General features: G+C 47.3%; 42 protein-coding genes and 1 other RNA gene. 24 read left to right on the top strand and 19 right to left on the bottom strand.

What is annotated here, in order from left to right:
- The 14 genes from H8K36_RS08740 to H8K36_RS08675 form a co-directional block, all read right to left on the bottom strand.
- Window positions 1–300: sodium:solute symporter family transporter (locus tag H8K36_RS08740; RefSeq protein WP_408058392.1), on the bottom strand; the 300-nt coding region annotated here is incomplete at its 3' end.
- A 216-nt stretch (window positions 301–516) separates the two neighbouring features.
- Complete coding sequence (locus tag H8K36_RS08735) at window positions 517–930, bottom strand: response regulator (RefSeq protein ID WP_186916034.1); 414 nt, start codon at window positions 928–930, stop codon at window positions 517–519.
- A 51-nt stretch (window positions 931–981) separates the two neighbouring features.
- The gene (locus H8K36_RS08730; protein WP_186916035.1) at window positions 982–5,802 is read right to left on the bottom strand and encodes a response regulator; all 4,821 of its coding nucleotides are present in this window, start codon (window positions 5,800–5,802) and stop codon (window positions 982–984) included.
- A gap of 106 nt (window positions 5,803–5,908) precedes the next feature.
- Complete coding sequence (locus tag H8K36_RS08725) at window positions 5,909–7,060, bottom strand: methyl-accepting chemotaxis protein (protein WP_186916036.1); 1,152 nt, start codon at window positions 7,058–7,060, stop codon at window positions 5,909–5,911.
- A gap of 341 nt (window positions 7,061–7,401) precedes the next feature.
- A complete protein-coding gene (gene pcp, locus H8K36_RS08720; RefSeq protein ID WP_186916037.1) occupies window positions 7,402–8,052 on the bottom strand; it encodes a pyroglutamyl-peptidase I in 651 nt (216 codons plus the stop codon).
- A 13-nt stretch (window positions 8,053–8,065) separates the two neighbouring features.
- The gene (locus tag H8K36_RS08715; RefSeq protein ID WP_186916038.1) at window positions 8,066–9,055 is read right to left on the bottom strand and encodes a DUF979 domain-containing protein; all 990 of its coding nucleotides are present in this window, start codon (window positions 9,053–9,055) and stop codon (window positions 8,066–8,068) included.
- Window positions 9,052–9,771: a DUF969 domain-containing protein gene (locus H8K36_RS08710; RefSeq protein ID WP_186916039.1), complete on the bottom strand. Its 720-nt coding sequence runs from the start codon at window positions 9,769–9,771 to the stop codon at window positions 9,052–9,054. Before H8K36_RS08710 ends, H8K36_RS08715 begins: the two co-directional genes overlap by 4 nt.
- Before the next feature lie 12 nt (window positions 9,772–9,783).
- Window positions 9,784–10,566: a 5-oxoprolinase subunit PxpA gene (gene pxpA, locus H8K36_RS08705; RefSeq protein WP_186916040.1), complete on the bottom strand. Its 783-nt coding sequence runs from the start codon at window positions 10,564–10,566 to the stop codon at window positions 9,784–9,786.
- Window positions 10,559–11,521 carry a 5-oxoprolinase subunit C family protein gene (locus H8K36_RS08700; RefSeq protein WP_186916041.1) on the bottom strand — a complete coding sequence of 321 codons (963 nt, stop codon included), beginning with the start codon at window positions 11,519–11,521 and terminating at the stop codon, window positions 10,559–10,561. Before H8K36_RS08700 ends, pxpA begins: the two co-directional genes overlap by 8 nt.
- Window positions 11,514–12,194 carry a 5-oxoprolinase subunit PxpB gene (gene pxpB, locus H8K36_RS08695; RefSeq protein WP_186916042.1) on the bottom strand — a complete coding sequence of 227 codons (681 nt, stop codon included), beginning with the start codon at window positions 12,192–12,194 and terminating at the stop codon, window positions 11,514–11,516. The genes H8K36_RS08700 and pxpB overlap by 8 nt, the downstream gene beginning before the upstream one ends.
- Window positions 12,195–12,216: 22 nt before the next feature.
- Window positions 12,217–12,939 (bottom strand): hypothetical protein, encoded by a 723-nt coding sequence (locus H8K36_RS08690; RefSeq protein WP_230404426.1) that lies wholly within the window; start codon window positions 12,937–12,939, stop codon window positions 12,217–12,219.
- Window positions 12,940–13,108: 169 nt separating this feature from the next.
- Window positions 13,109–13,534 (bottom strand): type 2 periplasmic-binding domain-containing protein, encoded by a 426-nt coding sequence (locus H8K36_RS08685; protein ID WP_186916043.1) that lies wholly within the window; start codon window positions 13,532–13,534, stop codon window positions 13,109–13,111.
- 16 nt (window positions 13,535–13,550) lie between these two features.
- Window positions 13,551–14,717, bottom strand: a complete 1,167-nt coding sequence (locus tag H8K36_RS08680; protein ID WP_186916044.1) for a hypothetical protein — start codon at window positions 14,715–14,717, stop codon at window positions 13,551–13,553.
- 102 nt (window positions 14,718–14,819) lie between these two features.
- Window positions 14,820–16,001 (bottom strand): MFS transporter, encoded by a 1,182-nt coding sequence (locus H8K36_RS08675; RefSeq protein ID WP_186916045.1) that lies wholly within the window; start codon window positions 15,999–16,001, stop codon window positions 14,820–14,822.
- A 140-nt stretch (window positions 16,002–16,141) separates the two neighbouring features.
- Here H8K36_RS08675 and H8K36_RS08670 point away from each other — a divergent pair, with 140 nt between their 5' ends.
- Window positions 16,142–17,476 carry an amidohydrolase gene (locus H8K36_RS08670; RefSeq protein WP_186916046.1) on the top strand — a complete coding sequence of 445 codons (1,335 nt, stop codon included), beginning with the start codon at window positions 16,142–16,144 and terminating at the stop codon, window positions 17,474–17,476.
- Window positions 17,477–17,588: 112 nt separating this feature from the next.
- Here H8K36_RS08670 and H8K36_RS08665 read toward each other — a convergent pair whose 3' ends face one another.
- Together H8K36_RS08665 and H8K36_RS08660 are read right to left on the bottom strand one after the other, a co-directional pair.
- Window positions 17,589–18,989, bottom strand: a complete 1,401-nt coding sequence (locus tag H8K36_RS08665) for an MBL fold metallo-hydrolase RNA specificity domain-containing protein (protein WP_186916047.1) — start codon at window positions 18,987–18,989, stop codon at window positions 17,589–17,591.
- A 92-nt stretch (window positions 18,990–19,081) separates the two neighbouring features.
- On the bottom strand, window positions 19,082–20,776 hold the full coding sequence (locus H8K36_RS08660; protein WP_370587136.1) for a thiamine pyrophosphate-binding protein: 1,695 nt from the start codon (window positions 20,774–20,776) through the stop codon (window positions 19,082–19,084).
- Window positions 20,777–21,013: 237 nt separating this feature from the next.
- On the opposite strand from H8K36_RS08660, the gene H8K36_RS08655 reads away from it, so the two are divergent.
- From H8K36_RS08655 to lpxC, 21 genes are all read left to right on the top strand, one after another.
- Window positions 21,014–21,826, top strand: a complete 813-nt coding sequence (locus H8K36_RS08655) for an SDR family oxidoreductase (RefSeq protein WP_186916049.1) — start codon at window positions 21,014–21,016, stop codon at window positions 21,824–21,826.
- A 315-nt stretch (window positions 21,827–22,141) separates the two neighbouring features.
- Entirely contained in the window at window positions 22,142–22,738 is a 597-nt protein-coding gene (locus H8K36_RS08650; protein ID WP_186916050.1) for a chalcone isomerase family protein, read from the top strand.
- A gap of 97 nt (window positions 22,739–22,835) precedes the next feature.
- An RNA gene (gene rnpB, locus H8K36_RS08645) (RNase P RNA component class A) lies at window positions 22,836–23,208 on the top strand.
- 165 nt (window positions 23,209–23,373) lie between these two features.
- The gene (locus H8K36_RS08640; RefSeq protein ID WP_186916051.1) at window positions 23,374–26,553 is read left to right on the top strand and encodes a bifunctional diguanylate cyclase/phosphodiesterase; all 3,180 of its coding nucleotides are present in this window, start codon (window positions 23,374–23,376) and stop codon (window positions 26,551–26,553) included.
- Between the two features lie 423 nt (window positions 26,554–26,976).
- The gene (gene mraZ, locus H8K36_RS08635) at window positions 26,977–27,405 is read left to right on the top strand and encodes a division/cell wall cluster transcriptional repressor MraZ (RefSeq protein ID WP_186916310.1); all 429 of its coding nucleotides are present in this window, start codon (window positions 26,977–26,979) and stop codon (window positions 27,403–27,405) included.
- A gap of 9 nt (window positions 27,406–27,414) precedes the next feature.
- Window positions 27,415–28,371 carry a 16S rRNA (cytosine(1402)-N(4))-methyltransferase RsmH gene (gene rsmH, locus H8K36_RS08630; RefSeq protein ID WP_186916052.1) on the top strand — a complete coding sequence of 319 codons (957 nt, stop codon included), beginning with the start codon at window positions 27,415–27,417 and terminating at the stop codon, window positions 28,369–28,371.
- Entirely contained in the window at window positions 28,371–28,646 is a 276-nt protein-coding gene (gene ftsL / locus H8K36_RS08625) for a cell division protein FtsL (protein WP_186916053.1), read from the top strand. Before rsmH ends, ftsL begins: the two co-directional genes overlap by 1 nt.
- Complete coding sequence (locus tag H8K36_RS08620; RefSeq protein WP_186916054.1) at window positions 28,643–30,406, top strand: peptidoglycan D,D-transpeptidase FtsI family protein; 1,764 nt, start codon at window positions 28,643–28,645, stop codon at window positions 30,404–30,406. The genes ftsL and H8K36_RS08620 overlap by 4 nt, the downstream gene beginning before the upstream one ends.
- Window positions 30,406–31,932, top strand: coding sequence for a UDP-N-acetylmuramoyl-L-alanyl-D-glutamate--2,6-diaminopimelate ligase (locus H8K36_RS08615; RefSeq protein ID WP_186916055.1), 1,527 nt, complete (start codon window positions 30,406–30,408; stop codon window positions 31,930–31,932). The genes H8K36_RS08620 and H8K36_RS08615 overlap by 1 nt, the downstream gene beginning before the upstream one ends.
- A complete protein-coding gene (locus H8K36_RS08610; RefSeq protein WP_370587137.1) occupies window positions 31,929–33,308 on the top strand; it encodes a UDP-N-acetylmuramoyl-tripeptide--D-alanyl-D-alanine ligase in 1,380 nt (459 codons plus the stop codon). The genes H8K36_RS08615 and H8K36_RS08610 overlap by 4 nt, the downstream gene beginning before the upstream one ends.
- A gap of 142 nt (window positions 33,309–33,450) precedes the next feature.
- The gene (gene mraY, locus H8K36_RS08605) at window positions 33,451–34,620 is read left to right on the top strand and encodes a phospho-N-acetylmuramoyl-pentapeptide-transferase (protein ID WP_186916056.1); all 1,170 of its coding nucleotides are present in this window, start codon (window positions 33,451–33,453) and stop codon (window positions 34,618–34,620) included.
- 45 nt (window positions 34,621–34,665) lie between these two features.
- Window positions 34,666–36,168: a UDP-N-acetylmuramoyl-L-alanine--D-glutamate ligase gene (gene murD / locus H8K36_RS08600; protein ID WP_186916057.1), complete on the top strand. Its 1,503-nt coding sequence runs from the start codon at window positions 34,666–34,668 to the stop codon at window positions 36,166–36,168.
- A gap of 83 nt (window positions 36,169–36,251) precedes the next feature.
- A complete protein-coding gene (gene ftsW / locus H8K36_RS08595) occupies window positions 36,252–37,385 on the top strand; it encodes a putative lipid II flippase FtsW (protein WP_230404491.1) in 1,134 nt (377 codons plus the stop codon).
- Window positions 37,382–38,467, top strand: coding sequence for an undecaprenyldiphospho-muramoylpentapeptide beta-N-acetylglucosaminyltransferase (gene murG / locus H8K36_RS08590; protein WP_230404424.1), 1,086 nt, complete (start codon window positions 37,382–37,384; stop codon window positions 38,465–38,467). The genes ftsW and murG overlap by 4 nt, the downstream gene beginning before the upstream one ends.
- A 27-nt stretch (window positions 38,468–38,494) precedes the next feature.
- Window positions 38,495–39,880: a UDP-N-acetylmuramate--L-alanine ligase gene (murC, locus tag H8K36_RS08585; RefSeq protein ID WP_186916059.1), complete on the top strand. Its 1,386-nt coding sequence runs from the start codon at window positions 38,495–38,497 to the stop codon at window positions 39,878–39,880.
- Window positions 39,881–39,972: 92 nt separating this feature from the next.
- Window positions 39,973–40,920, top strand: a complete 948-nt coding sequence (locus H8K36_RS08580; protein WP_370587138.1) for a D-alanine--D-alanine ligase — start codon at window positions 39,973–39,975, stop codon at window positions 40,918–40,920.
- A gap of 25 nt (window positions 40,921–40,945) precedes the next feature.
- Window positions 40,946–41,716 (top strand): cell division protein FtsQ/DivIB, encoded by a 771-nt coding sequence (locus H8K36_RS08575; protein ID WP_186916061.1) that lies wholly within the window; start codon window positions 40,946–40,948, stop codon window positions 41,714–41,716.
- A 96-nt stretch (window positions 41,717–41,812) separates the two neighbouring features.
- Window positions 41,813–43,045, top strand: a complete 1,233-nt coding sequence (gene ftsA, locus H8K36_RS08570) for a cell division protein FtsA (protein WP_186916062.1) — start codon at window positions 41,813–41,815, stop codon at window positions 43,043–43,045.
- A 180-nt stretch (window positions 43,046–43,225) separates the two neighbouring features.
- Complete coding sequence (ftsZ, locus tag H8K36_RS08565) at window positions 43,226–44,419, top strand: cell division protein FtsZ (protein ID WP_186916313.1); 1,194 nt, start codon at window positions 43,226–43,228, stop codon at window positions 44,417–44,419.
- Window positions 44,420–44,643: 224 nt separating this feature from the next.
- The gene (locus tag H8K36_RS08560; RefSeq protein WP_186916063.1) at window positions 44,644–45,150 is read left to right on the top strand and encodes a peroxiredoxin; all 507 of its coding nucleotides are present in this window, start codon (window positions 44,644–44,646) and stop codon (window positions 45,148–45,150) included.
- A gap of 127 nt (window positions 45,151–45,277) precedes the next feature.
- Complete coding sequence (lpxC, locus tag H8K36_RS08555; protein WP_186916064.1) at window positions 45,278–46,213, top strand: UDP-3-O-acyl-N-acetylglucosamine deacetylase; 936 nt, start codon at window positions 45,278–45,280, stop codon at window positions 46,211–46,213.
- A gap of 47 nt (window positions 46,214–46,260) precedes the next feature.
- Here lpxC and H8K36_RS08550 read toward each other — a convergent pair whose 3' ends face one another.
- Window positions 46,261–46,758, bottom strand: a complete 498-nt coding sequence (locus H8K36_RS08550) for a DciA family protein (protein ID WP_186916065.1) — start codon at window positions 46,756–46,758, stop codon at window positions 46,261–46,263.
- A 48-nt stretch (window positions 46,759–46,806) separates the two neighbouring features.
- On the opposite strand from H8K36_RS08550, the gene H8K36_RS08545 reads away from it, so the two are divergent.
- On the top strand, window positions 46,807–47,772 hold the full coding sequence (locus H8K36_RS08545) for a M23 family metallopeptidase (RefSeq protein WP_186916066.1): 966 nt from the start codon (window positions 46,807–46,809) through the stop codon (window positions 47,770–47,772).
- A gap of 220 nt (window positions 47,773–47,992) precedes the next feature.
- A complete protein-coding gene (secA, locus tag H8K36_RS08540; protein ID WP_186916067.1) occupies window positions 47,993–50,755 on the top strand; it encodes a preprotein translocase subunit SecA in 2,763 nt (920 codons plus the stop codon).
- A 55-nt stretch (window positions 50,756–50,810) separates the two neighbouring features.
- Here secA and H8K36_RS08535 read toward each other — a convergent pair whose 3' ends face one another.
- Together H8K36_RS08535 and H8K36_RS08530 are read right to left on the bottom strand one after the other, a co-directional pair.
- A complete protein-coding gene (locus H8K36_RS08535) occupies window positions 50,811–51,206 on the bottom strand; it encodes a MarR family winged helix-turn-helix transcriptional regulator (protein ID WP_186916068.1) in 396 nt (131 codons plus the stop codon).
- A gap of 137 nt (window positions 51,207–51,343) precedes the next feature.
- Window positions 51,344–51,913, bottom strand: coding sequence for a YceI family protein (locus H8K36_RS08530; protein WP_186916069.1), 570 nt, complete (start codon window positions 51,911–51,913; stop codon window positions 51,344–51,346).
- Window positions 51,914–51,926 lie beyond the last annotated feature (13 nt).

Genomic DNA, 51,926 nt, shown 5'->3' with positions numbered 1-51,926 from the left:
CGTCAATAAGTTCATCTTATACAGCGGCCGTGCAAAGAATAAACCGACGAAGATCAGGCACAATGAAGAACCGAAAGGATCGGCAACCACGCCCTTGAGACCCTCTTTGACGAAGGTGGATGAAATGCCAAGTACCGTCTCAGAACCAAACCAGGTCGCGAATACCGTCGCGGTGACGATATACATAGGTAATGAACGGCCAGCGACCGCAAAGTCTTTGGAGTTGTTCACATAACGAGCGGCATACAAGCCAATACCGACAGAGATAATCCAGTAAATAACGACTAACCAAAGCAAAATATTCATGGTCAAAAGTGAATAAAAGGAAAGGTAAATAAGAATGCCCGCAAACTAGGCGTTAACTCAAATAGACGTCAACAGATCTAAATTTGCGGGCATTATAAGACAATGTTGGGCAGATCGCGGCGCTAATCACCGAAACAGATCGAGATCTGTCGGTTTAGCCTCATTTCGACGGCATTGTCGTGACTTTACGATGATTTTGGGGGAAATACTCTATTGATTTTGCAACATTTGATCTATCTTTTCAGCAATATCTTTCTTGTTGACGGGTTTTTCTATGTTACCCAGAAAGTTTTGGCGTGATAGTTGCGCCACCAAAGAGGCTGAGTACAAAACGCGTGAGCCCTGGCCTGACATGAGTATCACTCCACCAAAGAACTTACGTTCGCCCATTGCCTTCATGAATTCAAAGCCATCGATATCCGGCATTTGTATGTCACAGAGGAGTAAATCAGGTTTGGGATTGGCATTGTCAAAGGCTTTCAAACCAGCTTGACCACCATTCGCGGTCGTCACGCGGGAAATACCTAAGTCATTAAGAAGATCCGAAACAAAGTCGACTTGAAACTCATCATCATCGACAATTAGCACACTCAGTTCTTGATATTTTGTGTTCGCAGTACTCATGTTTCATCGTCCTTCAAAAAGAGATTAAATTGATGGTATTACTTTAGCGCTCTAAGTCGGGCGTTGCCCTTCACGGCGCATTTTTTTCTCCCATTCGATTTTCCATTCGATAAATTGGTCGGCTGGCATAGGCTGAGCGATGAAATAACCTTGTACTTCATCGCACCCAGAGTCTGCAATTAAGTCCCAATCTTGTTGAGTCTCGACACCTTCGGCAACGAGATTTAAGTGGAATATTTTTCCGAGTTGGATGCTTGAACTCAAAATAGCACGTGCAGCTTCATCTTGTACTGCGCCATTGACAAAAGCGCGATCAACCTTGAGTTCTGTGAACGGTAGTTGCTTTAAGTTCTCCATCGTCGAGAACCCTGTGCCAAAGTCATCGATTGAGAGGCCAAAGCCTTTCAATCTCAGACGAGTCAAAATCTCTAGACTGACCGTGAGATTCTCCATCAAACGAGTTTCTGTCAATTCCAAAATAAACTGCGATGGTCTGACGCCCACCGCTTGCACAATAGACTCGAATTCCTCTGGTAAATTCAGTTGATTCAAATTGTCCATGGAGACATTGACAGCAAGTTTAAGTTGATGGCCTTGGTTATACCACTTACGCAATTGAGCTGCGCTCTTCTCAAGAATGATTTTGGTCATGATATCGATCAGACCATGGGTTTCAATCACAGAGATGAAGGCAGCAGGGCCGAGCAAGCCCCGCACAGGATGGCGCCAACGAGCTAAACATTCGGCGCCGATTACACGTTTAGTGGCAATAGAAATCTTTGGTTGATAAAAAACTTCAACGCAATCGTCAGCAAAGCCTTTTTGTAATTCCTGTAATGACAACACCGCGACTTTGGACATGCGATGATGTTCGATGTTAGAAGGAGTTTGTTTCGCTAGCGCTTCTAACATTTCTTCTTCATTGAGAGGCTTTCGTAGCGAGGCAAGAAGGTGGAGTCCATAAGCTTTGACTAAGTTCTCCGCAGCCTTCATGACGCTGCGATCGACTGAACTCAAAATAATCACGCCACCAGAGAAGTTATGTTCGGCCGCAAATCTCAAGAAACTAATGCCATCCATCCCTGGCATATTCAGATCGCAAATAATGATGTCTGGTTCATAGGTACGCACAACCGCCAACGCTTGATTGCCGTCAGTGCAGGTTGAGATGCGATTGATCCCAAACTTACGCAAGCTTGTGCAGACAATCTCCATATCAATGCGGTCGTCTTCTAATACCACGACATGCATGTTTGGCTTGAGGGCTACTGGGGTTGACGCCTTTACTGCATCGACACGGGCCTTGTCTGGTTTGATGACGATATCTGGAGGTGGATCGGCAGGGTTGAGATAGGCCGATATCTCGGTTTCTATCGTGCCTAACATCGGCGTTAATTCCGCGATAATTTGGTCAGCATCTTGGAGGCTACCTCCCGCCTTGAGTTGTTCGAGCTCGTGACAGAGATCTGCAAATTTGCTTGCCCCGACAGTTCGCGCGCTCGACTTGAGTCGGTGTCCAAGTGCGCATAGGCCGGTGAGGTCATTCGCTTCGCGTGCTTCTCTGATTTCCTGCATGCTGCGCTGGGCTGAATCAAGAAACTTCAATGCGAACTTACCGATTTTGTCCGGTGCATGGCCAACTAAGCCCGCGAGTACGCTTAAATCGATGGTGATACTTGGAAGCAGTGGTACCTCTGCCTGTTCAAGCGCCTCTTCAGGTAGGATGATTTCCTCAGTGCTGTCGCTAATCCAACGCAGAATAGTCGCGTACAAAATATCTGGTGCGAATGGTTTTGGAATGAAGTCATTCATGCCCGCTGAGAGACAGTGTATTCGATCTTCATTCATGGCATTGGCCGTGATTGCGATCACTGGCAATTGTGCATACTTTGGTTCGCTACGGATACGACGCGTTGCCTCTAAACCATCCATCACCGGCATTTGAATATCCATCAAAACGCAATCAAATTCATTTTCGTGAATTGAATCGAGGGCCTGTTGGCCATCACCTGCAACTTTTACTAAGCATTTTGCTGATTCAAGTAATTCAGTCCCCACTTGCTGGTTAAACTCATTGTCGTCGACTAGCAAAACTCTGACTGGATGTTCGGTCTGATTAATTCGTTTGAGGCGCGCAAGTACATTTTGTGGGGAGTTGCCGACGACCTTCTCGATGACTTGTCCCTTCGTTTGCTCAAGCAGCGCAGTGAACCAGAAAGTGCTACCGACTCCAGGTTCACTGATCACACCTACTTCGCCGCCCATCAAAATTGCGAGCTGTTTGCTAATCGCTAGACCCAAACCTGTGCCACCATATTTGCGTGTGGTGGAGCTGTCTGCTTGTTCGAAAGATTGGAACAGTTTGCTTTGCTGCTCGGGTGTCATCCCGATACCTGGGTCTTCCACTTCGAAACGCACCAGCCAACCGCTAGGCGTATCGATCACTTTCTTAACCCTTACCTTGATCTCGCCTTGCTCGGTAAATTTGATCGCGTTATTGGTGTAGTTAATGAGAATTTGGCTGAGTCGATGCGGGTCGCCATGCATGTGCATTGGCACTTCAGATCCAATGGTCATTGATAGACTCAAACGCCGTCCTGCGACTTTCGTATTCATAATCGCAGACAGCTTATTCATCAACTCTTCTAGGCTAAAGTCGACACCTTCTATGGTCATTTTGCCGGCTTCAATTTTCGAGAAATCTAAAATATCATCGACGATGTGTAGTAGGTGCTGTCCTGATAAATGAATTTTCTGGAGGTAGTCGCGTAATTTTGGATCTGTTGTGCTGGTCAATGCCAAATAGGTCATGCCCAATACGCCGTTCATTGGGGTGCGGATCTCATGACTCATATTCGCAATGAAGTTGCTCTTCGCGCGATTGGCCGCTTCTGCAAGTTGGCGCGCTACAGCAAGTTCTTCAGTGCGACTTTCAACGAGCTCTTCAAGATGATGCCTGTGTTTGTCGAGTTCTTCGCCGAGTTTCTTTTTCTCGTTAATGTCTTCTTGGGTCGAGACGAAATGGGTAATGGTGCCGTCATTTTGACGTAAGGGCGAAATCGTCGCATATTCGACCGATAGACTTCCATCCTTACGTTTGTTAATCAGCTCGCCTTTCCAAGTATCGCCAGCGCGTATCGTCTTCCATAAATCACTGAAAACTTCTTTTGGTGTTTGACCCGAATTCAAAATATTGGGGTAGCGCCCGATTACTTCAGCTTTTTCGTAACCTGATTTGTTCACAAAAGTCTGATTGACATACTCAATCTTACCAATCACGTCGGTGATGATAATCGCTTCAGTACTCTGTTCAACCGCTTGAGACAACTGGTTGAGTTGCGCTTCGTAGGTAAGACGCTGAGTAATATCCTGAATTTGTGTGACAAAATTGACAGGCGTGCCGAATGCATCACGCACGAGCGAAATATTTCCTTGCAACCAAACGAGTGTTGAGTCTTTGTGATAGTAGCGCTTGTGAATCTCGTAGCTTTCGATTTCGCCTTTGAGAAGCTGTTGTATCAGTTGTTTATCTGAGTTGAGATCATCTGGATGCGTAAACTTCTTCCAGTCATGTCGCAAGAGTTCTTCTTCAGTATAACCAAACATATTGCATAGAACGCGATTAACCCGTTGTACCTTTCCTTCGATATCGATCAATGCCATACCGATCGGTGAACTACCAAATGCTTGTTCCATGCGGGCATCGTTTAAACGACGTTCTTCTTCTGCACGCTTGCGTTCAGTGATGTCTTGTACCGTTCCTGTTAAGCGAGTGATTTTTCCGCGAGCATCTTTTTGTTTGCGACCTGTTTTCGCCCAAATATTGCGCGTCCCACCATCTGGTAAGAAGATACGATACTCAAAAGGCAGGTATTCCTCTCGTTCTTCAAACGCCTCTTTACATGTTCCAATCACGGTCGCTTGGTCTTCAGGTAAGACGGTGCGACGTATCATTTCAAATAAATCACCATCGAATTCCGCAGGGTCTCGCTGCCAAATGCGTTTCATCTCCTCGGACCAACTGATTTTGTTGGTCGAAGAATCCCAGATCCAATGCCCTACGTGAGATGATTTCTCAGCTTCAAGAAGATCAATCTCACTTTGGCGCAATGCTTCTAAGGTACTCTTGCGTTCCGTAATATCACGTGTGATACCAATAAAGTGGGTAAGTTGACCTTGTTCATCGAAAGCCGGTGTGATCGACAGTTCGTTCCAGAACATCGATTCGTCTTTTCGATAATTGAGGATCTCACCAAAATAGGGTTTGCCGTTGATAATCGCGTCGCGAATTGCTTGCCTGCTAGCTGGGCTAGTTGCAGGGCCTTGCAGAACGCGGCATGTTAATCCGACAATATCACTTGAGCTGTAACCCGTTTGTTCAGTGAAAGCCTCGTTGATCGAAATGATTTTCTGGTCAGGTGTAGTGATGATCACGCCTTGCGAAATGGCTTTGAGGGCTAGATCACTGATTTGTAACTTGGTTTCAGCTTGATGTTTGTAGAGCGCCATCTCAATGACAGCGCGTAGTTCTTGATCTGAGAATGGCTTAACAATATAACCAAAGGCGTTGGCTTGTGTCGCCCGCTTGAAATCGGATTCTGATTTATTTCCGGTTAAGAAAACAACGGGCAAGGTATAGTGAGCGCGAATTTTCTCAGCAGCAGTGATGCCATCCATCTCTCCTGCCAATTGAATATCCATCAGAATCAAATCTGGCTTGAGTTTTCCCGCTAATTCAACAGCTTCTTCACCGCGCGAACTTTGGCCGACTGTTTGATAGCCAAATAGCTCCAGCTTAAGTTGGATAAAAATGGCGACTAATTCGTCATCCTCGACAATCAGTATCCTAGGTTTGCTGGTCGACTCTAGCACTCAATACTCCGATAGGATGAGGTTAGTAGTGTGTAACTAAAAAGTAAAAACGCGAATTGCCTTTTGAAATTGCTATCGCGTTCGATGACTCCGGTCTTTTCATCTATCAGAAGAAAGTGATCTCTGAATCATTGTTCGCTGCTGCTGCACCACTTGAGCCGTGGCTGCGATGCTCGTCATTCATGGTGTAGGTGTTCTTCAACTCTTCTAACCAAACTGCGGTTTCAGGGAAATTGCCTTGGTTAAATTCGGCGGCTGTCTTTTCTAACTTGGCGATATCTCTCTTCACTACTTCCAAAATTTGGCTGATACGATCTTGAAATTGTAGCGTCACGAGTAGGTCTTCAATATCACTTCGAATGACATTGCCGTGATGACGCATTTGTTGCGCCGCATCGCCCATAGTTTCGACATGGGACAGAACGTCCCGCACAACCGCACCTGAGACCTCGAGTACTCTCTTGTCTTGAATTGCAGATCGATCGGCTGCACTAAGCGCGACCTTCATCACAGCAGAGATATGGTTGACACGTTCACCCATGCGTTTGCCGGTTTCCGCAGACAGTTGGGAAAGTTTGCGAACTTCGTCAGCAACGACGGCAAAACCGCGGCCTTGGATGCCGACGCGCGCTGCTTCGATCGCAGCATTAATCGCCAACAGGTTTGTCTGTGCAGCGATTTGCCCAACTTCATGGGCCATATTGTTCATGTCAGCAGTGGATTTCGCGAGGTCACGAATACAGTTGAGTAGTTCATCTTTGCTATCGATCATTTGCGATAAGGAATTAATCACCGGAGCTAATTCTTTTTTACACAGTTGTAGCAGAGTAATGGTTGCATCGGAATTTTTTGCCGCGTTTAATTCGACATTGCTGACACCTCCGAAACCGGCCTTGTCGAATTCATTGACCATTGAAGAGAAACTTAGGATCAATTGCTGCACAGACTGCTCGGAGTGGGTTTTTACCGTTTCCACATGTGAATTCCACAAAGGTAAAATGTTTTGTAGTAATTCGCTCAGGCGATGGGCTAATTCGGCATCGCGTTGCAGGCTGTCGTCATCAATTTCTAGGCTCTCTTGTACTGCCATACTCCGCAGAAGCGTGGTGACCAACAAAACACAACTGATAGTGATCAAAAAGAAAAGCCCAAAACTGATGAAGCTGGGATGCTGCCAAGCGAGGATGAGAGAAAGTAGGCAAATTGCTCCGCCACTGGCATAAGCAAAAACGGGTTGACGAAAAAAATCTTTTTGCATAGTTACCCATCCTGATTGATGTGTCTTACGAGTCAATGAGTGCATCATTCGGCTTGAGCTTTTTGTTTGCCGATAGTTACACCTGTGAACAATGATGTTCGTACTCTGCTGCTATTCGATTTACTTCAAATTCCGTGCTACCGATCCCCAGTCAGCTAAATTGTCAATTCGATAGGCATCCGGCACGGACCTCGATCACTCGATACCGCTGGATTATGCTGCTGGCGAAATTGTTATGAATGATTTTAAACAAGTTTTTTGTGTCCTTGCATTAAAAAACGTTCAATTGGGAAATTAGTTTCCAAAAAACATCACATTTGAACTTGCCTATAAGGCAATTGTTAGTCGAGGCTGCCACCAGTAAGAGCCAAATCCTGTCCTTGTTTAGTGCAGACCTCTAGAGTGATTTTGATGCTGTTTAGTAGAGTTTCGAGCGACATGCTGGGGGCTCCTGCATGGTTGACGGCTTGTTCAGGCAAATAGGGGATGTGAATGAAACCCGCCCGCTTAATGTGGTGATGAGTTTCAGCGTAATGCATCAAACCGTAAAACACGTGGTTGCAAACAAAGGTGCCAGCAGTCTGTGACACCTGGGCCGGAATGTTGTTTTGTCTTAGATTGTGGACAATTGCCTTGATTGGTAAGGAACTAAAATAGGCGTTTTGCCCGACCGCTTGTATGGGCTGATCAATTGGTTGTATCCCTGCATTGTCAGGGATACGGGCATCATCAATATTGATCGCAACGCGCTCAACACTGATCTCTGGGCGACCGCCCGCTTGCCCAAGACAAATGACCGTATCGGCCTTTGTCTGCTGAATAAGATTAATTAAAACTTCGTTCGCACGGCCAAATTCACAAGGTAGCTCTGCCACATGGATTTGACTTCCGTCTTGCGTAGCTTTTCCTTCAAACTGTTTTACCGCTTGCCAAGATGGATTGGTTTTCTCTTGGTTAAATGGCGCAAAGCCTGTGAGTAGAATAGTTGCCATAGTTTGTGGAAAATTAAACCAACACGATCATGAGTAGGATGTTACAGATCAAAACGCCGATTGCAGTCGGTATTTGGTAACGAATGATTTGATATTTATCCTTCAGTTCCAACAGCGCAGCAGGCACAATATTGAAATTGGCCGCCATCGGCGTCATCAAGGTACCGCAGTAACCAGACAGCATTCCGAGTGCGACCAGTGGCGCTGGATTAGCATGGTGATGCACGATCAAAAAAGGAAGGGCAATTCCTGCCGCCATTACAGGGAATGCTGCAAATGCGTTTCCCATGACCATGGTAAACAGCGCCATCCCAAGCGCATAAATAATAATGAGTGTGATGCGACTATCGGGATTCACCATTGCACTGACTAAGGTTTGGATGGAGATACCAGTCTTGGCGACAACAAATACGCCGCCTAACATGGCCAACATCATTGGCAAAATCAAAGCCCAACCCACGGCATCGACTAAACGGCGTGCTTCTTTGACTGAATCTAATGGGGTGCCTTTGGTCATCAAGCACGCTGCAGTTAGACTCAGAAAGCAAGCCAAAGCTAAACACGCTAGGCTCAAATTCTTGGGATCAAGCAGGGGCAGGCCCGCAACGGATATATTCTTACCTAGTAATGTCAGTAAAACCGTGATGACGGGAATCAGGATCGCAGGCAGGAATAGCTTATTGCCTAATCGTTCTGCTGATTCATGTTTGAGTTCAGTATGGTCATTCTTCGTTTGACTTGCTCCAAGCAAATTGGCCCCCGCTAGCAGCGCCAACATCATCACGATACAGCCAATAATGCGATAGGTGATTTGTTTGCCCAGCATAAGAATCATCAGATCACCAAACAAAAAGCCAAGACTAAACAAGAACCAAAATAATGCCGTGGTGTAACGCTTAGGGTTACTTTTGTCGACGGCGTTTAAGATAGCGACGGCCATCAATAAAGCACCGACCAAATAGAACACGACGTCGATGCTGATCCAGCTTTGTAGGGTGTTCATGTGTGCGCTCCCACATTTTGTTGCTGACGCCATAGAGCAATGTCCTTGGCGATCCTGGCGTCTAGTAGCGAGAGGCGAAATAGGTGTATCAATAGAGCACAAATAGCTGTGGGAATGGCCCATAAACCGATGCTCAAAGGCTCGACATGGTTGATACCATTTTCTTTCAGAAAATTGGTCATTAACAGCACGGCACCAAAGGCAATAAAAATATCCTCACCGAAAAATAAGGCAACGTTGTCACAAGCGGCGGCATGTGCGGCAATCTTATCGCGTAGATGAGGTGGTAAATCGCCGTATTCATGGATTGCTGCGCCTTCAGCCATGGGGGCAAGTAAGGGACGCACAGTTTGCGCATGACCACCGAGGCTAGTTAAACCTAGTGCGCTTGTAAATTGGCGTACGACGAAATACAGCATAAATATTCGTCCAGTTGTTGCACTACGAATACTTCGAATCCAGGATTGTGCACGCTCTTTTAATCCATACCGCTCAAGTAAGGCAATGACCGGAAAGATTAACACTACACTGGCAATCTGACGGCTATTCATAAACTTTTCACCGAAAGTTTCTAGTAGCGCGATGAAATCCATGCCAACCGCAAGACCAGTTGCGAGACCCGCACCAATAACGACTAGCAAGGGGTTGAAGCGAAAGGCAAATCCAAAAACGATGATTGGTATTCCAATCAGTGGCAAAAATAGGGCGCTGTCCATTTTTCGGGTCGATCAAGTAGGTGAAGTGAGATAGGAGTGAATTTGAATCTGTTGATCCGCAAAAGCAAATTTCAGTTGGCGAATCAAGCTTAGTGCATGAGCACCATCGCCATGTACACATAGCGTTTGCGCATGCATTGTTATGGGCTCTTGTTCAATACTTTGAATACGATTTGTTTGAATTAAATCTAGACTTTGCTGTATGGCATCGGGAATAAATTCGATGACGGCACCTTCCATATTTCTCGGTACCAGTGAGCCATCCCTGCGATAACGCCGATCGGCAAACGCTTCCTCAATCACGTCAATTCCCGCAGTACGAGCTCGTGTGGCGAGTTTGCTCCCAGCTAGTACGAATAGTTTGTAAATGTTTCCTGAGCTGAGTATTAACTCGATTATGAGTTCTGCCAATTGGGGATCGGATGCAGCTTGATTATACAAAGCCCCATGCGGTTTGATATGCGTCAACGGTATCTCAACCTCAGCGGCTATCGTGGCTAAACTTTGTATTTGTTGTTGCAGACTGTGCAGCAACTGCTCCGACGCCATTTGCATAGGCTTACGACCAAAATGTTCGCGGTCGGGAAAACTTGGGTGCGCGCCAACTGCCACCCCGTAGCGCTTGGCTAGGTGCAGGGCCTGACGCATACTCCGTTCGTCACCGGTGTGCCCCCCGCAAGCAATATTGGCAGAACTTACCAAAGCCAAAATAGCTTCTTCATTGACGCTACCTTCCCCAAGGTCGGCGTTTAAATCAATATGAAGTTGTTGTGTGGTCGGTATGAGATTAGGCATACAGATTAAGATGCTGCCGTATGGTCTCTAGGTCTTTATGCGCTTGTTGTGCAGCGCGCCTAGCAGTTTCTAAGTCGGTTCGGATAAAACAAAAACTTTTGCCGATAGGTGTTTGCGCTAACTTCCACAAATCTGCTTGAATAACGCATGCAATTCGTGGATAGCCGCCGGTCGTTTGCGCATCTGCCAATAAGACAATTGGTTGGCCATTCGGCGGCACTTGAACCACGCCAGGCATTACTGCATGCGAAAACAAATCTTGTTTATTGCAGCGATCGAGGCGATTGCCTTGTAAACGATATCCCATGCGATTGCTTTGGTTGCTGACTTTCCATGCATGTTCCCAAAAGTCCTGTTGGGCTTTTTTGCTGAATTGCTCGAATTCGGGGCCGACTACCGCTCGGATTTCCGGCGTCCATTTTCTCTGTTGGACACCGATGCTTTTGGTGAACTCGAGACCATGGCCGATTTCTAATACGTCTTGCTTCCTTAAAGCGCGTCCTTGGAATCCGCCAAATTCAGCTTGTAGATCGGTCGCCTTCGCGCCTAGTACATTCTCGACGATGATACCGCCAGCGATCGCAAGGTAAGCACGGCATTCGCGCTGTGGCCCACGCAGCCGCAATACAGCTCCGGCTTGCGCATGGTAGCGCCAACCGGGTGCGATCGCTTTGCCGTCTAGGGTAGCAGTAAAGTCTGCCCCGCAAATAGCGAACCAGGTCGATTGGGTAAAACGAATATCGACAGGACCAATCACGACTTCAATGCCGGCCGCATTTTCTTCATTACCGACCAAATAGTTCGCGAGCCTCAGGGAAGGGGCATCGAGCGCGCCGGCTTGCGCAATGCCTAGATGTCGAGTTCCTTTACGTCCTAGGTCTTGTATCGTGGACTGGACACCTGCCTGCAAGATTTCCAGATAGGGCTTGGTGGCGTCATGACTCAGATTAGGCATCGATACCCTCGATTCTAAAGCGGACAATGTCACCTGGACCAAGCAAACTTGCGGGCTCATTGGCTGGATTGAAAAGGCAGAGTGGGGTCCATGCAATCAGTTGCCAACCGCCTGGACTTTGACTTGGATAAATACCGGTTTGACTCCCGCCGATACCGACCGAGCCTCCAGGGACCAAAATACGAGGGTCGGCGCGTCGTGGTGTGTTTAATCGTTGAGGGAGCCCGCCCATGTAAGCAAAGCCTGGTTGAAATCCAAGAAAATACACGGTGTATGGCGTTTGGCTATGTAAGCTTACGACTTCTTCGATACTCAGTTCACAATGTTCCGCCACTAACTGGAGGTCTGGACCGTGTTCGCCACCGTAGTAAGTAGGAATGTCTATTTCGCGTTGTTGGAAGCTTTCGGCCTCAGTGGTATTCCACAACCGTTCTAGGCGATCTAGCCAAAGTTCACTGCTGTCTAACGTAGGATCGAAAAATACAGTGAGATTGTTCATTCCAGGCACGATATCTTGGCAATCGAATTCTTGCTTCAATATCTGCGAAATGCGCCAAATCTTGCGTTGTAACTGCAGATCTGGCGTCACAACATTCGCTCCTGCTTTCGGACGCGCTTGGATGCTCGCTGCCGACTCTCCTAATACTTCAAAGTTGATATCGACTTGTGGCATAAACGCGTCCTCGTTGACTTTGTTACCAGCGGAAACCGAACTTCACGCTGACGGTATCGTTATTGCCGATACGGTCAACTTCGCCAGCGAGATTAAATAAACCAAAGTTGGCATTGATGCCAGCAAAGACTTTACTCGATGTAGGGGAAACTTTTTGTAGGCTGCCGATATTTGGTGTAACCGAGCCCCAAACACGACCAACGCCAATGTAAGGTGTCACCATCAAGAACCCCTTGGAGGCGACTAATTCAACGCTCTTGGCATTAAATCCCAATTGGTCGACACCAGACAGTTTGCTATAAGCAGCGCGTACACCAACGGCTGGAGTGGCGACGCCTCCCTCAAATATAGCGTAGCGCGCTTCTAGACCCATCAGTTTGATATTGGAATCTGGCACTGCAACCAAAGATGCACCAATATCGATGTTAAATGGTAAGCCTTTGGTGAGATGTAATTTAGGCATAGGCAATGAGGAGATGTTAGCGCCAGCTTTTTTCCATACTGCGCTGTTTTCTAATTGCGTTACGCTAATTTCGCCACCGAGGTCAAAACCTGTGATGCCCAGAGGTGTGGCAGGGGTAATCGCTTTATAGCTACCCGCCGCTGTAAAGTCTTTTGCCAGTTGGCTAAACTCACTTTGGCTTAAGGTTTTAAGCTGATTAAAATCGGTCGATGCATGGGCTGAACTCGTCATCGCAGCAATCGACACGATTGCAGCGGACATCACGCGTGGGGAAAATTTCATACGGTCCTCAAGGTAAAAACAATGCTGCGTGAAAGCAGCGAAACGCAAATTTTACCTTGTAACGTGTGGGATACAAGCAATTGTTTGTGCGGTAGGTCTTAATTGCTTGAACTTATATGCGTAACGATGGAGTTGGGGACAACCTAACCTGCCCCCAAGTCAGATCGCTTTAGTCGATTTCCAATAAAACTTTGACGCTAGAATCAACGGAGCTTTTTTCGATATAGCCAACAGCATCTGGGTTACCCGCGACTAGCTTTTTGACGTCAGCGCTGCTCGCGACCTCTTTGGGCGGTGCAGATTTCCCAGAGAACACCAACCGCGCCCAAATCGCTTTTACTTGTGCCGGAGTTTTATCGGCAACCTTACCGTAAAAATTCTTACGGACATCTGAACTTTCACCTTGGTCAACCAAGACTGGGGAGCCAGCGCCTGGGAGTTGTGTTGATTTTCCCAAAAAAAGTGCTGCGGTCTGCTCTTTATTCAGACCCGACGCGGGGCTTTTAGCGCTGACCACGACTGCAATTTGTGCAAAACCGATACTAGAGTAACTTAAGCCTGCTAGTAGGCTCATCAGAATGATAAGTTTTTTCATGATCGATACTCCTCATTTAAAACACACGGTCATAGCTGAGACGGAAAACGGTCGCATTACCACCAAAATTTTGGGTGATATCAGTATGGCGATCGACCTGTGCTTTGACTGCGCTGCTAGCATCGATATCGTATTTCAGCGTCAGAGACAAGCGCTTATAGGATTGTGGCGTATATTTATTCGTATCAGAGGTCGATTCTTTGTACTGTGCATAATTTAAGAATGGCGTCCAATCGCCGAGATGCACACCCGCGCCCAGAGTGAATGCAGGTGCTTTATACGAATAACCGGCATCATTAAATTTGCGTTCCAGTTGGGTCATTTCGGAAAGCACAAACCAGTTGTCTAGATCGAGATTCATGGCGAGCCCAAAAGCGGTTAGTTTTGCCGTATCGTCCACACCAAAATTAAATACTTTAGTGCGGGCATTGGCAGACATGTACACGCCACGTACTGTCAGTGGTCCTTGATTAATTTCGATATCGCCGCCGACGATACTCTTCCATGACACTTCAGCTTTAGTCGGGTAATAGAGTGTTAAATAAAGTGGGTCTTTTGCCGTTTCTGAGCCACCAAACAAGCTCGCACTGACATTCATGTCGCCGAAGCTATTGTTATATCGCAGGCTTGCACCGTTATAGTTGGTGACTTCCCAACCATATAACTCAGGCGGAGTACTGACCCAAGGGTATGAGAGCCCAATATCTTGGAAATCGGAGTAGTAATACAGCGGAATGCGTTTGCGTCCGACTTGAAGTTCAAAATTTTTATTGAATTTATAACCACCATAGGCCCATTGGATATTCGGCGTGGAGTCTGTACCACGCACTACGACTTGCCCAACTAAACTTAGGTCCGCTGTTGGTTTGTAATTGAGTTGAATCCCTGCGCGTGATTCTGGCTTGAGCGAGAAATTATCACGGTAGACGCCGGCATTGCCCCAGTCAGCCGTATAGCAAGGGCAGTTTTCACTCGCAATTGGCGCGCCATTGGTGTCGCCACTAATCACCTTGCCGCCAACCAATGAGACAAAACCAGTGACTTTGAAATCGGAAGAGGCTTCTTGGGCGTGGGCGATGGGAGCTATGCTGCAGAAAGTGAAGAAGCTGGCGAGAATACTTATTGACGTTTTAAAGCGACTGACAAGGCTAGAAGGTAGGGCACGAGAACGGACAAGCATCATGATGTTTCTCCTTTATGGGGGATACGCAAAGAGTGTGTCAGGCGATCTATGTTCTGCCTATTTTTGCTGCAAGGCAAGAAAATTGAAGGAGATGCGGCGAAATTACGACGATGTTTTGCGGTTCAAGAGAAGCCAGACGAGCGAAGCAGTGGCGAAGATAGCACCCGCTAAGAAAGTGAATTTAGCGCCGAGGTTTTCCCATAGTAAGCCAGCAATCAGACTGGCAACGAGTAGGCATACTCCGCTCACCAAGTTAAACATGCCGAAGGCAGTGCCACGTAAATCGGCGGGAGCGTGGGTGGCAACCATGCTCGATAGGAGGCCTTGCGTCATGCCCATGTGAACGCCCCATAGAATGACCCCTGCAATTAAGCCCTGCCACGAAATGCTGAAAGCAAATAGTAAGTCGGCAGCGATTAAGATTAGTAATCCCCAACTCAATAAAGTACGAGGGGCAAGACGATCAGATAATTGTCCAAATGGGTAGGCTGAGCTGGCGTAAATTAGATTCATGATGACCATCACCAACGGTATATAGGGCAAAGGTATTTGCAGCTGTTGGGCGCGCAATAGTAGAAATGCTTCACTGAAACGGGCTAAGGTAAATAATCCACCAAGAATCACCACCGACCAATAGCTGCCTTGCAGGCGTTTGAGATTTTCACCTTGTAATGGAAATCCTTTACTTGGGAGTGGAACCGTCTTCGGTTCTTGAATCCCAAATAAAAGTAAGAACATCGCAGCGAAGCCAGGAATGGCTGCTAGCCAAAATACCAATCTGAAGTCATTCGCCCACATAATCATAAGGCCACTCGCCAGTAGCGGGCCAGCCACTGCGCCTATGGTGTCGAGAGATTGGCGTAGACCGAAAGCTGCGCCGCGAATGTCGGGCGGCGTGATGTCTGCGATAAGGGCGTCACGTGGCGCGCCGCGTATGCCTTTTCCGATGCGATCACTCAAACGTGCAAACAGCAATAGATTTAGCCCCTGTGCGATTGCAAAGAAGGGCTTAGAAAAAGCACTTAGTCCATAACCAATGACGGCGAGTGCTTTACGTTTTCCGAGTTTGTCGCTGAGCGCTCCAGAAAACACTTTGACAATCAAGGTCGTGGATTCGGCAATACCATCAATCAAGCCAACGATCATCACGCTCATGCCCAAACTCGTCACCATAAATACCGGCAGTAAGCTATGGATCATTTCCGAGGAAATATCCATCAACATACTCACCAGACCAAGTGTCCAGATACTAGTGGGGATGCGAGTTCCTTTTGTCTTTTGCATAGCTTATTAAATAGGGGATTAAAGCTTGCCTGTTGTAAATTTCACCGAATCGCGAGAATAGGTGGTGTTTATCTGCACATTCCATTCACTTCGCACTAAGCTGTACGCTCTTGGTTTATTTGTTTTCTTGGAGAGTTTGAATGAAACGTTTGATTGCTAGCTGTGCGTTACTGACACCGATTGCTCTGCTCACGTCCCCCGTGTGGGCGCAAAGTGATTTAAAGGCATCCATTGATAAAGACTATAAAGCAAGCCTCGGTGCTTTGTTTGACTATTTTCATCGTAATCCTGAATTATCGTTTGTAGAAACCAACACTTCCGCTCGTTTAGCGAAAGAGTTGCGCGCTGCGGGCTTTGAGGTCACTGAAGGTGTTGGTAAAACTGGTGTGGTCGCGATTTTGAGAAATGGCCCAGGTCCTTTGGTCATGCTTCGCGCTGATATGGACGGTCTTCCAGTGCAAGAGAAGTCGGGTTTGCCGAATGCATCGACGGTAATGCAAAAGGACTTGGCGGGAAATCTGATGCCCGTAATGCATGCTTGCGGCCATGATGTGCACATCACTAGTATGGTCGGTACTGCTCGTCAAATGATAGCGCGTCGCAAAGAATGGTCTGGTACGCTGATGCTGATTGGCCAGCCAGCTGAAGAAGTGGTTGGTGGTGCAAAAGCTATGATGGACGACCAACTCTGGAAAAAATTTGGACAACCTGATTACGCTATTACCTTTCATGTGAATGCGGCAGTAGAGGCGGGTAAGATCGATGCAGTTGAAGGTTCACCTTGGTCGGGTGTAGACACAGTCGATATTTTGATTCACGGTCAAGGTGCGCATGGTGCTAGTCCTCATCGTGGTCGCGATCCTATCGTCATTGGTTCACAAATCGTCTTAGCCTTACAAACCATTATTAGTCGCGAACGTGCGCCACGTGATCCTGCTGTCATTACGGTCGGTAGTTTTCATGCAGGGACCAAGAGCAATATCATTGGCGACAATGCCAAGTTGAGTTTGACAGTCCGTAACGAAAGTTTTGAAACACGCGAAATGCTTTTAAAAGCGATTAAACGTGTCGCCATTAATACCGCACGGGCGGCTGGTGTGCCGGAGAATCAATTGCCGGAAATTACGATTGTCGGAGAGCCTGCACCACCAACTTTAAATAATATCCCTTTGACTAAGCGCTTGAAAAAAGTGTGGACAGAGAAACTTGGCGTTGGCATTTTCGATCCTAATTACCAACGTCTCGATATGGGAGCTGAAGATTTCCCGCAATTTACAACCAAGCCTTATATCCCCAGCGTGTATTTCTCAGTAGGTGGTACACCAAAAGACGCATTTGAAGCAGAGAAGGCAGGCGGTCCACCGGTGCCTAGTCACCATAGCCCTTTGTTTAAAATTAGCGCTGAGCCTGCGGTAAAGACGGGAGTGGAGACGACGGTGATTGCCTTGATTGATTTGTTGCAGAAGACCAAGTAGAGAATTGGGTCAAAGTTCGAACCAAGAATCTCGTTTGGATCGATGGTTCAAAAAGAAGGGCCTGCTTAATCATAGATTTTGCAGGCTCTTTCTTATTTTGAGCTTACCTGAGTTAGAGTGCCAGCAAATCAAAGCATTCGCCTTGTTGAGGCAAATGTACTTTGGTGTTTTGAAGAAGTCCAGCAAAGTGCTGCATGACTTCATCTTCGCCATGTACAAGAAATGTGTGAGGCGCCTGAATATGGTGATGCCATGCCAGTAACTCGTCGCGGTCAGCGTGTGCAGAGAATCCATTAATGGTATGAATTTGGGCGTTGACTGCAACTTCTTCTCCTAAGATTCGAACACTACGCTGACCATCAATAATTTGCCGCGCCAAGGTGCCTTTAGATGCAAAACCAACAAACACCACACTTGAGTTTCTATCCCATAAATGATGCTTGAGATGGTGTTGAACTCTCCCACCCGTGCACATACCCGAACCTGCGAGAATAACAGCACCACCTTTGATTTGGTTGATGGCCATACTGTCATTGAGATCGCGCACAATATGCAGATTGGCAAGGGTAAATGGATCACGTTGATGTGCAAATAGCTGAGCGCTTTGTTCATCATAGCACTCAGGATGATGACGATAAATCTCGGTCGCTGAGATTGCCATGGGTGAATCCAAAAAGACATGCATGCCCGCCGGCAAAGCGCCCGATTCCACGCCTTCACGCAAATACCACAAGAGTTCTTGTGCACGCTCTAAGGCAAAGCTGGGAATGATGACATTGCCATTGCGCGCAAAACACGTGTTGATTGAGGTGTAAAGCTCTTCGATCGAACTTGCAAGAGAACGATGTAAGCGATCGCCATAGGTCGTTTCCATCACCACGAAATCAGCAGGTGGGGGCGGTTCTGCATCACGCAAGATGACACGACCATCACTACCTAAGTCACCTGAAAAGACGATGCGCCGACGGTGATCACCTTCTTCCAACTCGAGGGCGACACTGGCAGAGCCGAGTATATGACCAGCATCGTAGAAGCAGGCGTTAATACCCTCAGCGAGCGGGATACCTTGTTGATACTCAGCGACGCGACCAAAAAAATCAAAGCAGCGCGTGGCGTCGTATAGTGTGTACAGTGCCGGCGCTGGCGCTTCATGCTCGTGCCTTTGGCGACGACTCCGTTTTTCTCGGCTACGCGCTTCAGATTCTTGTAAATGTGCGGAATCGAGTAGCACTAGGCGCGCTAAATCTTTGCTGGCACTGGTCGTAATGATTTCGCCTTTGAAACCGCGTTTGACGAGTAGGGGAAGACGCCCACAATGATCGAGATGGGCATGGGTCAGTAAGACGAAATCGATTTCCCAAGGATGAAAACCGAAGTCTTCTGCGTTCTCTTCTGATAGTGCGCGACCGCCTTGAAATAGGCCGCAGTCAATTAGAATTTTTTTGCCCGCGCATTGAATCAGGTGGCAAGATCCAGTGACATTGCGGTCAGCGCCGTGGAAGGATAAATGCATATCAAAGCTCGCAGTCTGATGAAAGTCGCTAGCAGAGTTTACGCTCAATTGAGGGGTGTCATTATTTATTCCGCCCCCTCAATTCCAGCGATTTATTTTCCGGAGGCTTGTGCTTGTTTGCGTAAGGTTTGCAAACTTGCCCCTGGTGTAATTAGATTGCCGTCGTAGCGCAATTCGATCAGTGCTGGCAGTTGGTGTTCGCGGGTATAGGCAATGGCGCGTGCCAAAGCGGGTCCGAATTCCTCGGTGTTTTCAACCGCTTCTCCACTGCCACCATAAGCGCGTGCTAAGGCTGCAAAGTCAGGATTGTGTAGTTCGGTGCCAGAGACGCGGGCAGGGAATTCTTTTTCCTGATGCATGCGTATCGTTCCATACATGCCGTTGTTAAAAACAATGATGATGACCCCTGCGCGATACTGAACGGCGGTCGCTAACTCTTGTCCATTCATCATATATTCACCATCACCCGCAAAAGCGATGACAGTGCGCTCTGGCGCTGTAATTTTCGCCGCGACCGCGGAAGGGACGCTATAGCCCATGGCACCCGAAGTTGGTGCTAACTGAGTGCGCCATCCACCGTAAGGGAAGTAGCGGTGTGCCCAAGTGGCATAATTGCCAGCGCCATTGGTGATGATGGTGTCCGCAGGACATTGCTGTTTGATGTCTTGCACTACCTGCCACAGGTTCAACGGTGCTTGTTCTTGCGTAAAGATCGCGGGCTCTTGCTGCCAAGCTTGAAGTTCGGCGCGAGCCTCAATCACTTGATGACTCCATGCGCTGCTGTCGAGCGTTTCCATTTCGAATAATTCGCGCGCAAATTCTTGCATGCCGCTATTTATCATCATTTGTGCCTGATAAACGCGGCCTAACTCCAAGGCGTCACTGTGCACATGAATCAGAGTTTGCTTAGGTACTGGTGCTTCAAAAATTGTATAGCCACTAGTGGTCATTTCACCAAGACGCGGACCAATTGCTAAGACGACATCAGCTTCTTTGATCCGCTGCGCCAATTTAGGATTGATGCCGATACCAACATCACCAATGTAGTTGGCGTGTTTGTTATCTATCAGATCTTGAAAACGGAAAGCGCAGCCTAAAGGCAAATGGTTGCGCTCTGCAAATCCGATCAGCTGTTGGCACGCTTCGGGGCTCCAGCCACCGCCGCCGAGTAAGACGAAAGGACGCTTTGCTTGACTCAATAATTCGCGTACCTGTTGCATCTGCTGTTTTGACGCGCACGCTTGAACGGCGCGATAGTGTCCGGTGTCAGCGACACTCGCCACCGCTGATAAGCAATCTTCTGGCAGGGCTAAGACGACCGGGCCAGGACGCCCGCTGGTTGCCACTTGGAAAGCATGAGCGATGTATTCGGGAATGCGATCGGCCCTATCAATTTGGGCGACCCATTTCGCCATCGGGCCATACATGCGGCGATAATCAATTTCCTGAAAAGCTTCGCGTTCAACGAAGTCATTGCCGACTTGGCCAATAAATAGAATCATGGCTGTTGAGTCTTGGTGTGCTGTATGTACACCGATCGAAGCGTTAGTTGCACCGGGCCCGCGTGTAACAAAACAAATTCCCGGTTTTCCGGTGAGCTTACCGTATGCTTCGGCCATAAATGCAGAACCGCCTTCTTGGCGATTAATGATGAAGCGAATCGGACTATCGTGTAAGGCATCTAACACCGGCAAATAACTCTCACCAGGAACGCCGAAAATAGTATCAACACCATGCACTTGCAGCGCATCGACAATCAATTGTCCACCAGAACGGGATGTGAGCATGATCATGTAAAGGAATTAAGAAAAGCGTTAAGCTACCAGATTACAAGATATTCGTGCACATTCTGGTTCGCTTTACCACAACGATGTTTGCGATTAATCAGGAGCTTGACTTCGTCACTTACTTCAGTTGAACTTCTGTGGAAATGTCGGAGAGGAAAATGCTGCATTGCGGGATCAAAGTGCTGCTCGACTTTGAGGATGGTACGTGCTTGTGTTGAATTATGAATAGGACTTGATATGCAAAGAAAAGTGGTTGTCATTACCGGAAGTTCTGATGGAATCGGCGCGGAATTAGCGCGACAGTTGGCACGTGTGCATGGTTCAAATTTAGGCCTGTGCTTAGCGGCGCGCAATCAAGAGATGTTGGAGCAAGTAGCAAAGCAATGTCGTGAATTAGGTAGCGATTGTTTGGTGGTGCCGACCGATGTCAGTGATCAAGAACAATGCCGTCAGTTGATTAACACAACGGTGGCCTATTTTTCTCGTATTGATGCGCTCATCAATAATGCCGGTAAATCTGCTCAGGCCTTGTTGAGTGATGTGAAGGATTTGTCTTGGTACGAAGATTTAATGCGGGTGAATTTTTGGGGAAGCGTTTGGTGTACGCATGCGGCTTTGCCTTATCTGCTTCAAAGCAAGGGTTGCATCGTTGCAGTGTCGTCTTTGGCTGGATTGATTGGCGTTCCTGGTCGGAATGCATATAGCGCCACAAAATTTGCAATGAATGGTTTCTTTGAAGCGTTGCGTGCAGAAGTAAAAGAAGCGGGGGTCAGTGTGACGATTGCATACCCGGGCGTCGTCGCCACTGAAATTCGATACCGAGGTTATAACGCTGATGGCATCGCGGCTGGCAGTAGCGGCTTGAAAGAAGATGAGGCGATGAGCGTAGAAGAATGTGCTGGCTTGATTATCTTAGGGATGGAGAAACGGCAACGTGATGTCGTGATGAGTGTGAAGGGCAAACTTGGGCGTTGGCTGAAATTGTTATTGCCAGGTCTCGTGGAAAAAATGGCATTGGCAGCCTTGAAACAAGAAGTGAGACCGCATTGAATTGGCACGGTTGTTAGCAAAGAGAGCAAAGTTGATGACGATGCATTGCTTGGTAAGACGCATAGGCAGATTGATAAGTGATTATCATTTTTACTCGATATCTTTATTTCTGTTCGTATTTGAGCAACCGATATACACAAATATTCTGATTTTTCGTGTCGATTAGTCTTGCACCCTCTAAAAATAATCACTATTGTGGTGTGCACAAAATAAAACGGTCGTTCGTTATTGAGAGCAAAACCGTCGGCATCAAACGAAGAAATGTGGCGAAAAAAGAGATCCATATTTTTTCATTCCAAAACCAGAGGAGAACATATGAAGTTGGCAGCAAAATTATTTCGTGGATTGATAGCACTTGGCTTGAGTTTCGGTTTAGCGCAAGCAGCGATGGCGGATACTGTAGTGGCAGGCGTCAAACTTGACGACACTGTACAAATTGGCAACCAGACACTCAAATTGAACGGTGCGGGTGTGCGCTACAAGGTGGTATTCAAAGTGTATGTCGCGGCGCTATATTTGCCAGAGTTGCGTTCAACCACACCGGAAGTCTTGGCTTTGCAAGGCGCAAAACGTGTGACTTTGGTGATGATGCGCGATCTAAGTAACGATGATTTAGGTCAACGCTTCCTCGATGGATTGCGCAATAACCTCGATGCGAATGAGCGCACCCGTTTGATCGGCGCTATGGTCACCTTCGGCAAAATCTTTTCTATCGTCCCAAAACTGAAAAAGGGCGATATTTTGACATTTGATTGGGTTCCAGGAACAGGCGTGGTTTGTCAGCTTAACGGTGAGAAAATTGGCGATCATATCGCTGATCCTAATTTCTACAATGCTGTCTTGAAGATTTGGCTCGGTAATCAACCTGCAGATGAAACTTTAAAGCACAAGATGTTGAATTCAAAAGAATAAAACTTTTGACTAGGAACTTGATTAAAAAGCCGTCAGCGAACACTGGCGGCTTTTTTATTTTCGAAGTGGTGCCGCGCTAACTGGTACAATAGCGCCCGAAGCAGGCCAGACAATCGCTGGTTGTCATGTTCGCATGATGACGGGAGGAAGGTCCGGACTCCATAGAGCAGGGTGACGGCTAACGGCCGTACGTTGAAAGCTGAGGTGCAAACCGAGGTATAAGACGAGGAATAGGGCCACAGAGACGAGTCTTTGGGGAGTAGTGAAGCGCAAGCGGATACTAAACCACAAAGGGTGAAACGCGGTAACCTCCACCCGGAGCAATTTCAAATAGGCACGCGTTGAGGTGGCTCGCGGAGCGTGCGGGTAGAAAGCTTGAGTGACGGAGCAATCCGTCGCCTAGAGGAATGATTGTCATAGCGTACGCGAGTATGCCGTAACAGAATCCGGCCTATCGGCCTGCTTCAATTTTTATCCCCCCAATGTATTAATGGCAGCCGTAAGTGGTCATTGATAATTCCAAAAAATCTTCTCATAAACATCACAGATTTGCTTTTCTTGGTTTAAAGCAAATACCGGTGATACACTCTGACTCTGACTAGATCGCGTATACCGATGAACGAGAAAGGGTTTGCATGGCGAGTAAGCAAAAGCAAGATGCTTGGGAAGTGCCGTTATGGGTATTGGCTTCCTGCGTATTTGTAATTCTGCTGGTGATTGTCGCCCAGACTTGGTGGTCGATCGAACAGGATCGTAGCCTTACACTTTCCGCTGCAAACAAAAATAGCTTACTGAATACGCGCATGTTTGAGGAGCATGCAAATCGTGTGCTCAACGACGCTTCTCGTGAAATTGTTGCCACAGCAGAGGTGCTCCAAGGTCAAGCAGATAGCGTCTTACGAGATGAGGCTGCGGTGCGCCAAGTCTTGGGCGCACAACGTCGTGGCTCACCGTTTATTCATGCGCTTTCTTTAGTTGATGGCCGCGGTATTCTTTGGGCCTCTTCAGCACGTTTTCCAGTCGAGCAAATTGATCTGTCGACGCAAGAGTATGTGAAATTCTTGAATAAAGGTCCGAATGCATTGCAACGCAATGTCGTGTTGGGTGCTGTCTTCAAGTCCAAAAAAAATACCCAAGAGTATCTACCAATTGCACGCAACTATTTTGATGGCAATGGTAAAAATATTGGGCAGGTTCAAGCGGAGATTAATCTCGCATATTTCCAAGATTTTTATGAGCGCGTAGCCAAAGATGCCGGCGCTAAAGTCTCGCTTTACGATAAAAACGGCCAGATTATTGTGCAAGCCATGTCGGAAAAAGGGCCATATAAAAAGGAAGATGTTGATGCTACCGTGGCGAGGGAAATTCGTGATGTTGTCAATGAAGCGGGACGCGTCGAAGCGACGGTAAATAGCCAAGATCAGGCAGTCGTTTATACACTATTGAAAATGAACGATTTTCCTCTGGTGGTAGTCTTTGGACGCGACCTTGACACCATCCTTCTTGAATGGAAAAAACGTGTTGAGCAAAAATTGATCTTTGCAAGTCTATCGATTATTTTCACTTTAGTATTAGCGTATTTGTTGTACAAAAAAATCACGAGCTTACGACTTTCGCGGGAGCGTTTGAGTGATAGCGAAAGACGCTATCGACTTTTATTTCAAGATGCGCAAGATGGCATTCTTTTGATCGATAAATCTTACCGTTTCGTTGATGGTAATCAGAACGCACTCGAGATGCTGGCAGTCGACTTGAAGTCAGATCTGTATAGTCTAGATATCGGCGAGTTTTCTGCCGATTGGCGTTACACTCAGCCAACAGTCGCCGCTAAGAAAGCTGAAGCGATTAAAAGATTCGTCGACCTTGCGTTTAAGGGGCACGTACAAAAATTCGAATGGATCGCCCATCGTCGAGGTAAGGATTGGTTTAGTGAAGTTACCTTGAGTCGCGTCAAAATTTCGACAGAAACCATTGTTTTCTGCGTGATGCGTGACATCTCACAGAGGAAACACGCCGAACGTTTGCTACAAGGTCAAAATCAGTTGTTGCAATTGATTGGTAGCAGTGAAAGTCTAGAATCGATCTTGATCGATACCTGTCATTTTGTTGAACGCAATAATCCGCATTGGCATTGCGGTGTTCAATTGTTATCGATCGATCAAAGAACGTTTTCCCAAACTATTGGTCATCACTTCCCAGAAATTTTGCGACGTCAGCTTACCGAAGCACCCGTTTGCAAAGGTAACGGCGTCTGGAGTGAGGCAGTGCTCGGTGTGGTGCCAGTCTGGGTGACAGATATTCCGAAAGCACAAGAGATGGAATTTATTGTGCAGCGTAAGCTATTGGCAAATTATGCTGCGGTCGGTTCGTGGCCGATCATGGGAAAGACAGGGCTCATACTAGGCACATTCACTTTATTCACAGAATCAACAGCAGCCTTGTCGAACGAAGATTTAAGTTTGATTAGTATTGCGACTGATGTTTCGAGTATCGCGATCGAAGGTAAGCGTGCTGAAGAAAAAGCGATACGCTTAGCTCACTATGACGAGATTACTAAGCTACCAAATCGATTTTTGTTTAATCAGTATTTGTCAAAAGCGCTGACTTATGCAGAGGATAGTCAATCTAGTTTGGCGGTTCTGCTACTCGACTTAGACCGTTTTAAAGCGATTAACGATAGTTTTGATCATGAAGAAGGCGATAAGGTTTTGCGCAATATCGCCGAGCGCTTAAAGGCGGAATTATCAGATTCAGATACCATTGCACGAGTTGGTGGCGATGAGTTTATGCTATTGCTTGACCGTTACAAAACACCTCGTGAATTGACCGATATTGCCGAACGTTTGCTGAAATCTGCAGCGATGCCGTTTGAAATTAATGGCCAGGAATTACAAATAAGCGCCAGTATCGGTATCGCGGTTTACCCTGAGGATGGATCTGATTCTCAGATCTTGATGAAGAACTCAGAAATCGCGATGTATCGAGCCAAACATAACGGTAAGAACAACTATCAGTTCTATGATGCCAATATGAACGTTCATACAATTGAGCGTTTGGCATTTGAAGCGCAGTTGCGCCGCGCACTCGAGAATAATGAGTTTGTCGTGCACTACCAACCTAAAGTCAGTGTGCAAACTGGGAAGGTGGTTGGAGCGGAAGCGCTGGTGCGTTGGCAGCATCCAGAAAATGGTTTGATCTATCCGACTGAATTTATTGCACTGGCCGAGGAGGCAGGTTTGGTCGGCAAACTTGGTATGCAAGTACTGGATAAAGTCTGTAGCACTATTGCCAATTTGCACGCCGCTAAGAAAGTCTTTGGTCGTATTGCCATTAACCTTTCGGGTGCCCAATTTAACGATGAATTTCTATTGCATGAACTGCAAAAAGTGATCGATTACTGGGAAATTTCTCCAACTGATATCGAGTTTGAGATTACGGAGAGCATGGTGATGAATAATCACGAGCAAGCCATTGCTCACATGGACGGCTTGAAGTCAGCCGGATATACGCTTTCAATTGATGACTTCGGTACTGGATATTCTTCGCTAGCGTATCTCAAACGCTTCCCTGTTAACAGCCTGAAAATTGATAAGTCTTTCATCAAGGATATGCCTGCGGACGCCAATGACACAGCGATTGTTTTGGCGATTATCGCGATGGCGAAAACCTTGGGTCTCAAGGTCGTAGCTGAAGGGGTAGAGAATAAGGTGCAATTAGAGACGCTATTCAAGAGCCAATGTGACGAGTATCAAGGCTTCTATTACTCAAAAGCGGTCCCCGAGGCTGCATTTATTGAGCTACTCGAGCTTCAGTAAAGCATCGCTTTTTTTGAGGTGATGCATCTAATCTTTTCGTGCTGACTCTCGGAAGGTACGCGCCTACATACCATTTAGTAGCGTAAATCGACCGTTTTCGTCTTTGAACAGAGTTTTCGTATTGTCGCTTTTTTAGGCAGACAAAAACTATCTTTCCTACGTGCTATAAACACATGTGTATAGCTCATATCCCACTTTCACTATCATCGCTAAGTCTCTAATTTATTGAGATATTCTTCAATTTCGTCCTTTAATAGTCGACGCTAAGTCATTGACTTTATTCAAGAATTTCCTGTTTTAACGTATTAATTCGCTTGACCGAGCTTAAAGCTTCCTCTAAAGTGGGAAAAAGTGTGAAAAAGTGTTTTTTTGTGGTGAAAATTCACTTTTCAAGTTTCTTCAATCAGAGTGATAGGTCAAACAGTGTTCCAAGGCGCGTCAGCACTTAATCTCGATGCAAAAGGGCGGATGTCAATTCCGGCTCGGCATCGTGACGCCCTCACATTGCAATGCGAAGGACGAGTTACACTGACGCGTCACCCGCATGGCTGTTTGCTGTTATTTCCTCGTCCAACTTGGGAAGCGCATCGCGAGCAAATCGCCGCATGGCCGATGGCAGCACGTGCTTGGCAGCGCATTTTCCTTGGTAATGCTTCAGACGTCGAAATGGACGGTACAGGCCGTATCTTGGTAGCGCCTGAATTGCGTAGTGCGGTTGGTTTGCAGCGCGACGTGATGTTACTGGGTATGGGCTCTCACTTTGAAATCTGGGATGCTGCGAAGCTTGCTGAAAATGAAGCGCAAGCGATTGCCGGTGGTATGCCCGATGCACTCAGTAATTTCTCCTTTTGATAGCAAGTCATGACTGTCAAACCTACAGGAGAATTGATTCACCTCACGGTGTTATTGGACGAGGCTATTGAGGCCCTCGATATTCACGATGTGCGCGCAAATGGTACGTACATTGACGGCACATTCGGACGCGGCGGTCATAGTCGCAAATTACTCCAGCAGTTAGGCCCGAATGGCCGTTTGATTGCATTCGATAAAGATCCTTATGCGATCGCCAATGCAGAACAGATTCATGATCCGCGTTTTCAAATTATGCACGATAGCTTTGCCAATATGTCCGCTTGCTTGGAGCAGGCAGGTGTTGCGCAGGTCGACGGCATCTTGATGGATCTTGGTATTTCTTCGCCTCAAGTCGATGACGCTGAGCGCGGTTTTAGTTTTAGGCACGATGGCCCATTAGACATGCGTATGGATACGACGCGCGGTATTTCCGCTGCTGAGTGGTTGGCGCAGGAAGATGAGCAAAAAATCAGGGAGGTCATAGAAAATTATGGGGAAGAACGGTTTGCTTTTCAGATTGCAAAGGCGATTGTTGCTCGCCGGGCGGTCGAGCCCATTTCAAGTACAAGGCAACTTGCAGAGCTCGTTGCAAACGCCGTCAAAACTCGCGAGAAGGGCAAAGACCCGGCAACTCGCACCTTTCAGGCTATACGGATTTTCGTCAATCAAGAGCTTGCGGACCTCGAGACCGGTTTAGCTGCGGCATACGAACATTTGGCGCCGAATGGTCGGATGGCAGTCATTAGTTTTCACTCCCTTGAAGATCGTATCGTAAAGCAGTTTTTTGCAGCCAAGGTGAATGTCGAGCAGCCAGATCGTCGTTTGCCAATTCGAACTGTCGATTTGCCGAAGCCAAAGATGCGCCTCCTTACGCGCATTAAGCCAAGTGAGCAAGAAGTTCAAGTAAATCCACGCGCTCGTTCAGCAATTATGCGCGTGGCTCAGAAAATTGAAGGAGCGAACTAATGGGTACGCGCCTCAATCTTTTGCTCGGTATTATTTTGGTTGCATGCGCCTTGTCTCTGATTAACGCGCAATATCAAGCGCGTAGTTTGTTCATTGAATTGGAGAGAACGCAAACACAAAGCAAGCAGTATGAATTGCAGTGGACGCAGTTGAAGTTAGATCAGTCGACTTTCGGTAAACACTCTCGTATTGAAGCGGTGGCAGAAAAAGAGTTGAATATGACACCGTTGACATCAGATCGCACGCAGTATCTGACGGCGGAGGTAGTGAAGTGAGCCGTCAGAATCATAATCAACGTACAGCCGCCGGACGCGGCGTTTCATTTTCTTCGAGCCCAGTCCTAGAAGTTCGCCTTCCTGTGTGGCGTTCACGTTTGGTTTTGTTTTTCCTATTTGGTGCATTTTTCGCGTTGATGGGACGTGCTTTGTTCTTGCAAGGAATGAACACAGAATTTTTGCAGAAACAGGGAGCGACACGTTACGCTAGAACGATTGAGTTACCTGCGACACGCGGCAAAATTACCGATCGCAATGGACAAGTTTTAGCCTCGTCTATTCCTGTTAAAGCAGTGTCGGCGTTTCCAGAGGATGTGGTCGATGCGCCGAAAGAGAAGTTGGTCGAATTGGCTCGACTTCTCGATATGAGTGAAGTCGAATTACGTAAAAAACTAGACTCCGATCGTCAGTTTGTGTATTTGAAGCGTCAGGTCGAGCAGGATATAGCAGATAAAGTGTTGGCTCTCAATATTCCCGGAGTAGAGACGCGCAAAGAGTACAAACGGTTCTACCCAGAAGGTGAAGTCATGGCTCATGTGGTGGGCTTTACCAATGTCGAAGACAAGGGGCAAGAGGGGATTGAGTTGGCATCCGAGCCGAATCTTGCCGGTAAAACTGGAAGTCGGCGTGTCATTAAAGATAGGCTAGGTCGGATTGTTGAAGATATTGAGTCAGTTCGTGTGCCACACGATGGTAAAGATCTCAAGTTATCGGTCGACAGTAAAATTCAATACATCGCCTATACCCATCTCAAAGAAGCGATAGAAAAACATAAGGCGAAGGCGGGCGGTGCGATCGTGCTTGATGTTCACACTGGCGAAGTACTCGCACTGGTGAACTTGCCGACCTACAACCCCAATGACCGTGCGAATTTAACGGGAGCCCAATTACGTAATCGCGTCATGACCGATACGTTTGAGCCTGGTTCGACGATGAAACCATTTACCGTGGCATTGGCATTAGATACTAAGCGCGTCACTCCCGATACCGTTTTTCAGACAGCGCCAGGGGCGATGACGATCGGTTCAGCGACTATCCATGATGCTCACAAACAAGGTTCATTAACGGTCGCGCAGGTAATTCAGAAGTCATCAAACATCGGCACTGCCAAGATAGCCTTGCAGATGCCGCCGCAAGAGATGTGGGAAATGTTCACTTCGCTGGGGCTTGGTCAACAACCGAAATTTGGTTTTCCAGGAGCGGTTGCAGGACGCATGAAGAGTTATAAAACTTGGCGTCCGATCGAACAGGCAACGATGAGCTATGGTCATGGACTCTCAGTTTCATTAATTCAGATCGCGCGCGCCTATATGGTGTTTGCACGCAATGGCGACACTATCCCATTGACATTCCAGCAGTCGAATGAAATTCAATTGGGAACCCGCATTATCTCGGAAAAGACTGCTTTGCAAGTGCGTGAAATGTTAGAGACAGTAACTTTGCCTGGCGGGACAGCACCGCAGGCGCGTATTCCGGGATATCGCGTTGGCGGTAAAACCGGTACCGCACATAAGGTCGAGGAAGGCCGTTACGTCAATAAATATCTGGTCGACTTCGTCGGCTTCGCGCCCGTTTCTAATCCGCGGGTTATCGTCGCCGTCATGATCGACGAACCAACGGTAGGCGGCCATTTCGCTGGGCCAGTCGCGGGCCCTGTATTCGCGGCCATTATGCAAAACGTCTTACGTTCCTTGAACGTTGTACCAGATTCATCTGTCATGAATATTATTCCTGACGAAGGTGTCCCGGAGAGTCTGTAATGAAAACTTTGACCGACATCGATCAATTATTAAACTGGCTGCGTGAACATGCACCGCAGGCTAAGCTGACGACTGACTCGCGTAGTGTATCGGTCGGCGATGTATTTTTTGCGTTAACGGTTCCTGGTGGTCGCGGTGATGGTCGTGATTTCATCAGTAATGCCATTGAACGAGGTGCCGCTGCAGTGGTATTCGCTGCCGAGGGCGCAAGTGTGACCGCACTAAGTGTTCCAGCGATAGGTTTTGAAGGCCTACATCAACAACTCGGTGAAATTGCGAATGCTTGGTTTAATAATATTCAAGCAGAAATGTTTACTGTCGCGATTACTGGAACCAATGGCAAAACTTCCTGTTCGCAGTGGATTGCACGTGCTTTGTCAATGACTGGCACATCTTGCACAGTCGTCGGTACTCTCGGTGTTGGGACTTATCGTGAAGGTACATTAAGTGCTTTGCATGAAACAGGTTTCACCACCCCTGATGCCTTGCAATTGCAGGAACGTTTGGCGGATTCCTATGCACGTGGTGCTCGGGCTTTAGCTATCGAAGCTTCATCTATCGGTTTGCATCAAGGTCGTTTGAATGGCTTGCATTTTGATGTTGCAGTGTTCACGAATTTAACGCGAGATCATCTCGACTACCACGGAACGATGGAAGCCTATGCCGCTGCGAAGGCTCAGCTCTTTGCGTGGCCGGGTTTGCAAACGGCAATCATCAATATTGACGATGAATTTGGACTTGAGTTAGTGCAACAAATTCAAAATCAAGGAAACGCGACCAAGATTTTGGCTTGCACCCTTGATCCACAGTTGAGTTCGAATGCAGACATTTTGCGCGCAAGTCAATTGCGTTCAACACATGCGGGAACCAGCTTCTTTGCTGAATCGCCCTACGGTCAAGGTGTCGTTAAGACTCAACTAATTGGACGCTTTAATGTATCCAATACCTTAGCGACCTTGGCGGTGTTATTGGCGCGCGGTGTTGAATGGGATAAAGCGGTCTCTGTGATCGAAAAGCTGAGTTCGGTTCAAGGTCGTATGCAGCAACTAGGCACACCAGGCCAAGCAATGGTAGTGGTCGATTATGCGCACACACCAGACGCCTTGCAAAAGACTTTGGAAACGCTGCAAGAAGTTGCACAAGAACGACATGGAGAATTGTGGTGCGTGTTTGGATGTGGTGGGGATCGTGATCCAGGCAAGCGCCCACAAATGGGCAAAATCTCTCAGTTAGCACAGCATGTCGTCGTGACCAGCGACAACCCTCGGACTGAGGACGCTGCGAAAATCATTCTCGACATTATCGGTGGAATGGACGGTACACCTACCACAATCGAAGATCGTGCGAGCGCGATTTTGTATGCGGTGAAACATGCTGGTGTAAATGATGTGATTTTGATCGCTGGTAAAGGTCACGAGACCTATCAAGATATCAATGGTAAGAAGTGGCCATTCTCAGATGAAGAACATGCGCGTTTGGCATTGGCGACTGTCGCAACGAATAACACGATGAGGAGAAGTTCGTGATTCACGCGACTCTACAACAATTGCAACACGCGATCCCCGGCTCTGAGCTGCGCGGGAATGCGACATTTACCGGATTAAGTACCGATAGTCGCCAGATTGCCGCAGGTAATTGTTTTGTTGCCTTGCGTGGTGAACATTTCGATGCGCATCAGTTCCTGAGCCAAGTTCAAGAGGCTGGTGTCGCAGCGATGGTGGTGGAACATGTACCTGAAGGGGTGACTTGTCCCGTTTTGATCGTTTCAGATACGAAGCAAGCATTGTTAGCCATTGGTCGTTTTTGGCGCCAGCAATTTGCGATTCCTGTAATTGGCGTCACTGGTAGTAATGGCAAGACTACGGTCAAAGAAATGATCGCTAGTATTTTAGCGGCAGCCGTCGGCGCCGAGCACATGCTCGCGACTAAAGGTAACTTGAATAATGAAATTGGTGTTCCGCTGACCGTGTTGCGCTTCACAAACGAAGTAAAAGCAGCCGTAGTCGAATTAGGAATGAATCATCCCGGTGAGATCGCTGCGATTAGTGCCAGCGCATTGCCTAATGTAGCGCTCGTAAATAATGCTCAACGTGAACACCAAGAATTTATGCAAACGGTGGAAGCGGTCGCAATCGAAAATGGTCAAGTGATCCGTGCTTTGCCTGCGGATGGTATCGCAGTGTTTCCAGCGCAAGATACTTACACCGCTATTTGGCAAAATTTCGTGGCTGAATTGCCGGGTCGTAAGGCGATGACGTTTGGACTGAGCTCGGCTGCTGATGTCTACGCAGATGTTGAGGTGCTGGCTTTCGGTAGTCAGTTGCAAATCCATGCGCAAGGCCAATCGGTGAAAGTGACTTTGGCTGCTGCTGGCCAACACAATGTGCTCAATGCCTTAGCTGCTAGTGCATGCTGTTTGGCAGCAGGTATTTCTTTGTCAGTGATTGCGCAAGGATTGGAAAATTTTTCACCTGTGGCGGGTCGTCTGCAACCGAAGCAAGCTTTGGCTGGTGCACGAGTTATCGATGATACCTATAACGCTAATCCTGATTCTGTGCGTGCCGCGATTGATGTCTTGGCTGCGCAAAAAGAGCAGACTAGCTTGGTGTTAGGCGATATGGGCGAAGTCGGTGCGGATGGTGCTGCTTTTCATCGTGAGATTGGCGAGTACGCGAAGCAAAGAGGCGTGCGAAGTCTGTATACCTTAGGCCAATTGGCTGAGGCATCGACTACAGCATTTGGTGAAGGTGCGCAGCATTTCTCCGAATTAGAAAGTTTACTGGCAGCGCTACAAGAAAGACAGTCTGCAGGGAATACGATTTTGGTGAAGGGCTCACGCTTTATGAAAATGGAGCGCGTGGTTGGGCATTTAACTGGTGCGGTTATCGCAGCAAAACATTAATAAAGAACACAAACATTAGAAAAGGACTTAAGCACATCAATTGCTGAGGTAAAAAGGCGAAAACATTACATCACTAGTGCTCGCCAGATGCCGCAAAATCAGCAATGACTGAATTAAGTTCAAAAGAAAAATAGGGAAAACTATGTTGCTTTGGTTGGCAGAACTTTTTAAACAAGACATCGGCTTCATGCGTGTGTTTGGTTTTATTACCTTTCGTGCCGTGTTTGCGACGATGACGGCGATTTCGATTGGTCTAATTGCAGGGCCGGCCGTGATTCGCATGTTGACGCGGATGAAGGTGGGGCAAGCTGTTCGTACTGACGGACCGCAAACGCATTTGGTGAAATCAGGTACGCCAACGATGGGCGGTGCTTTGATCTTAATTGCCATCGGTATTTCCACTTTGTTGTGGTCTGATTTGAGCAATCGTTTTGTCTGGGTTGTATTGATTGTGACTTTAGGTTTTGGAGCAATTGGTTGGGTCGATGATTACCGCAAAGTCGTCTACCGTGATCCGAATGGTATGGCTTCACGTGAGAAGTTCTTTTGGCAATCATTGATTGGTATCGTCGCGGCAGTGTATTTGGCGTTTTCTGTTTCAGCACCGACTAATACCAAAGTGATGGAATTGTTTGTCGCTTGGGTACAGTCCGGTTTTAGTTTGGATTTGCCACCGAAAGCCGATTTGATTATTCCTTTCTTCAAGACTTTCAACTATCCGCTCGGCGTGTGGGGTTTCATCGCTTTAACTTTTTGCGTCATCGTTGGCACCAGTAATGCAGTGAATCTAACCGATGGTCTCGATGGTTTAGCGATCATGCCTACGATCATGGTCGGTTCAGCTTTAGGATTGTTTGCGTATTTGACTGGTCATGCTGGATATTCAAAATACCTGTTGATTCCTTACATCCCAGGTGCTGGTGAATTACTGATTTTCTGTGGTGCCATGGCGGGAGCAGGCTTAGCGTTCTTGTGGTTCAACGCACATCCGGCGCAAGTGTTTATGGGTGACGTCGGTGCTTTAGCTCTAGGCGGTGCACTTGGGACTGTGGCTGTTATCGTACGTCAAGAAGTCGTGTTATTCATCATGGGCGGGATTTTTGTGGTGGAGACCTTTTCGGTCATGCTGCAAGTCACGTACTTCAAATACACGAAGCGCAAATTTGGTGTGGGTAAACGGTTGTTCTTGATGGCGCCTTTACATCATCACTTCGAACAAAAAGGTTGGAAGGAAACGCAAGTGGTCGTGCGTTTCTGGATTATCACCATGTTATTAGTGTTGTTGGGTTTGGCTTCGCTGAAGTTACGTTAAGAACCCACAAAACGAAGAGAAGAAAGTAAGAGAGAAAATACGGCAATGAATTTTTCGGACAAACGTATCTTAATTGTCGGGCTCGGTGAGTCAGGTCTGGCAATGGCGAAGTGGTTAGCGCGCGCTGGTGCGAAGTTGCGTGTTGCTGATACGCGTACGCAGCCTGATCGTTTGAGTCAACTGCCTAGTGTCGCTGCTGAGGCTCAATTCATTGGTGGAAGTTTGACCGCTGGCTTACTGGATGAAATCGACTTTGTTTTTGTGAGCCCTGGTTTGGCACCGCATGGCGATTTGAAAGTGGTAATCGAGCGCGCTCAAGAATTACAAGTGCCTGTATGGGGGGAATTAGAATTATTTTCTCTGGCCCTCCTCGAGCTCAAAGATACGCAGCAATACGAGCCTAAATTGATCGCGATTACGGGAACGAATGGTAAAACTACCGTCACCAGTTTGACCGGTCAACTGTGCGCACGCGCTGGATTGCAAACTAAAGTTGCTGGCAATATCAGCCCGTCGATGTTGGATGTGCTGTGCGACTGTGTGGACGCTAATACACTCCCACAGGTCTGGGTTCTAGAACTGTCAAGTTTCCAACTGCATAGCAGCCAGAGTTTTAATCCAAATGTCGCGACTGTACTCAATGTGACACAAGATCATCTCGATTGGCACGGCGACATGAAGAGCTATTGCGATGACAAAGCCAAGATTTTCGGTGCGAACACGTTGCAAGTCGTCAATCGTGATGACCCACAAGTGATGGCGATGGTGAAGCCTGGCAATCAAGATTTCATCAGCTTCGGATTCGATGCTCCAAGTCTTGACGGTGAGTTTGGTTTGCTGCATGAGACTGGCATGACATGGTTGGCTTGTGCGACGGCGCATGAGGAAGAGCAAACCAGCAGTCGCAAACGTAAGAAAGATGCGCAAGAAGTGCCGGTCATGATTTCTCGTTTGATGCCAGCTGATGCCTTAAAAATTCGCGGTCAACATAATGCTAGCAATGCTTTAGCTGCATTGGCCTTATGCCGTGGCATAGGTTTGCCTTTGGCGCCACTCTTGCATGGTTTGCGTGACTACAAAGGTGAGCCGCATCGTGTTGAGTTGGTCAATACCATCGCAGACGTCAATTATTTTGACGATAGTAAAGGCACCAATGTAGGCGCGACGGTTGCCGCATTGCGTGGCCTCGGGGCAGAAGCCGGTGGCGATACACCTCGTATTATTTTGTTGGCAGGCGGCGATGGCAAAGGGCAAGATTTCTCTCCTTTGGCGAAGCCTGTCATGCAATATGTCAAAGCGGTCTATTTGATCGGCAAAGATGCTGGAGCGATCCGTGCTGTATTGCAAGAAACATCGGTTGCTTTGACTGATTGCGGCAGCTTGGAAGACGCTGTTGCGCAAGCAGCTGATGTGGCGCAAGCGGGCGATATCGTGTTGCTCTCCCCAGCCTGCGCTAGTCTCGACATGTTTAAAAATTATGCGCATCGTGCACAAGTATTTATTGATGCGGTGCGTGAAGTTGCCTTGAACAAAGGAGAGATCTGCTGATGAAACAGCTACTCCTCAATTTGAATCAATGGCGTCCGTTTGGCAAAAGCCAAGCGTCGACCCATTTTGTGCAGCGTTCAAAAATGATGGAGTACGACCAACCTTTGGTGTGGGTGACTCTGATTTTGATGGTCTTCGGTATGGTAATGGTGTATTCGGCATCGATCTCATTACCTGATTCACCGAAGTACGCCAGCTACAAAAATACGCATTTTCTGTTTCGCCAAGCAACCTTTATCCTGATCTCGATCGTGGTCAGTTTTATTGTCTTCCGTATTCGCGTGGAGGACTGGCAAAAAGCAGCTCCTTACTTGTTTATCTTTACCTTAATTCTTTTGGTCTTGGTTTTGATCCCTGGTATCGGTAAAGGCGTTAATGGCGCTAAGCGTTGGTTGGCGTTTAAAGGTTTCAATTTGCAGCCCTCAGAATTGATGAAACTTTTTATGGTTTTGTATGCAGCGGATTACACCGTTCGTAAACAGGAATACATGCATAAGCTGACCAAGGGTTTCTTACCGATGATGATTACGGTAGCCGTGCTTGGACTGTTACTGTTGTTGGAGCCAGACTTAGGTGCGTTCGGCGTAATCGTTTGTATCGCCATGGGTATCCTGTTTTTGGGTGGCATTAATGGCATTTGGTTTGGTGGAATTGCAGCGACACTGATCGGAATTTTTACCTCGGTTATTTTGTTATCACCGTGGCGCAGGGAACGTATCTTCGCTTACCTCGATCCGTTTCAAGAAGATAATGCCTTGGGTAAAGCCTACCAGTTGACGCATTCATTAATTGCTTTTGGCCGTGGTGAGCTATTTGGTGTGGGCTTGGGCGCTAGCGTCGAAAAATTACACTACTTGCCGGAAGCACATACTGACTTCTTAATGGCAGTAATCGGCGAAGAATTAGGCTTCGTTGGCGTCGTAACGGTGATCTTTTTGTTCTACTGGATCATCAAACGCGCTTTCGATATCGGACGTCAAGCAATCGTACTCGATGCAACTTTTGCAGGCTTGGCCGCCAAAGGTATTGGTATCTGGATAGGGGTGCAGACGTTCATCAATATGGGCGTAAATCTCGGCATCTTGCCAACGAAGGGCTTGACCTTACCGCTCATGAGTTATGGCGGATCGGGTGTGTTAATTAACTGTATTGGTTTGACTTTGTTACTCAGAATTGATTATGAAAATCGGGTGATGATGCGTGGAGGCCGGCCATGAGCACGAATCCAAAAGCAAAACATCTGATGGTGATGGCGGCAGGCACGGGTGGGCATATTTTCCCCGGTATTGCGATTGCTCAAGAAATGCAAAAGCGTGGTTGGACCGTCTCTTGGTTAGGTACAAAAATCGGAATGGAAGCCGAGATTGTAGCGAAGCACGGCATTGCCATGGACCAACTCGATTTTAGCGGTTTGCGCGGCAAGGGTTTGAAACACAGTGTGGTCGGCGGATTGAAGTTGTTAGCAAGTTTCTTCGCGTGCTTCGGCATTATGGCGAAACGCCAACCGCAGGTGGTGTTGGGGATGGGTGGTTACGTCACCGTGCCCGGCGGTATTAGTGCAGCATTGACGGGGAGACCTGTTATTTTGATGAACGCTGACGCACCCATGCTGTTGTCGAACAAGGCGCTTAAGCCATTCGCAAGAAAATTGATGTTCGGTCTGCCCTCGGCGATTCCTCATGCTGACCCTAAATGTGTTTTTACAGGAAATCCGATTCGCAGTGATATTACGAACTTAGCAGCACCACAGCAGCGTTACGCTGAGCGTCAGGGACCTTTGCGGGTGTTGGTGGTGGGAGGTAGTTTGGGCGCGAAGGCACTCAATGAATGTGTGCCGCAAGCTTGGGCCTTGATGCCTGAAGATCAGCGTCCATTGATTACCCATCAGTCAGGCAAGCAACATGTCGAAGCTTTGCGTGCGCGTTATCGTGAGTTGGGTGTGGAAGCCGAAGTGCTCGACTTTATTCATGATATGCCACGCCGTTATGCAGAAGTAGATTTGGTGATTTGCCGCGCAGGCGCGATTACTGTTTCTGAGTTAACCGCAGCGGGAGTCGCGAGTGTATTGGTACCTTTGGTCGCTTCAAGTACCTCGCACCAACGAGCGAATGCTGAATGGTTGAGCGCAGAAGGGGGGGCGATTCACTTCCCGCAAGTGGAAATGACACCACAGAAATTGGCAGACCTTGTGTTGGCGACAGATCGTGCGAAATGTGTTGAGTTGGCAGAGGCGGCTTACCTTTTGGGTAAGCGCGAAGCTACGACAACGATTGCCACAATATTGGAACAAATAGCGTAAGTTTGAGACGGTTAAGCGAGAGAAATTATGAAGCACAAAGTTAAACATCTGCATTTTGTCGGCATCGGTGGCTCCGGTATGAGCGGCATCGCGGAAGTCTTGCTCAATCTCGGCTACGTGATTTCAGGTTCAGACTTGGGTAGCAATGCAGCTTCTCAGCGCTTGGCGAGTTTGGGCGCCAAAGTGATGTTGGGACACGCCGCCGAAAATATTGAAGGTGCGGATGCTGTCGTGACTTCAACGGCGGTAAAGGCGGATAACCCTGAAGTGGTGGCCGCACGTGAGAAGCATATTCCTATCGTGCCACGCGCTTTGATGCTCACGGAGTTGATGCGCTTAAAAAGCGGGATTGCGATTGCAGGGACACACGGCAAGACCACGACGACAAGTTTGGTCGCTAGTATTTTGGCAGAAGGTGGTTTAGATCCTACTTTTGTTATTGGTGGTTTGCTTAACAGCGCTGGTGCGAATGCTAAGCTGGGAAGTGGTGAATTTATCGTCGCTGAAGCAGATGAGTCTGACGCATCTTTTCTGAATTTACTTCCAGTGATCGAAGTAATTACGAACATTGATGCCGATCACATGGAAACTTATGAACATGATTTCGGTAAGCTAAAACAAGCTTTCGTCGATTTCACACAACGGTTACCGTTTTACGGCGTGGCGATGTTGTGTATGGACGACCCAGTGATTCGCGAAATCATGCCACGTATCAGTAAGCCTATCGTTACTTATGGTTTTCATGAAGAAGCGGAAGTGCGCGCTACTAACGCCTACGCTGCGGACGGTAAGATGCATTTTACAGTCGTACAAGTGGGCTACCCAGATATGCAAGTGAGTTTGAATCAGCCTGGTATGCATAATGTGCAAAACGCTTGCGCGGCAATTGCGATTGCGCGTGAAGTCGGTGTGGCCGATGAAGCGACACAAAAAGCACTTAGTGAATTTAATGGCGTCGGCCGACGCTTTACACGTTACGGCGAAATCCCATTGGCGAGCGGTGGTAGTTTTGCTTTGGTTGATGACTACGGACATCATCCAGTCGAAATGGCAGCAACTTTGGCAGCAGCGCGTGGCGCCTATCCAGGACGCCGTTTGGTCTTGGCGTTTCAGCCGCATCGTTACACCCGCACTCGTGATCTGTTCGAAGATTTCGTCAAAGTCATGTCGACTGCCGATGTAGTTGTCTGCGCCGAAGTGTACGCGGCAGGCGAGGCACCTATTGTGGCAGCCGACGGTCGTGCAATGACTAGAGCGATTCGGGTATTGGGAAAAGTAGAGCCTGTATTTGTTGAAAATATTCAAGAAATGCCAAATAGCTTGTTGCAAGTATTGCGTGATGGCGACGTTTTAATGGTCATGGGAGCAGGTTCTATTAGCGCTGTCCCAGGTAAATTGGCCGGTAAGCACTAAGAAACCAATTGAGTCAGTAAGTGGGTGCGTAAGTAAGCCAATAAAAATAGCAAAAAAGCGAAGAAGTACAAAATACAGATAGGAAAATGTATATGAAAGAAGCGATGGGTAAAGTTGGTGTTTTGTTTGGTGGACGGTCCGCGGAACGGGAAGTTTCCATCATGTCTGGCACCGGTGTATTGAATGCTCTGCGTAGTCGCGGCATTGATGCGCATCCATTTGATCCTGCTGAACGTAGTTTGGCTGAATTGGCCGCGGAAAAATTCGATCGAGTATTCATTGCCTTGCACGGTCGTTACGGTGAAGACGGTAGTTTGCAAGGAGCGCTTGAACAGCTTGGTATTCCTTACACCGGTAGCGGCGTAATGGCTTCCTCGATCGCGATGGATAAAATTTTTAGTAAGAAAATCTGGCTATATCACGGCCTCACGACGCCAGCCTATGCAGTACTGGATGCTAAGACAGATTTGCAAAAAGTGACCGAGCAACTTGGCCTACCCTTGATCGTTAAACCGCCACATGAAGGCTCTACGATAGGCATCACTAAAGTCAAAGCGGCAGCTGAGATTGATACAGCTTACGCATTGGCGGCCAAGTTTGATGAAGAAGTATTGGCGGAAGAGTTTATTCAAGGTCGTGAATTGACGGTTGCTGTCTTAGGTCGTGGTGCTGATGCTTACGCGTTGCCTTTAATTGAAATCGTGGCGCCGGACGGAAATTACGATTATCAAAATAAGTACTTTACCGATGACACTAAATATTTGTGCCCAGCACCGATTGACGCGGATTTGACTAAAGAGATTCAAGCGATGTGTGTGGAAGCTTATCGTGCAGTCGGTTGCGAAGGTTGGGCTCGTATCGACGTTTTGGTGCGTGCGCGTGATAACAAGCCATTCCTGATTGAAATTAATACTTCGCCAGGAATGACAGGGCACTCTTTAGTACCGATGGCGGCACGCGCGGCAGGCATGAGTTATGAAGATGTGTGTGTAGAGATCTTGAAAACAGCGCGTTTGAAGATTGTTTCGGATTCGCAATAAGTTTTGGTGAAAATAAGATCTCTGTATGTGGCATGACGTAAAACTTCTCAACGCGACGGCAAATGTTTTGTTTAGTTTCGTCTTGGCTGCTGTATTGGGTTCTGCAGTGTGGTGGGTAATCCATCGTCCTGTATTTGAGTTAAGTGCGGTAAGAGTAGAAGGAAAACAGAACAAAGATTTACGTCACGTGAATGCGTTGACGATTCGTGATCAAGCGATTCCCAGAATACAAGGAAACTTCTTCACCACGAATCTCGATCAAGTAAAGGTGGCATTTGAATCAGTTCCTTGGGTCAGAAAAGCGAGCGTGCAGCGAGTTTGGCCGAATCGCTTGTTAGTGCAGATCGAAGAACATGAAGTCCTCGGCACTTGGGGCGAAGATGGAAGGCTGATTTCAGTCTTGGGTGATGTGTTCACGGCCAACTTGGCTGAGGCCGAAGATGACGTCCAATTGATCAGCCTAAGTGGTCCGGATGGAAGTGAGAAAGAAGTATTGCAACAGTATCGTTTGTTTAAAGATTGGTTCTCCGCATTGGAGTTGAAGCCAGAAGCGGTGCAGTATTCCAGTCGTTATGCGTGGAGTGTGCAACTTGATGGTGGCTTGCATATCGAGCTTGGTCGATTGCAGGACGCGAATAGTTTGAAGAAAAGGGTCGATCAGTTGTTACGGGTTTATCCACAGTTGACGACACGTTTAGGCGACAAGATTGTGAGTGTAGATATGCGCTATCCCAATGGTTTAGCGCTCAAAACGAGTAAGACAAGTAAGCCAGCAGCAGTAGTCAAGAAGCCTTGAATTTGAGTAGCGAGTGATAGATTCAAGTGAGTAAGAACAGTATTTTGGTAGACGATAAAACGCAAAACGTTTCAATAAAATAGTAAGTGGAATGATATGACAAAAGACGCAAAAAACCTGATCGTCGGTCTCGATATCGGCACCTCTAAGATCGTTGCGGTAGTGGCAGAAGTCATGCCAGACGGCCGTCATGAAGTGATCGGCTTGGGTCAGCACGAATCAAAGGGGCTGAAAAAAGGTGTGGTGGTCAATATTGAGGCCACGGTGGAATCAATACAACGAGCGCTTGAAGAAGCCGAGTTGATGGCTGATTGCAAGATTCGCACTGTCTACACTGGTATTGCCGGTAGTCATATCCGTAGCTTTAATTCCAGCGGCATGGTGGCGATTAAAGACAAAGAAGTTACCGCGATGGACGTATCGCGAGTGATTGAGACGGCGAAGGCAGTCAATATTCCAACAGATCAGCAGTTGCTGCACACCTTGCCGCAGGAATTTATCGTCGATAGTCAAGACGATGTGCGCGAGCCAATCGGTATGAGTGGTATTCGCTTAGAGGTGAAAGTTCATATTGTGACAGGTGCCGTGTCGGCGGTCCAAAACATCGTTAAATGTGTGCGTCGTTGTGGTCTCGAAGTTTCTGATTTGATTTTGCAACCCATGGCATCAGCCGACGCTGTGCTTACCAACGACGAAAAAGAATTAGGCGTGGTCTTGATCGATATCGGTGGTGGTACCACTGATGTGGCTGTGTTTAGCGAAGGTTCGATTCGCCATACAGCGGTGATTCCAATCGCTGGCGATCAAATTACCAATGATATTGCGATGGCATTGCGCACACCGACTTCCGAAGCGGAGGAAATCAAGCTACGTTTTGGCGTGGCGAAACAGGTGCTGGCCGATCCTGCAGATACGCTCGAAGTGCCTGGTCTCGGCGATCGTGGCCCACGTTCTTTGTCGCGCCAAGCTTTGGCTGCTGTGATCGAACCACGCGTTGAAGAATTATTCGCCTTGGTTCATCAAGTGGTTCGTGAGTCCGGTTACGAAGATGTCCTTTCTTCAGGCATCGTGTTAACCGGTGGTTCATCCACCATGCAAGGTATGGTGGAGATGGCTGAAGATATTTTCCTGAAACCTGCGCGTTTAGGCATGCCCGTGTATTCAGGACAGTTGGCAGACGTGGTGCGTAGCCCGCGTTATGCGACCGTGTTGGGTTTGTTGTTGGAGGCAAAAAAGCAGTACATGCGAGGTCATATTGTGACGCGTCAAGCAGGGTCGGCGAGCGCAGTTTGGCAGCGTATGAAGGAGTGGTTTCAAGGGAATTTCTGATTTACGCATTTTTTTGAAAAAAATTGTTTGTTTTCGAGACGAAATGAGGCGATTTACCGCAGATTTTTCACAATTTTTTGCGGTAATCATTTTATAATGGTGTTTACTACAGTTTTTATTCGCTAGACGTCACATCGGGTGAGGGTTAGCGACTGAAATCTGCCTAATGGGGGATTCATGATGGAGTTCGATATGGTCGATAACGCTACACAAGGCACAGTGATCAAAGTCGTTGGTGTCGGTGGAGCAGGTGGTAACGCGGTTCAGCACATGATTAACAAAGGTGTTTCTGGCGTAGAGTTCATCGCTGCTAACACCGATGCACAAGCGCTGGCGCAATCTAATGCACACAATGTGATTCAAATCGGTGAAACTGGTTTGGGCGCAGGGATGAAACCTGAAGTAGGTCGTCAGCTTGCAGAAGATTCACGTTCACGTATTGAAGATGCATTACGCGGCGCGCACATGGTATTTATCGCTGCTGGTATGGGTGGTGGTACAGGTACTGGCGCTGCTCCCGTAGTTGCGCAAATCGCCAAAGAGCAAGGTGCTTTGACAGTCGCTGTGGTTTCCAAACCATTCTCTTACGAAGGTAAGAAATGCATGGACATCGCTGACGAAGGTCTCGATGCTTTATCCAAGCATGTCGATTCTCTGATCATCATCCTCAACGAAAAACTTGAAGAGATTTACGAAGATGACAGCATGATCGAATGGCTGGGCCACGCTGACAACGTTCTCAACAACGCTGTAGCTGGTATCGCTGAAATCATCAACGTTCCTGGTCATATCAACGTCGACTTTAATGACGTGAAGACGATTATGGGCGAACAAGGTAAAGCAATGATGGGTACGGCAACGGCTTCTGGTGTTGATCGTGCACGTATCGCTGCAGAACAAGCAGTGGCATCTCCATTGTTGGATGGCATTGATTTGTCTGGCGCACGTGGTGTGTTGGTGAACGTCACTGCAAGCCGCAGTCTCAAAGGTAAAGAAATTAAAGAAGTCATGGCTGCCGTTCGCGCTTTCGCTGCTCCAGATGCATCGATTGCACAAGGTATCGCTTACGATGAGAGCATGGGCGACGATATCCGTGTAACAGTAGTCGCAACAGGTTTGGGCCGTGGCAAGAAAAATATCCAGTTGGTGCAAACACCAATGCTGCGCACAGGTACTCACGACGAGCCTATGATGATGGCAACACCAGTTGCTGCATCTGCTGCGAAAACGACGACGAGTGCAAGTGCAGGCTTCGATACTTTGACTAAGCCAGCAGTATGGCGTCACTCTGCAACTGAACAAGTACGTGCATTAGAGAAGAATGGTATGGAAACGTATGACATTCCTGCTTTCTTACGCAAACAAGCAGACTAATCTTGAAATAAGATCGCCTTCGCTAAGTTTTAAACTTGAGCGTTTGGTGGATAAAAAAAGAAGTTAAAAACGCCAACCGAGAGGTTGGCGTTTTGCTTTCTGCAGGAAAATTTTGTTTCAGGCATACTTGCGGTTCGCCCGAGAATTCTCAATTGAGGCGGGCAGGAATTTGGTAGTTCACAAAAGTTCATTTAGCTAATTCAGTTTACTTTAGGGAGTTCATTATGACCATTAAGATCGGTGACACATTGCCAGCAGCTAGCCTTGCAGAATTTATCGAAGTCGAAACAGAAGGCTGCTCTTTAGGCCCGAATACTTTTAATGTTGCCGATCTTGCCAAAGGCAAAACCATCGCCATTTTCGGTCTGCCAGGTGCTTACACTCCAACTTGCTCTGCCAAACACGTTCCAGGCTATGTCGAACATGCGGCTGCTTTGAAAGCAAAGGGTGTAGATGAAATTTGGTGTGTTTCCGTTAATGATGCGTTTGTGATGGGTGCATGGGGTCGCGATCAAAAAGCCACTGGCATCGTACGTATGATGGCAGACGGCAATGCAGCTTTCAGCAAAGCCCTCGGCCTCGATGCTGATTTCAGTAAATTTGGTATGGGCACACGCTCACAACGCTACTCTATGGTGGTTGTCGATGGCGTGGTAAAACACCTGAATGTTGAAGAGGGTGGTGCATTTGCGGTGTCCAATGCAGAAACGATGTTGGCACAATTAGCTTAAGCTCCTCGTTCCACCAGCAAAAGCGCACTCATTCGGGTGCGCTTTTTTGCTATCAGAAATGCTATGAAAAGCGCAATGTTACAAGTGTCCTTGTGCGTAAAACCAGATCGACGTTTATAATCTCGGAATGCTAAAACAAAGAACGATTAAACAAGAGGTTAAGACCATTGGTGTTGGAGTTCACTCTGGCACTAAGGTGACGCTTACCCTAAAACCAGCGCCTGTGGATACAGGTATTGTTTTTACACGCGTTGATTTGACGCCGCCTGTCGTTTTTCCAGCGACCGCACTCAACATCGGCGATACGAAAATGGCCTCCACCTTAACTAAGGATGGAGCCAAAGTGTCAACGGTGGAGCATTTGCTTTCAGCGTGTGCGGGCCTAGGCATCGATAACTTGTTTATTGATGTCAGTGCGGAAGAAATTCCTATTATGGATGGTTCTGCATCGTCTTTTGTTTATCTCATCCAGCAAGGCGGTCTGCAAGAGCAAGAGGCCGCCAAGAAATTTATCCGAGTGTTAAAACCGGTGGAAATCCGCGAAGGAAGCGGCAAGTCTGAAAAGTGGGCGCGCCTGGAACCTTATGATGGTTTTAAGCTCAGTTTCTTTATTGAGTTCAATCATCCAGCGGTTGATGGCACCGCACAAACTGCGGTAGTTGATTTCGAAAAAGTGTCTTACGTAAAAGATGTCGCACGTGCCCGCACGTTTGGGTTCATGCAAGACGTAGAAATGCTACGCGGCATCGGTTTGGCGCGTGGCGGATCGCTCGAAAACGCTATCGTGATGGACGAGTATCGCATTTTGAATGCCGACGGCTTGCGCTTTGATGATGAGTTCGTGCGACACAAAATCTTGGACGCGATTGGCGATTTGTATTTAATCGGACATCCATTTTTGGCAAGTTATACTGCGCACAAATCTGGTCATGGTCTGAATAACCAATTATTACGGGTATTGCTGTCACAACCAGATGCCTACGAGATCGTTAGTTTTGACGAAATTGCAAATGCGCCAATTTCCTATTCTCATTTAGATCAGCGTGAATGGGCTTTAAATTAGAGTAAAGCTTCCGATTTTCTTGGCCAGTAAACTGCGTCCAAAGGCTTTCATTTCACACCATTTCTACTCAACATCCGAGCTAAAGCAGCCTTTAGCGCCTCGTTTTGAGGTGTTGTCTCCAAGCTATCCTCTAGTGTCTTAAAGGCATTTAGTGCGGACGGAGTAAGTAGTGCTTGTTTGACAGCTTGTTGTTTTTCAACTGTCTTTTTGACTTGTACTTTGATTCTGATTGCGTTAATCTGCCAGCCTCGATGTTGCAAATGGGCTAGTAATTTCGGCAGTTGTTGCTTTAATTTGCTGGCGATGGCCGCATTTGGTGCGGAGAGTACAAGTTGATCTTCATGTAGATTTAGTACTTCGCAGTGGCCAAATATGGGTGGAAGAAAGCTTTCACATTCTTTTTGAAGCGAAATGTTTCGCTTCACTGTAGGCAAAAGCGGCGATAGTTTATCGCTCTGTTGTAAGAAACTAGAAATGCCAGGCGCACTTGCAGGTTTCTTGCCACGCTTAATATTTAATCGATAAGGTTGTTGAGGTGATTGCATAGCAGCACATTACCACAGCTATCTTTATTGGTCACGGAGGCATCTTTAATGCAAGTAATTATTATGCATTCTCGCTTGACGCAAGCCAAGTCGGTGACGCTGTCGTCCAAGCATTTGATTAGCTTTCTGCTAGTGTTTTTTGTTGTATCTGTTCTGTGTGCGGTGGCCTTGATGTCTGTGACCGCACGTCTTGCGGCCAACGATTCTAAGTTGGCAAAAGCTCTGATGCCCGAATCCTTGATGCCAGGTGGAGTGGCGACCGTCACGACCAACGATAAATATCTCAAAGAAAACCTAGCAGCGATGGCTGCGAAGTTGGGCGAAATGCAAGCACAACTGATCCGTCTTGATGCTTTAGGTGAGCGTGTGCAAGGCTTAGCGGGTGTCAAACCAGAAGAGTTTAATTTCAAAGAGCCGCCAGGACGTGGCGGTGTTGAAGTGCCTGTGATTAAGCCAGACTTGAGTTTGAATGATTTTCAACAGTCCCTTGATGTGATGGCGCGAGATGTGGGGTACCGCTCAGACTATCTGAATGTGGTCGAGTCAAAGTTAATGAGTTTTAAATTACAAGCAAAATTATTGCCAACTGTCGTTCCTGTTAACGTTGGCTATAACGCTTCGACTTTTGGACGCCGTATCGACCCATTCTCAGGACGTACGGCCTTCCATGAAGGTCTTGATTTCTCTGCGCCTACTGGCACGCCAATCGTTGCAGCGGCCGGTGGTGTGGTGATTGCCGCTGAATACCATCCAGAGTTCGGCAATATGCTAGAGATTGATCATGGTGGCGATATGATGACGCGTTACGCACATGCTTCGCGTTTGTATGCCAAGGTCGGTGATATTGTTAAACGTGGACAGCGAATTGCAGATATTGGTTCGACAGGGCGTTCGACCGGAGCGCATTTGCATTTTGAAGTGCGTATCAAAGGTATTCCACAAAACCCACATAAGTTCTTGAACGCAGGGAACGAAGGTGCGGATGTTTCGAAAATCGCAGCTTTAGTTAAATAATTATTTCTAAATAGTAATTTTTTATTCAGATCGTCGAAAAACACCCTCAAGCCAGCCTTGAAATTGTCTTTTTCGGCACCAAATCCACTCTGATCTCTTCTGTCGCCCTTCCATTTTTCCAGAAATGGGGTGGTGTCATGTTAAAATTAAAAGTTAGTCATATTTGCTGCGTTCAGTTGACGCAGTGTTTTAGAACCTTACTCATCACCAACACATAAGCATGTCATTCCTGACCAAAATATTCGGTAGTCGTAATCAGCGGCTCTTGAAACAATACCAAAAGATAGTGCGTGAAATTAACGCCTTAGAGCCAAAGTTGGAAGCACTGACTGATGAGCAACTGAAGGCTAAAACACCAGAGTTTAAAGAGCGTATTAGCAAGGGCGAGACGCTTGACGCCATTTTGCCTGAGGCATTTGCTGTTTGTCGCGAAGCAAGTAAACGTGTGCTGAAAATGCGCCATTTTGACGTTCAGATGATGGGCGGTATGGCTTTGCACTTCGGCAAAATCGCCGAAATGGGCACAGGGGAAGGTAAAACCTTGATGGCGACTTTGCCGATTTACTTGAATGCATTATCAGGTAAGGGCGTACACGTTGTTACGGTCAATGACTATTTGGCTCAGCGCGATGCCGAACAAATGGGGCAATTGTATGGCTGGTTGGGTTTGACGACAGGCGTTAACTTGTCGCAACTTGAGCACGATGCGAAGCAGACTGCCTACTCATCCGATGTCACTTACGGTACCAATAACGAATTTGGTTTCGACTATTTGCGTGACAACATGGTGTACGAAGCTAAAGACCGTGTACAACGTTCCTTGAATTTCGCGGTCGTTGATGAAGTCGACTCGATTTTGATCGATGAGGCGCGTACGCCGTTGATCATCTCCGGCCAAGCGGAAAACCATACAGAGTTGTATTACAAGATAAACGAAGTACCCAAGCTCTTAACTTTGCAAATCGGTGAAGAAACGCCAGACGGCAAAGGAGTGGTTGAAGTACCAGGTGACTACACTAAAGACGAAAAATCGCACCAAGTGTTGTTGACTGAAGCTGGTCACGACAAGGCTGAACGTATCTTGACACAGATGGGCTTGTTGCCAGAGGGCGCGTCTTTGTACGATGCAGCTAATATCTCCTTGGTACATCACTTGTACGCTGCTCTGCGCGCGCATGCTTTGTATTTTAAAGACCAACACTATGTGGTGTTGAACGATGAAATCGTGATTGTCGATGAATTTACTGGTCGTATGATGACAGGACGTCGTTGGTCAGATGGCTTGCATCAAGCAGTCGAAGCAAAAGAAGGTGTTCGTATTCAAAACGAAAACCAAACTTTGGCGTCGATCACGTTCCAAAATTATTTCCGTATGTATGCTCGCTTGTCGGGTATGACTGGTACGGCAGATACTGAAGCTTACGAATTCCAAGAAATCTATGGCTTGGAAACAGTGGTTATTCCGCCAAATAGGCCATCACAACGCAAAGATCGCCAAGATCAAGTCTATAAGTCATCGGAAGAAAAGTACGGTGCGATGCTGAAGGATATTCAGGATTGTTATGAACGCGGTCAACCAGTCTTGGTTGGTACGACATCGATCGAAAATTCAGAATTGTTGTCCAGTATTTTGGAAAAAGCGAAGTTGCCGCATAACGTGTTGAATGCGAAGCAGCATGCACGTGAAGCCGAAATTATTGCGCAAGCAGGTCGTCCAAAAGGCATTACGATCGCAACCAATATGGCGGGGCGCGGTACTGATATCGTCCTCGGTGGTAACGTCGCCAAGCAAGTACAATTAATCGAAGAATCGGCGACTCTATCCGATGCTGAGAAACAAGCGCAAGCAAAACAATTGCGTGATGAATGGCAGTCATTGCATGATCAAGTAGTAGCAGCGGGTGGTTTGCACATCGTTGGTACAGAGCGTCATGAATCCCGTCGCGTTGATAATCAGTTGCGCGGTCGTTCCGGTCGCCAAGGCGATCCAGGCTCTTCACGTTTCTACTTGTCCTTGGATGATGCTTTGTTGCGCATTTTCGCCGGTGATCGTGTTCGTGCGATCATGGACCGCTTGAAAATGCCAGAAGGTGAACCAATCGAAGCGGGTATCGTAAGCCGTTCTATTGAATCTGCACAGCGTAAAGTTGAGGCACGTAACTTCGATATTCGTAAGCAATTGCTCGAATATGATGACGTTGCTAATGATCAGCGTAAAGTCATCTACCAGCAACGTAATGAGTTACTGGAAGCGCATGACATGTCTGAGATGATGGCATCTTTGCGTGATGGTATGTTCCATGATTTGGTGCGCATGTATGTGCCTGACGAATCAGTGGAAGAGCAATGGGATTTGAAAGGTTTGCAAACACACTTAGCTGCTGAGTGGGCACTCGATATCAATTTAACTGGCTTGCTGGAAACCGAGCAAAACCTGACAGATGCGGACATCCTTGAGCGTGTAGTTGCTGCTGCAAAAGCCAATTACGATGCGAAAGTAGATTTGGTCGGTAAGGAATCTTTTGCAGGTTTCGAACGTAGTGTGATGCTGCAAAGTATTGATAGCCATTGGCGTGAACATTTGGCTGCCTTGGATCATTTGCGTCAAGGTATCCATTTGCGTGGTTATGCGCAAAAGAATCCTAAGCAAGAGTACAAGCGTGAGGCTTTCGAGTTATTTGGTCAAATGTTGGATATGATCAAAAACGAAGTGGTGCGCATTATCGTTACAGTTCGTATTCAATCTCGTGAAGAGATCGAAGCAGCGGAACAGCAATTGGCGCAATCTCAAGTCGAGAATGTCCATTATCAACATGCTGATTTTGATGCTAATGCATCTCCTGAAGAAATGTTGGCACCGAATCCAGTAGCGACGGACGACTCTCAGGCTTATGTGGAATCAGGCTGGAAGGTAGGACGCAATGATATGTGTCCTTGCGGCAGTGGTAAAAAGTTCAAGCAATGCCACGGCAAGTTAGCTTAAGCCTGCGCAATTAATAAATTTGAGAAAAGCGGTACGTGAAAACGTGCCGCTTTTTTTATGGCTCTTGTTCTAAGGATTTCGCCAGGGTGGCTTTCAGTTTTTGAAGTTGTGTTTCTAAAGCGTCGAAATCTTCAGTTTGGTAGTCTTCAAAGACTTGTCTGCCACCAGTCACGACTATAGGAAAGGCTTTGGCAAAGCTCTCTTCTCCGGCTGGAGTAAGTTTCACCCACAATTGTCTGCGGTCTTCACCACGCTCACGTTGGATCAGGCCTTTAGCCTCAAGGCGATCGAGCACACCTGTGAGGGTACCTTTGGTGATTAGAGTCTTATCACCTAAGTCTTTGCATGTCATGCCGGGGGTGTTGCCTAAAGTGGCAATAATGTCGAATTGAGAATCAGTGAAGCCCATCGCGCGTACGCGCTTGGATGACCCTTTTTCGAACAGTTGCATGCATTCTGAGAGGAGTCGGATGCTGCGCAAGTATCGTTTCTCTAACATATTGGAGAGTGTTGGAGAGGTGGTCGAATTGTTCGACCACCTCACTAATCAACTAAATGAATTGACTAGTTCGAATCAATCGATATGATTTAGTCGACTTTAGCTGCTTCTACTTGGATCGCCAATTTCACTTCTGGTGCGAAACCATAAGCAATCGCGTAGTTCAAACCGAAGTCTGTGCGTTTGAATTCCGCGCTCGCATCTGCACCGCAGATTTCGCGTTTTGTCATTGCATCTTGGATGCATTTGAATTTGTTGATCGTCAAATTCACTGGCTTCGTCACGCCCAACATCGTCAGCTCACCTTCAACTGCAACCAATTTGTCGCCATCAAATTTCAAAGCGGTGCTTTTGTATTTAATTGTTGGGAATTGCTCTACATTGAACATATCTTTGCTTTTAGCATGGCCATTCATTTTATCCATGCCAAAGTCGATGGAATCCGCAGCGATTTCAATATTGATCGAACCGGATTTCGCTGCACGATCCAAAGTCACAGTGCCACTTGTTTTCGTGAATTTGCCGCGCCAGAAAGAAATACCTTTATGGTCAGCTTCAAAACTTGGGAATGTGTGAGTTGGGTCGATTTTGTATGTTTGTGCGAAGCTTGGTGCTGCAACAGCGAACAAGGCGATTGCGAAGAAACGAGATAATTTCATGTTTTGACTCCTA

Origin of the sequence: Affinundibacterium nitidum (genome assembly GCF_014284155.1) — a bacterium.
GTDB lineage: Bacteria > Pseudomonadota > Gammaproteobacteria > Burkholderiales > Burkholderiaceae_D > Undibacterium > Undibacterium nitidum.
Note: the sequence above shows the minus strand (reverse complement) of the source record. Positions and strands in the feature narration are given on the sequence as shown.

Coding starts and splice junctions, on each gene's coding strand:
- H8K36_RS08735 (WP_186916034.1), bottom strand. CDS start 930: ATGAGTACTGCGAACACAAAATATCAAGAACTGAGTGTGCTAATTGTC.
- H8K36_RS08725 (WP_186916036.1), bottom strand. CDS start 7,060: ATGCAAAAAGATTTTTTTCGTCAACCCGTTTTTGCTTATGCCAGTGGC.
- pcp (WP_186916037.1), bottom strand. CDS start 8,052: ATGGCAACTATTCTACTCACAGGCTTTGCGCCATTTAACCAAGAGAAA.
- H8K36_RS08715 (WP_186916038.1), bottom strand. CDS start 9,055: ATGAACACCCTACAAAGCTGGATCAGCATCGACGTCGTGTTCTATTTG.
- H8K36_RS08710 (WP_186916039.1), bottom strand. CDS start 9,771: ATGGACAGCGCCCTATTTTTGCCACTGATTGGAATACCAATCATCGTT.
- pxpA (WP_186916040.1), bottom strand. CDS start 10,566: ATGCCTAATCTCATACCGACCACACAACAACTTCATATTGATTTAAAC.
- H8K36_RS08700 (WP_186916041.1), bottom strand. CDS start 11,521: ATGCCTAATCTGAGTCATGACGCCACCAAGCCCTATCTGGAAATCTTG.
- pxpB (WP_186916042.1), bottom strand. CDS start 12,194: ATGCCACAAGTCGATATCAACTTTGAAGTATTAGGAGAGTCGGCAGCG.
- H8K36_RS08690 (WP_230404426.1), bottom strand. CDS start 12,939: ATGAAATTTTCCCCACGCGTGATGTCCGCTGCAATCGTGTCGATTGCT.
- H8K36_RS08685 (WP_186916043.1), bottom strand. CDS start 13,534: ATGAAAAAACTTATCATTCTGATGAGCCTACTAGCAGGCTTAAGTTAC.
- H8K36_RS08680 (WP_186916044.1), bottom strand. CDS start 14,717: ATGATGCTTGTCCGTTCTCGTGCCCTACCTTCTAGCCTTGTCAGTCGC.
- H8K36_RS08675 (WP_186916045.1), bottom strand. CDS start 16,001: ATGCAAAAGACAAAAGGAACTCGCATCCCCACTAGTATCTGGACACTT.
- H8K36_RS08670 (WP_186916046.1), top strand. CDS start 16,142: ATGAAACGTTTGATTGCTAGCTGTGCGTTACTGACACCGATTGCTCTG.
- H8K36_RS08665 (WP_186916047.1), bottom strand. CDS start 18,989: ATGCATTTATCCTTCCACGGCGCTGACCGCAATGTCACTGGATCTTGC.
- H8K36_RS08660 (WP_370587136.1), bottom strand. CDS start 20,776: ATGCTCACATCCCGTTCTGGTGGACAATTGATTGTCGATGCGCTGCAA.
- H8K36_RS08655 (WP_186916049.1), top strand. CDS start 21,014: ATGCAAAGAAAAGTGGTTGTCATTACCGGAAGTTCTGATGGAATCGGC.
- H8K36_RS08650 (WP_186916050.1), top strand. CDS start 22,142: ATGAAGTTGGCAGCAAAATTATTTCGTGGATTGATAGCACTTGGCTTG.
- H8K36_RS08640 (WP_186916051.1), top strand. CDS start 23,374: ATGGCGAGTAAGCAAAAGCAAGATGCTTGGGAAGTGCCGTTATGGGTA.
- rsmH (WP_186916052.1), top strand. CDS start 27,415: ATGACTGTCAAACCTACAGGAGAATTGATTCACCTCACGGTGTTATTG.
- ftsL (WP_186916053.1), top strand. CDS start 28,371: ATGGGTACGCGCCTCAATCTTTTGCTCGGTATTATTTTGGTTGCATGC.
- H8K36_RS08615 (WP_186916055.1), top strand. CDS start 30,406: ATGAAAACTTTGACCGACATCGATCAATTATTAAACTGGCTGCGTGAA.
- mraY (WP_186916056.1), top strand. CDS start 33,451: ATGTTGCTTTGGTTGGCAGAACTTTTTAAACAAGACATCGGCTTCATG.
- murD (WP_186916057.1), top strand. CDS start 34,666: ATGAATTTTTCGGACAAACGTATCTTAATTGTCGGGCTCGGTGAGTCA.
- ftsW (WP_230404491.1), top strand. CDS start 36,252: ATGATGGAGTACGACCAACCTTTGGTGTGGGTGACTCTGATTTTGATG.
- murG (WP_230404424.1), top strand. CDS start 37,382: ATGAGCACGAATCCAAAAGCAAAACATCTGATGGTGATGGCGGCAGGC.
- murC (WP_186916059.1), top strand. CDS start 38,495: ATGAAGCACAAAGTTAAACATCTGCATTTTGTCGGCATCGGTGGCTCC.
- H8K36_RS08580 (WP_370587138.1), top strand. CDS start 39,973: ATGAAAGAAGCGATGGGTAAAGTTGGTGTTTTGTTTGGTGGACGGTCC.
- H8K36_RS08575 (WP_186916061.1), top strand. CDS start 40,946: ATGTGGCATGACGTAAAACTTCTCAACGCGACGGCAAATGTTTTGTTT.
- ftsA (WP_186916062.1), top strand. CDS start 41,813: ATGACAAAAGACGCAAAAAACCTGATCGTCGGTCTCGATATCGGCACC.
- ftsZ (WP_186916313.1), top strand. CDS start 43,226: ATGGAGTTCGATATGGTCGATAACGCTACACAAGGCACAGTGATCAAA.
- H8K36_RS08560 (WP_186916063.1), top strand. CDS start 44,644: ATGACCATTAAGATCGGTGACACATTGCCAGCAGCTAGCCTTGCAGAA.
- lpxC (WP_186916064.1), top strand. CDS start 45,278: ATGCTAAAACAAAGAACGATTAAACAAGAGGTTAAGACCATTGGTGTT.
- H8K36_RS08550 (WP_186916065.1), bottom strand. CDS start 46,758: ATGCAATCACCTCAACAACCTTATCGATTAAATATTAAGCGTGGCAAG.
- H8K36_RS08545 (WP_186916066.1), top strand. CDS start 46,807: ATGCAAGTAATTATTATGCATTCTCGCTTGACGCAAGCCAAGTCGGTG.
- secA (WP_186916067.1), top strand. CDS start 47,993: ATGTCATTCCTGACCAAAATATTCGGTAGTCGTAATCAGCGGCTCTTG.
- H8K36_RS08535 (WP_186916068.1), bottom strand. CDS start 51,206: ATGCAACTGTTCGAAAAAGGGTCATCCAAGCGCGTACGCGCGATGGGC.
- H8K36_RS08530 (WP_186916069.1), bottom strand. CDS start 51,913: ATGAAATTATCTCGTTTCTTCGCAATCGCCTTGTTCGCTGTTGCAGCA.